47 protein-coding genes and 1 pseudogene (2 of these 48 only partly in view) are annotated in these 57,671 nt (G+C 64.2%); 17 read left to right on the forward strand and 31 right to left on the reverse strand.

From position 1 onward, the window contains the following. From A0O30_RS23875 to A0O30_RS23885, 3 genes are all read right to left on the reverse strand, one after another. Positions 1-362, reverse strand: partial view of an ethanolamine ammonia-lyase subunit EutB gene (locus A0O30_RS23875; RefSeq protein WP_060499526.1) — the 5' portion only. It extends 1,033 nt beyond the left edge of the window; 362 of the gene's 1,395 nt are visible here — the first part of the coding sequence; it begins with the start codon at positions 360-362; the stop codon falls past the left edge of the window. 46 nt (positions 363-408) lie between these two features. Further along, complete coding sequence (gene eat, locus A0O30_RS23880; protein WP_016715379.1) at positions 409-1,857, reverse strand: ethanolamine permease; 1,449 nt, start codon at positions 1,855-1,857, stop codon at positions 409-411. Positions 1,858-1,971: 114 nt separating this feature from the next. Then, positions 1,972-3,492 carry an aldehyde dehydrogenase family protein gene (locus A0O30_RS23885; protein WP_016715380.1) on the reverse strand — a complete coding sequence of 507 codons (1,521 nt, stop codon included), beginning with the start codon at positions 3,490-3,492 and terminating at the stop codon, positions 1,972-1,974. 256 nt (positions 3,493-3,748) lie between these two features. Between A0O30_RS23885 and A0O30_RS23890 the strand changes: the two genes are divergently transcribed. From A0O30_RS23890 to A0O30_RS23905, 4 genes are all read left to right on the forward strand, one after another. Then, on the forward strand, positions 3,749-5,737 hold the full coding sequence (locus tag A0O30_RS23890; RefSeq protein WP_105948268.1) for a sigma-54-dependent Fis family transcriptional regulator: 1,989 nt from the start codon (positions 3,749-3,751) through the stop codon (positions 5,735-5,737). Between the two features lie 66 nt (positions 5,738-5,803). Beyond that, positions 5,804-7,153 carry a UDP-N-acetylmuramate:L-alanyl-gamma-D-glutamyl-meso-diaminopimelate ligase gene (gene mpl, locus A0O30_RS23895; protein WP_105948269.1) on the forward strand — a complete coding sequence of 450 codons (1,350 nt, stop codon included), beginning with the start codon at positions 5,804-5,806 and terminating at the stop codon, positions 7,151-7,153. Further along, positions 7,150-7,779 (forward strand): flavin prenyltransferase UbiX, encoded by a 630-nt coding sequence (gene ubiX / locus A0O30_RS23900; protein ID WP_016715383.1) that lies wholly within the window; start codon positions 7,150-7,152, stop codon positions 7,777-7,779. Before mpl ends, ubiX begins: the two co-directional genes overlap by 4 nt. Then, positions 7,776-8,063, forward strand: a complete 288-nt coding sequence (locus A0O30_RS23905; RefSeq protein WP_016715384.1) for a YceK/YidQ family lipoprotein — start codon at positions 7,776-7,778, stop codon at positions 8,061-8,063. The genes ubiX and A0O30_RS23905 overlap by 4 nt, the downstream gene beginning before the upstream one ends. A 47-nt stretch (positions 8,064-8,110) precedes the next feature. Here the strand turns inward: A0O30_RS23905 and A0O30_RS23910 are convergent, their stop codons facing one another. From A0O30_RS23910 to A0O30_RS23940, 7 genes are all read right to left on the reverse strand, one after another. Then, positions 8,111-8,755 (reverse strand): oxidoreductase, encoded by a 645-nt coding sequence (locus tag A0O30_RS23910; RefSeq protein ID WP_105948270.1) that lies wholly within the window; start codon positions 8,753-8,755, stop codon positions 8,111-8,113. Positions 8,756-8,782: 27 nt separating this feature from the next. Then, positions 8,783-10,516, reverse strand: coding sequence for a C13 family peptidase (locus A0O30_RS23915; RefSeq protein WP_105948271.1), 1,734 nt, complete (start codon positions 10,514-10,516; stop codon positions 8,783-8,785). Positions 10,517-10,788: 272 nt separating this feature from the next. Beyond that, positions 10,789-11,853, reverse strand: a complete 1,065-nt coding sequence (locus A0O30_RS23920) for a 2,3-butanediol dehydrogenase (RefSeq protein WP_256589786.1) — start codon at positions 11,851-11,853, stop codon at positions 10,789-10,791. A gap of 53 nt (positions 11,854-11,906) precedes the next feature. Continuing rightward, positions 11,907-13,013, reverse strand: a complete 1,107-nt coding sequence (locus tag A0O30_RS23925; RefSeq protein ID WP_105948273.1) for an acetoin dehydrogenase dihydrolipoyllysine-residue acetyltransferase subunit — start codon at positions 13,011-13,013, stop codon at positions 11,907-11,909. Then, a complete protein-coding gene (locus A0O30_RS23930; RefSeq protein WP_013970705.1) occupies positions 13,010-14,032 on the reverse strand; it encodes an alpha-ketoacid dehydrogenase subunit beta in 1,023 nt (340 codons plus the stop codon). The genes A0O30_RS23925 and A0O30_RS23930 overlap by 4 nt, the downstream gene beginning before the upstream one ends. 33 nt (positions 14,033-14,065) lie before the next feature. After that, positions 14,066-15,043, reverse strand: a complete 978-nt coding sequence (locus A0O30_RS23935) for a thiamine pyrophosphate-dependent dehydrogenase E1 component subunit alpha (RefSeq protein WP_016715388.1) — start codon at positions 15,041-15,043, stop codon at positions 14,066-14,068. 22 nt (positions 15,044-15,065) lie between these two features. After that, positions 15,066-16,121 carry an ATP-NAD kinase family protein gene (locus A0O30_RS23940; protein ID WP_105948274.1) on the reverse strand — a complete coding sequence of 352 codons (1,056 nt, stop codon included), beginning with the start codon at positions 16,119-16,121 and terminating at the stop codon, positions 15,066-15,068. Positions 16,122-16,404: 283 nt separating this feature from the next. Between A0O30_RS23940 and A0O30_RS23945 the strand changes: the two genes are divergently transcribed. After that, complete coding sequence (locus A0O30_RS23945) at positions 16,405-18,258, forward strand: sigma-54-dependent Fis family transcriptional regulator (protein WP_105948275.1); 1,854 nt, start codon at positions 16,405-16,407, stop codon at positions 18,256-18,258. A gap of 71 nt (positions 18,259-18,329) precedes the next feature. On the opposite strand, the gene accC is transcribed toward A0O30_RS23945, so the two are convergent. The 6 genes from accC to A0O30_RS23975 form a co-directional block, all read right to left on the reverse strand. Beyond that, positions 18,330-19,685, reverse strand: a complete 1,356-nt coding sequence (gene accC / locus A0O30_RS23950) for an acetyl-CoA carboxylase biotin carboxylase subunit (protein ID WP_105948276.1) — start codon at positions 19,683-19,685, stop codon at positions 18,330-18,332. A 17-nt stretch (positions 19,686-19,702) separates the two neighbouring features. Further along, positions 19,703-20,167: an acetyl-CoA carboxylase biotin carboxyl carrier protein gene (accB, locus tag A0O30_RS23955; protein ID WP_105948277.1), complete on the reverse strand. Its 465-nt coding sequence runs from the start codon at positions 20,165-20,167 to the stop codon at positions 19,703-19,705. Positions 20,168-20,266: 99 nt separating this feature from the next. Further along, complete coding sequence (gene aroQ, locus A0O30_RS23960; protein ID WP_003255330.1) at positions 20,267-20,722, reverse strand: type II 3-dehydroquinate dehydratase; 456 nt, start codon at positions 20,720-20,722, stop codon at positions 20,267-20,269. A gap of 179 nt (positions 20,723-20,901) precedes the next feature. Beyond that, the gene (locus tag A0O30_RS23965) at positions 20,902-22,674 is read right to left on the reverse strand and encodes a protein-disulfide reductase DsbD (RefSeq protein ID WP_105948278.1); all 1,773 of its coding nucleotides are present in this window, start codon (positions 22,672-22,674) and stop codon (positions 20,902-20,904) included. Between the two features lie 231 nt (positions 22,675-22,905). Further along, positions 22,906-24,867, reverse strand: a complete 1,962-nt coding sequence (locus tag A0O30_RS23970) for a methyl-accepting chemotaxis protein (RefSeq protein WP_105948279.1) — start codon at positions 24,865-24,867, stop codon at positions 22,906-22,908. A gap of 129 nt (positions 24,868-24,996) precedes the next feature. Then, positions 24,997-26,355, reverse strand: coding sequence for a diguanylate cyclase (locus tag A0O30_RS23975; RefSeq protein WP_105948280.1), 1,359 nt, complete (start codon positions 26,353-26,355; stop codon positions 24,997-24,999). 249 nt (positions 26,356-26,604) lie between these two features. On the opposite strand from A0O30_RS23975, the gene A0O30_RS23980 reads away from it, so the two are divergent. The 5 genes from A0O30_RS23980 to A0O30_RS24000 all read left to right on the forward strand — a co-directional run bounded on the left by A0O30_RS23980 (position 26,605) and on the right by A0O30_RS24000 (position 31,587). Beyond that, positions 26,605-27,672, forward strand: a complete 1,068-nt coding sequence (locus A0O30_RS23980) for a DUF2333 family protein (protein ID WP_105948281.1) — start codon at positions 26,605-26,607, stop codon at positions 27,670-27,672. Positions 27,673-27,674: 2 nt separating this feature from the next. Continuing rightward, entirely contained in the window at positions 27,675-28,211 is a 537-nt protein-coding gene (locus tag A0O30_RS23985) for an NUDIX hydrolase (RefSeq protein WP_105948282.1), read from the forward strand. 317 nt (positions 28,212-28,528) lie between these two features. Continuing rightward, entirely contained in the window at positions 28,529-28,900 is a 372-nt protein-coding gene (locus tag A0O30_RS23990) for a translation initiation factor Sui1 (protein ID WP_025754639.1), read from the forward strand. 151 nt (positions 28,901-29,051) lie between these two features. Continuing rightward, positions 29,052-30,965 (forward strand): arginine decarboxylase, encoded by a 1,914-nt coding sequence (speA, locus tag A0O30_RS23995; RefSeq protein ID WP_105948283.1) that lies wholly within the window; start codon positions 29,052-29,054, stop codon positions 30,963-30,965. 166 nt (positions 30,966-31,131) lie between these two features. Next, positions 31,132-31,587 carry a transposase gene (locus A0O30_RS24000; protein ID WP_105948284.1) on the forward strand — a complete coding sequence of 152 codons (456 nt, stop codon included), beginning with the start codon at positions 31,132-31,134 and terminating at the stop codon, positions 31,585-31,587. 122 nt (positions 31,588-31,709) lie between these two features. On the opposite strand, the gene A0O30_RS24005 is transcribed toward A0O30_RS24000, so the two are convergent. Then, positions 31,710-33,047: an MATE family efflux transporter gene (locus A0O30_RS24005; protein WP_105948285.1), complete on the reverse strand. Its 1,338-nt coding sequence runs from the start codon at positions 33,045-33,047 to the stop codon at positions 31,710-31,712. Between the two features lie 281 nt (positions 33,048-33,328). Here A0O30_RS24005 and A0O30_RS24010 point away from each other — a divergent pair, with 281 nt between their 5' ends. After that, positions 33,329-38,230, forward strand: a complete 4,902-nt coding sequence (locus A0O30_RS24010; RefSeq protein WP_105948286.1) for an alpha-2-macroglobulin — start codon at positions 33,329-33,331, stop codon at positions 38,228-38,230. Positions 38,231-38,392: 162 nt separating this feature from the next. Here the strand turns inward: A0O30_RS24010 and A0O30_RS24015 are convergent, their stop codons facing one another. Then, entirely contained in the window at positions 38,393-38,686 is a 294-nt protein-coding gene (locus tag A0O30_RS24015; protein ID WP_016715405.1) for a hypothetical protein, read from the reverse strand. Between the two features lie 77 nt (positions 38,687-38,763). On the opposite strand from A0O30_RS24015, the gene pbpC reads away from it, so the two are divergent. Continuing rightward, positions 38,764-41,118 carry a peptidoglycan glycosyltransferase PbpC gene (pbpC, locus tag A0O30_RS24020; RefSeq protein WP_105948287.1) on the forward strand — a complete coding sequence of 785 codons (2,355 nt, stop codon included), beginning with the start codon at positions 38,764-38,766 and terminating at the stop codon, positions 41,116-41,118. Between the two features lie 92 nt (positions 41,119-41,210). Beyond that, positions 41,211-42,866, forward strand: a complete 1,656-nt coding sequence (locus A0O30_RS24025; RefSeq protein WP_105948288.1) for a ShlB/FhaC/HecB family hemolysin secretion/activation protein — start codon at positions 41,211-41,213, stop codon at positions 42,864-42,866. 38 nt (positions 42,867-42,904) lie between these two features. Here the strand turns inward: A0O30_RS24025 and A0O30_RS24030 are convergent, their stop codons facing one another. The 8 genes from A0O30_RS24030 to A0O30_RS24070 form a co-directional block, all read right to left on the reverse strand. Then, positions 42,905-43,678 carry a response regulator transcription factor gene (locus tag A0O30_RS24030; RefSeq protein WP_105948289.1) on the reverse strand — a complete coding sequence of 258 codons (774 nt, stop codon included), beginning with the start codon at positions 43,676-43,678 and terminating at the stop codon, positions 42,905-42,907. A gap of 119 nt (positions 43,679-43,797) precedes the next feature. Continuing rightward, positions 43,798-44,268 carry a prepilin peptidase gene (locus A0O30_RS24035; RefSeq protein ID WP_105948290.1) on the reverse strand — a complete coding sequence of 157 codons (471 nt, stop codon included), beginning with the start codon at positions 44,266-44,268 and terminating at the stop codon, positions 43,798-43,800. Between the two features lie 295 nt (positions 44,269-44,563). Further along, on the reverse strand, positions 44,564-45,133 hold the full coding sequence (locus tag A0O30_RS24045; RefSeq protein ID WP_105948291.1) for a DUF4136 domain-containing protein: 570 nt from the start codon (positions 45,131-45,133) through the stop codon (positions 44,564-44,566). Between the two features lie 19 nt (positions 45,134-45,152). Then, complete coding sequence (locus A0O30_RS24050; RefSeq protein ID WP_105948292.1) at positions 45,153-45,788, reverse strand: DUF4136 domain-containing protein; 636 nt, start codon at positions 45,786-45,788, stop codon at positions 45,153-45,155. A gap of 21 nt (positions 45,789-45,809) precedes the next feature. Next, positions 45,810-46,559, reverse strand: a complete 750-nt coding sequence (locus A0O30_RS24055; protein WP_105948293.1) for a methyltransferase domain-containing protein — start codon at positions 46,557-46,559, stop codon at positions 45,810-45,812. After that, positions 46,556-46,861, reverse strand: a complete 306-nt coding sequence (locus A0O30_RS24060) for a MazG-like family protein (RefSeq protein ID WP_009685784.1) — start codon at positions 46,859-46,861, stop codon at positions 46,556-46,558. The genes A0O30_RS24055 and A0O30_RS24060 overlap by 4 nt, the downstream gene beginning before the upstream one ends. Before the next feature lie 55 nt (positions 46,862-46,916). Then, positions 46,917-47,768: a MaoC/PaaZ C-terminal domain-containing protein gene (locus tag A0O30_RS24065; protein WP_105948294.1), complete on the reverse strand. Its 852-nt coding sequence runs from the start codon at positions 47,766-47,768 to the stop codon at positions 46,917-46,919. Between the two features lie 2 nt (positions 47,769-47,770). Beyond that, positions 47,771-49,123 carry a 3-oxoacyl-ACP reductase gene (locus A0O30_RS24070; protein WP_105948295.1) on the reverse strand — a complete coding sequence of 451 codons (1,353 nt, stop codon included), beginning with the start codon at positions 49,121-49,123 and terminating at the stop codon, positions 47,771-47,773. A 118-nt stretch (positions 49,124-49,241) separates the two neighbouring features. Here A0O30_RS24070 and A0O30_RS24075 point away from each other — a divergent pair, with 118 nt between their 5' ends. Continuing rightward, entirely contained in the window at positions 49,242-50,522 is a 1,281-nt protein-coding gene (locus tag A0O30_RS24075; RefSeq protein ID WP_105948296.1) for an acetyl-CoA C-acetyltransferase, read from the forward strand. Positions 50,523-50,576: 54 nt separating this feature from the next. Further along, the gene (locus A0O30_RS24080) at positions 50,577-51,356 is read left to right on the forward strand and encodes a helix-turn-helix transcriptional regulator (protein WP_019099766.1); all 780 of its coding nucleotides are present in this window, start codon (positions 50,577-50,579) and stop codon (positions 51,354-51,356) included. A 130-nt stretch (positions 51,357-51,486) separates the two neighbouring features. Here the strand turns inward: A0O30_RS24080 and A0O30_RS28280 are convergent, their stop codons facing one another. The 5 genes and pseudogenes from A0O30_RS28280 to A0O30_RS24100 form a co-directional block, all read right to left on the reverse strand. After that, positions 51,487-52,254 carry a methyl-accepting chemotaxis protein gene (locus tag A0O30_RS28280; protein ID WP_371058977.1) on the reverse strand — a complete coding sequence of 256 codons (768 nt, stop codon included), beginning with the start codon at positions 52,252-52,254 and terminating at the stop codon, positions 51,487-51,489. A 90-nt stretch (positions 52,255-52,344) separates the two neighbouring features. Then, positions 52,345-53,430 (reverse strand): annotated as a pseudogene (locus A0O30_RS28285) (cache domain-containing protein); the annotation flags it as partial. Positions 53,431-53,597: 167 nt separating this feature from the next. Continuing rightward, positions 53,598-54,008 carry a Cu(I)-responsive transcriptional regulator gene (gene cueR / locus A0O30_RS24090; protein WP_019099768.1) on the reverse strand — a complete coding sequence of 137 codons (411 nt, stop codon included), beginning with the start codon at positions 54,006-54,008 and terminating at the stop codon, positions 53,598-53,600. Then, complete coding sequence (locus A0O30_RS24095) at positions 54,005-56,404, reverse strand: heavy metal translocating P-type ATPase (protein WP_105948298.1); 2,400 nt, start codon at positions 56,402-56,404, stop codon at positions 54,005-54,007. The genes cueR and A0O30_RS24095 overlap by 4 nt, the downstream gene beginning before the upstream one ends. Before the next feature lie 52 nt (positions 56,405-56,456). Beyond that, a complete protein-coding gene (locus A0O30_RS24100; protein ID WP_105948299.1) occupies positions 56,457-56,843 on the reverse strand; it encodes a hypothetical protein in 387 nt (128 codons plus the stop codon). Positions 56,844-56,974: 131 nt separating this feature from the next. Between A0O30_RS24100 and A0O30_RS24105 the strand changes: the two genes are divergently transcribed. Together A0O30_RS24105 and A0O30_RS24110 are read left to right on the forward strand one after the other, a co-directional pair. Further along, positions 56,975-57,172, forward strand: coding sequence for a heavy-metal-associated domain-containing protein (locus tag A0O30_RS24105; protein WP_105948300.1), 198 nt, complete (start codon positions 56,975-56,977; stop codon positions 57,170-57,172). A 194-nt stretch (positions 57,173-57,366) separates the two neighbouring features. Then, positions 57,367-57,671, forward strand: partial view of a multidrug effflux MFS transporter gene (locus tag A0O30_RS24110; RefSeq protein WP_105948301.1) — the 5' end (the start) only. The gene runs 877 nt beyond the window's last position; the window shows 305 of its 1,182 coding nt (coding positions 1-305); it begins with the start codon at positions 57,367-57,369; the stop codon falls past the right edge of the window.

Raw genomic sequence — 57,671 nt, forward strand, 5'->3', positions numbered from 1 at the left:
TCCGGTGTCAGCCCGGGCGCCAGGGCGCGCAGGCTGTGTTCATCGGCCTCTTCGCTCAGCAGCCAGTCACGCAGGCCGCCCACGGTCAGGTGGCTGACCGGTGCGAACGCCTGGGCATCGTGGGTATCGACGATAAGGCGGGTAACCTCGTCATCTTCGTAAGGGATCAGCGCTTCATTGAGAAAGTGCGTCAGCGGGATATTGGCCAGCGCCATCTGCGCGGCGACGCGTTCGCCGTCGTTGCTGGCCGCAACGCCTGCCAGGTAGTCCCCGGAGCGCGCCGGGCTGGCCTTGGCCATCACTTCCTTGAGGCTGTCGAAGCGGTAGACCAGGTGGCCGACCGTGTGTACGAAACTTGCCATACAGAATCTCCAGAGCCGCAGGTTGCCCTGCGGCGGGTGGCGGCAATCAGTGCAGGGCCTCTTCGGCCTTCTGGATCGCGGCGAATTCCTCTTCCGGTGTGCCCGCAACCAGGTGGTGGCGGCTGTAGAAAGCAAAGTAGGCAATTAATACCGCATAGATCACTGCGGCGCCAATCACCACCCGTGGGTCGACCAGGAAGCCGGCAACCACAGCGATGCAGGCCAGCACCAGCGCCACGCCCGAGGTAAAGATGCCACCGGGGGTGCGGTATGGGCGCTCCATCTTCGGCCGGCGGATGCGCAGGGTGATGTGCGCGGCCATCATCAGCACATAAGACAGGGTAGCGCCGAATACGGCTACCAGGATCAGCAGGTCACCCTGGCCGGTCAGCGACAGGGCAAAGCCGATGATGCCGGGGATGATCAAGGCCAGTACCGGCGCCTTGCTTTTGTTGGTTTCCGACAGTTTGCGTGGCAGGTAGCCGGCGCGGGACAGCGCGAAGATCTGCCGGGAATAGGCGTAGATGATCGAGAAGAAGCTGGCGATCAGCCCGGCCAGACCGACCAGGTTGACGAAGCCGCCCATCCAGGTGCTGCCGCCATAGGCTTTGGACAGTGCCTCGACCAGCGGGTTGCCGGATGCTTTCAGCGCTTCGGAGCCTGCACCGCCGGGGCCGACGACCAGAATCAGCAGGGCGAAGGCCAACAGTACCAGCATGGCACCGATCAGGCCGCGTGGCAGGTCACGCTTGGGGTTCTTGGTTTCTTCGGCGGCCAGTGGCACACCTTCGACAGCCAGGAAGAACCAGATGGCATATGGAATGGCCGCCCACACGCCCACATAACCGAACGGCAGGAAGCTGCTGGCGCCCACCGCGTCCGTTTTGGCGATGTCGAACAGGTTGGCTGCATCAAAATGGGGCACCATGCTCACCAGGAACACCGCCAGGGCGATGGCGGCGATGGCGGTGATGATGAACATCAGCTTCAACGCTTCCCCCACACCGAAGATGTGGATGCCGATGAACACGATGTAGAACGCCAGGTAGATCATCCAGCCGCCGATGCCGAACAGTGACTGGCAGTAGGCGCCAATGAACACGGCAATGGCGGCAGGGGCGATGGCGTATTCGATGAGGATCGCCGTACCGGTCAGAAAACCGCCCCACGGGCCGAAGGCGCTGCGGGCAAAGCCGTAGCCGCCGCCTGCGGTGGGGATCATCGACGACAGTTCGGCCAGCGAGAAGCACATGCACAGGTACATGGTGGCCATCAGCAAGGTGGCGAGGAACATGCCGCCCCAGCCGCCCTGGGCCAGGCCGAAGTTCCAGCCGGCATAGTCGCCGGAAATGACGTAGGCCACGCCCAGGCCGACCAGCAGTACCCAGCCGGCGGCGCCTTTTTTCAGTTCACGTTGCTGGAAATAGTCCGAGCCGACTTTTTCGAAGTCGACAGAAGAGCCTGCCGGCGAGCCGGCGGAATGATCGCTTGGCATAGTTTCACCTGTTCTTTTTCTTGGTGGCCGGAAGGGTTCCGGGCCGATGGTGATGGGTACTGCAGGAAGCGAGCCAGAACGGTTCGTGCACGCGAACCGCTCTGGCTGACGGGCTTAGAAGAAGCCCAGCGGGTTAATGTCGTAGCTCACCAGCAGGTTCTTGGTCTGCTGATAGTGGTCCAGCATCATCTTGTGCGTCTCACGGCCAACCCCGGACTTCTTGTAGCCGCCGAACGCCGCATGCGCCGGGTACAGGTGGTAGCAGTTGGTCCACACACGGCCAGCCTTGATCCCACGGCCCATGCGGTAGGCACGGTTGATATCGCGGGTCCACACGCCGGCACCCAGGCCGAACTCGGTGTCGTTGGCAATCGCCAGGGCTTCGGCTTCGTCCTTGAAGGTGGTGACGCTGACCACCGGGCCGAAGATTTCTTCCTGGAACACGCGCATCTTGTTGTTGCCCTTGAGCAGGGTCGGCTGGATGTAGTAACCGGTGGCCAGCGAGCCTTCCAGTTTTTCCACCTTGCCGCCGGTCAGCAGCTCGGCGCCTTCGTCCTGGGCGATCTGCAGGTACGAGAGGATCTTCTCGAACTGCTGTTGCGAAGCCTGGGCGCCGACCATGGTGTCGGTGTCCAGCGGGTCGCCGCGTTTGATCTGCAGCACCTTCTTCATCACCACTTCCATGAACTGCGGGTAGATCGACTCCTGTACCAGTGCCCGGGATGGGCAGGTGCACACTTCGCCCTGGTTGAAGAACGCCAGCACCATGCCTTCGGCCGCCTTCTCGATGAAGCTCGGTTCGGCTTGCATGATGTCTTCGAAGTACACGTTCGGCGACTTGCCGCCCAGTTCCACGGTGGATGGAATGATGTTTTCGGCTGCGCATTTCATGATGTGCGAGCCCACCGGGGTGGAGCCGGTGAAAGCGATCTTGGCGATGCGCTTGCTGGTGGCCAGGGCTTCACCGGCTTCGCGGCCAAAGCCTTGCACCACGTTGAGCACACCTTTTGGCAGCAGGTCGCCAATCAGTTCGACCAGCACGGTGATGCCCAGCGGGGTCTGTTCGGCAGGCTTGAGCACCACGCAGTTGCCAGCGGCCAGTGCCGGGGCAAGTTTCCAGGCGGCCATCAGGATCGGGAAGTTCCACGGGATGATCTGCCCGACCACGCCCAGCGGTTCGTGAATGTGGTAAGCCACGGTGCCTTCGTTGATTTCGGCAGCACCGCCTTCCTGGGCGCGGATGCAGCCGGCGAAGTAGCGGAAGTGGTCGACCGCCAGCGGAATGTCGGCGTTGAGGGTTTCGCGGACCGGCTTGCCGTTGTCCCAGGTTTCGGTAATCGCCAGCAGTTCGAGGTTTTGCTCGATGCGGTCGGCGATCTTCAACAGCACGTTGGAGCGGTCCTGCACTGAAGTGCGGCCCCAGGCGTCGGCAGCGGCGTGGGCGGCGTCGAGCGCCTTATCGATGTCTTCGGCAGTGGAACGGGGGAATTCGGCGATCAGCTTGCCATTCACCGGGGACGTGTTTTCAAAGTACTGCCCCTTGACCGGAGCTACGAACTCGCCACCGATGTAGTTGCCGTAGCGGCTCTTGAAGGAAACCTTCGCGCCCTCGGTACCGGGATGTGCGTAACGCATGGTGTGTCTCCTGGCTGTTATGTTTGTTGAGGAGTTGGAAAGCGTAGAGCAAAGGTTGGGCCAGCGTTTCGCACACCAGGCAAATCAATGACTTGGGTCAGTTGCCAAGGCCCTGTGATTGGCCGCTGTACCAGCCCCGGTACGCGCGGGGGTGACACTTTGTGCCATTTGCGACACGTCACAGGCGGGTGCATTGCAAAGGCTTCCCGGGTGGAGGATGCTGGCGGAACTCTCTATCTGCGGAGAACTACAACAAATGCAGAGCAATCCTTTCATTCGCCATGCCCAGCAAGTGCATACCGTTGCCCATGGTGGGGCCGGGGAGGGGGGCAGTGACCCGTCCATCGCCCGTTCCTGGCTGCGCTGCCTGGAGGACTACCACCTCGACCCTTCGGTGATCGAGGCGCCCGTGGTGCTTGAGCATGGGCGTTTGCTGGAAAGCCGCGAGCGCCTGCGCCAGGTGCTGCAAATTGCCGATCATGAAATGAACAGCCTGCACCAGCAGCTTTCCGGCGCCGGCCATGCGGTACTGCTGACCGACGCCCGCGGGGTGATCCTCAACTGCGTCAGCGCGGCCACCGAGCGGCGCAGCTTCGAGCGTGCCGGGCTGTGGTTGGGTGCCGACTGGAGCGAGGCGCGCGAGGGCACCAACGGCATCGGCACCTGCCTGGTCGAGCGCCAGGCGTTGACCATTCACCAGAACGAGCACTTTCGCGGCCGCCACACTGGCCTGACCTGCTCGGCCAGCCCGGTGTTCGACCCGCATGGCGAACTGCTGGCGGTGCTGGATGTGTCATCGGCACGGCCTGACGTGTCGCGCCAGAGCCAGTTCCACACCATGGCGCTGGTGAACCTGTCGGCGAAGATGATTGAAAGCTGCTATTTCCTGCGCCACTTCGAGCAGCAGTGGTTGCTGCGTTTTCACCTGCAGGCCGAGTCGGTCGGCCTGTTCAGCGAAGGCCTGCTGGCGTTCGACGGCGATGGGCGGATCTGTGCTGCCAACCAGAGCGCGTTGAACCTGCTGGGCAGCGTGCGCGGTGGCGTGCTGGGCAAACCCGTGGAGCGTTTTTTTGCCTGTAGCCACGACGAGCTTTTCAGCCGCGCCACCCCCGCTGGCAGCACGGTCTGGCCGCTGCATACGCTGGACGGTCGCCAGGTGTTTGCCAGCCTGCGCGGCAAGGCCCGTGCGCCCGTGTGGTCGGTGCCTGTTGCGCAACCCTTGCCCATGCACCCGATGGAACCGGCCATCTGCCTGCTCGACCCGGCTCTGCAGAACGAATTCCGCCGCAGCGTACGGGTGTTCGAGCGTGACGTGCCGCTGTTGCTGCGTGGTGAAACCGGTTGTGGCAAAGAAGCGTTTGCCCAGGCCGTGCACCAGGCCAGTGGGCGACGCGGCAAGCCGTTCATCGCCATCAACTGTGCCTCGATCCCGGAGAGCCTGATCGAGAGCGAGTTGTTCGGTTACCGAGGCGGCAGTTTTACCGGAGCACGCAAAGAAGGCATGCGCGGCAAGCTGCTGCAGGCCGACGGCGGCACCTTGCTGCTGGACGAGATCGGCGACATGCCGCTGGCCTTGCAAACCCGCCTGCTGCGGGTACTGGAAGAGCGCCAGGTGGTGCCCATCGGTGGCGAGCCGCAAGCGGTGGATGTCCGTATTGTCAGCGCCACCCACCGCGACTTGCTGGAGCGTGTGGAGCAGGGCAGTTTCCGCGAGGACCTGTATTACCGCCTGAATGGCCTGGAGGTGGCGTTGCCGGCGGTGCGTGAACGCAGTGACAAAGCGCAGCTGCTGGACTTTTTGCTGCATCAGGAGGCGCAGGGACAACGGGTCGAGCTGGAGCCCAGTGCGCGTCAGGCGCTGCTGGACTTCGCCTGGCCGGGGAACGTGCGGCAGATGCGCAATGTGCTGCGTACCTTGGTGGCGCTTTGCGAGGATGCCCGAATCGAGTTCTCGGATCTCCCCGCCATTGTTCGCAACAACCCCGTCCCTGTAGGAGCGGCCTTGTGTCGCGATCGGGCCGCAGAGCGGCCCCAAGGTTTCAGTGTCGGTACAAAGGCCGCTGGGGCTGCTTTGCAGCCCGATCGCGACACAAGGCCGCTCCTACAGGACGCCGAGCGGCAGGCGCTCATGGAGATGCTAGAGGCAAAACACTGGCACCTGACCCGTGTCGCCGAGCATCTGGGCATCAGCCGCAATACCTTGTATCGAAAACTGCGCAAACACGGCATTGCGAGGGCCGACTGAGCGAAACAGCGGGTGCGATTTGTCGCGCCCTGGGCTACCCTGCCTCGATGTTTTGCGAGGTCGACCATGCATATTCACATTCTCGGTATTTGCGGCACTTTCATGGGCTCGCTGGCGGTGCTGGCCAAGGAACTTGGCCATCGCGTCACCGGCTCGGACGCCAACGTCTATCCCCCGATGAGCACCCAGCTCGAAGCCCAGGGCATCGAGCTGACCCAAGGCTATGACCCGGCCCAGATGGACCCGGCACCCGACTTGGTGGTTATCGGCAACGCCATGTCACGCGGCAACCCGGCAGTGGAATACGTGCTGAACAAGGGCCTGCCCTATGTTTCCGGCCCACAGTGGCTGGCTGACCATGTGCTGCAAGGCCGCTGGGTGCTGGCCGTTGCCGGTACCCACGGCAAGACCACCACCAGCAGCATGCTGGCCTGGGTGCTGGAGCACGCCGGCATGAGCCCGGGCTTCCTGATTGGCGGTGTGCCGCAGAATTTCTCGGTATCGGCCCGCCTGGGCGACACGCCGTTCTTCGTCGTCGAAGCCGACGAGTACGACAGCGCCTTCTTCGACAAACGCTCGAAGTTCGTGCATTACCACCCGCGTACCGCGATCCTCAACAACCTTGAGTTCGACCACGCGGACATCTTCCCGGACCTGGCCTCGATCGAGCGGCAGTTCCACCACCTGGTACGCACCATCCCGAGCGAAGGCCTGGTGATTCACCCCACCACCGAGCAAGCACTGGAGCGGGTGATCGGCATGGGCTGCTGGACCCCGGTGCAGACCACCGGCGTTGGTGGCCAGTGGCAGGCGCGCCTGCTCAGCCCCGACGGCTCGCGTTTCGAAGTGTTGTTCGAAGGCGAAGCGCAAGGTGTGGTGGACTGGGCACTGACGGGCCAGCACAACGTTGCCAACGCGCTGGCCACCCTGGCCGCCGCCCGCCATGTCGGCGTGGTCCCGGCCATGGGCATCGAAGGCCTCAGCGCGTTCAAGAGCGTAAAACGGCGCATGGAAAAGGTGGCCGAAGTGCAGGGCGTGACCATCTACGATGATTTCGCTCACCATCCGACCGCCATCGCCACCACCCTCGATGGCCTGCGCAAGCGTGTTGGCGAGGCCCCGGTGATTGCCGTGATCGAACCACGCTCCAACTCGATGAAGCTGGGCGCCCACCGTGACGGTTTGCCAGAGAGCGTCAACGACGCCGACCAGGTTATCTGGTACGCCCCGGCCAACCTCGGCTGGGACCTGGCGGCCACCGCCGCGCAGTGCAAGGTCCCGAGCGTAGTAGCCGACAGCCTTGACGCGATCATCGAACGCGTCAAAGGCCAGGCCCGCCCGGGCACTCATGTGGTGATCATGAGCAACGGCGGCTTTGGTGGCCTGCACGGCAAGCTGGCCGAGGCGCTGAAGTGAGCGGGCCGGAACGCATCACCCTGGCCATGACGGGCGCTTCGGGCGCCCAGTATGGCCTGCGCCTGCTCGATTGCCTGGTGCGCGAAGACCGCGAAGTGCACTTCCTGATCTCCAAGGCCGCGCAACTGGTAATGGCCACCGAGACCGACGTGCTGCTGCCGGCCAAGCCCCAGGCGATGCAGGCCTTCCTTACCGAATACACCGGCGCCGCCGATGGGCAGATCCGTGTGTACGGCAAGGAAGACTGGATGTCACCGGTGGCCTCCGGCTCCGGAGCCCCGGCGGCGATGGTGGTGGTGCCCTGTTCCACCGGCACCTTGTCGGCCATTGCCACCGGTGCCTGCAACAACCTGATCGAACGCGCTGCCGACGTTACCCTCAAGGAACGTCGGCAACTGATCCTGGTGCCACGCGAAGCGCCGTTTTCCACCATCCACCTGGAAAACATGCTCAAGCTGTCGCAGATGGGCGCGGTGATCCTGCCGGCGGCACCGGGCTTCTACCACCAGCCGCAGACCATCGACGACCTGGTCGACTTTGTCGTCGCGCGTATTCTCAACCTGCTGAACATTCCCCAGGACATGTTGCCGCGTTGGGGTGAGCACCACTTTGGGGTGGATGATTGAAGCGAGCGTTGGTGGGGGTGCTGGCGCTGGTGATGCTGGGAGGTTGCGCCACGGTACGCACACTGGATGCCGCCAAACCCGGGGCGCCGGTGGTGTATGCCGGTACCCGGCTGGATTTGTACGTGATCAATGGTGGGTGCTGCCCGCGTGATCATTACGGGGCTGATGCACCGGCCTATCCTGGGCTGGACCTGCCGGGGAGCATGTTGCTCGATACCCTGTTGCTGCCGTTGTCGTTGCTCACAGCAGCCGGTGTAGGCTTCCAGGCCACCGGAGGCCTATGACGGCCCTTTCGCGGGTAAACCCGCGAAGAGGCCCTTGCAGGTAACGTCTATTTCTTGCCCAACCTGCGCAACTCATCCGACTCCACAACCCGTATCCCGTCCTCTTCCTCTAACGCCAGCCGCCAAAGCGCCCGCGCCAGGGTGCAAGCCTCGATCCCCCGGTATTTACCCGGTATCAGCCTGGAAAACGGCGAAACCAACTGCTCACTGAGGCGTGGCTGAATGCGTTCGCCCAGCAGCAACGACGGTCGCACGATGGTCAACTGCGGCCAGTCCTGGGCCTTCAGCGCCTCTTCCATCTCACCTTTGACCCGGTTGTAGAAAATCGACGATTTCGGGTCGGCACCCAGCGCGCTGACCACCAACAGATGCCGCGCGCCCATTTCCCGGGCACGTTTGCTGAACGCCACCACCATGTCCAGGTCCACCGCACGGAACGCCGATTCGGAGCCGGCCTGCTTCAGCGTGGTGCCCAGGCAGCAATAGGCGATATCGACCCGCCCGGCCAACTGGGGAAGGAATACCGCCGGGTCGCCCACCGGGTTTTCCAGGTGCGGATGCTCGGCCAGCGGCCGGCGAGTGGGCGCCAGTACGCGGGTTATGGTGGGCTCGTTGAGCAGGCGGTCGAGCAGGTGTTCACCTGTCAGACCCGTGGCACCGGCAAGCAGGACATGCTGAGGCGTCAAATACATGATGTCTCTCCCTTGTTACACACAAGTCTAGTGGTTGCCGGGCGTTTCTGCTTGTCGCCCCGCGCTGGCCTGTGTGGCGTTACGCAACGCTTCTTCGGCCTGTTGCCGGCGCAGCTGCTGCCAGTGCTCGAGCACGGCGGGCGGTGCCCACAGCTGCGGCTCGGAGGCCTCGAAGCCTTCCCTTTGTTCTCTTTCGGCAACGCTGGTACGTGCCAGTTCAAATGCCTGTTTGAGGTCGTCGGTCTGGTTCAGCGCTTCGGCGAACAGGGCATCGCCAAAGTAGGTGAAGTCGGCTTCTTCCGAGCAACCGAAAGACACGCGGTCGGCCCGGGCCGCCGTCATGATCAGCGTGCGCTCATCCTTGAGCGGAGCGATGTAGCCCCCTGAATAGCAGGCCGAGATGACGATTACCTTGTCTCGATCCTTGAGCGGCGCCAGGGCAGTGGCCAGTTCGTCGGCGGAAAGGTCAGCCAACTGCAGGCGCGGCTGGTCGAGTACCAGTTGATGGTCCTGGCTGCCATGGCTGGTAAGGTAGATGAACACCAGGTCTTCAGGGCCGCTGCGCTCGGCCAGGGTGCGGGCGGCACGGGTAAGGTTTTCGCGAGTGGCCATGGGGCGGCTGGCCATGTGGTCGCGGTGGTTGACCAAGGTCACCTGGCCACGGGCGCCAAAGCGCACCTTGAGCATGTTGCTGACATAGTCGGCTTCGCGCAGGAACACGCTCTGCTGGCCATCGCCGGCCACCACCAGGCTGTACAGCTGGATCGATGGGGCTGAGCGCGGGACACGGGCCAGCGCCTCGTCCAGCAGGCGGCCCTGATTGAGCAGGGCCAGGTCCAGAGGATCGGGCAGCAACTGGCCTTTCTGGTCGCGTACCCGCACGCCATTGACCCAGACGCCGCTTTCGACCTTGCCGCTGGCCAGGATCAATCGCCCATGCCCGTGGTAGGCATCGTTCAGGAAACCGCCGATGTACTTGCTGCCGTCGGCCAGCTGCAGGCTGCCCTGGCCCGACAGGCGCCAGTCGGCGAACTCGCCTTTGTAATGGCTGCCATCGCTGCCCAGCAGTTCGCCTTCGCCGATCAATGAGCCATCCTTGAATTCGCCAATCCACACATCGCCATCGGCGTTTTCGTAACGGCCGCGACCTTCCAGGCGGTTGTCCTTGAACTCGCCGATGTACTGCTCACCGTCAACGCTGTCGTAGGTGCCGCTGCCTTGCAGCTCGCCGTTGACGAAGCGGCCACTGAACTGGTTGCCGCTGGCATCGCTGCGTACGCCGGCGCCGTCGGGTTTGCCCTTGGCGAACAAGCCCTGGTAGCGGCTGCCGTCGGCCAGTTCCAGTTCGCCCGCGCCTTCGTAGAGGTCGTCCTTGAACTGGCCTCGGTAGGTCTGGTCGGCTTGCTTGAGCGTGCCTTCGCCATCGCGGCGGCCATGCTTGAAGGTGCCGGCGTAGTGGCTGCCCGGCGTGGTCAGGTCGCCCAGTCCCTGGAACAGCCCCCCGGCGAACTGGCCACGGTACACCTCGCCGTTCTGGCCGTGCCATTCTCCCAGGCCGTGCCACTGGCCGTCCTTGAAGCCGCCGGCGTACCAGCTGCCGTTGGGGTAGTCGATCCGGCCCTCGCCCTGCAGCAGGCCATCGACCACCTGACCCCGGTAACGCCCCCCGTCAGGCAGGCGCGCGTCCGGCGGAAGCAGCGATTCGCCATCGCCACAGGCGGCGAGCAACAGGACCAGGGTAATGGGGAGCAGTGGACGCATGGCGAGGACCGGGCAATAGGTCTGCCGAGTATGACGCAGAATGGGGGGGCGAGACAGATATGGCATAAGCAGATGAGGCGACAGGCCGCAGATATGACATCAATGATCTGCGGTCTTTGTGGGAGCGGCCTTGTGTCGCGAAAGGGCTGCGCAGCAGCCCCGGCAATCTTGCAGCGTGGCAGAAATTCTGGGGCCGCTCCGCGACCCTTTCGCGACACAAGGCCGCTCCCACAGGATCTGCGCAGCCTTTGAGGGTTGTGCAGGTGGTGCTATCAGCGCACGCCCGGCGAAACGATGATCTTCACGTTCTCCTCTTTGTTGTTCACCAGCTCCTCGAAGCCCAGTTCGACAATCTGCTCCAACCCGATCCGGCCGGTCACCAGCGGGCGAATATCCAGCCGGCCATCCGCAATGAAGGCAATCACATCGGCAAACTCGCCGTTGTACGCCAACGCTCCCAATACCTGCTTCTCGGTGGATACCAATTCGAAGAAGTTGAACTCGCTAGGCTCTTCAAAAATACCCACCAGCACGCACTTACCCGCCTTGCGGATGGTGTCGATGGCCAGCTTGGCCGTGTGCTTGTTGCCGATGCACTCAAAGCTCACATCGGCCCCCAGCCCGGCGGTCAGTGCACGGATTTCCGCCAGCGCGTCGCACTGGCTGGGGTCCAGCACCACGTTGGCGCCTACCTCTTTGGCCTTGGCCTTGCGCGCCGAGGACATTTCCAGCGCAATCACTTGCGCCGCGCCCGCAGCCTTGGCGCACATGATGGTGCACAGGCCGATGGTGCCGGCACCCACCACTACAACGGTTTGCTCAAGCAGGCTGCCGGCCTTTTTCACCGCGTGCATACCCACCGCCAGCGGTTCGATCAGTGCCCCGGCCTCTGGCGGGAAACCTTGAGGCAAGCGGTACAGCAGGTTGGCGGGGACGTTGACCAACTCGGCAAAGGCGCCATTGTTCATCAGGCCGGTGAACGCCAGGCGCTCGCAGATGTTGTAAAGACCGTGGGTGCAGTAATAGCAAGTACCACAATGCTGGCAGGCGTCCGCCGCCACTGGGTCACCTACCGCAAAGCCCTCCACCCCTTCGCCAAGCTTGGCGATCTGGCCGCAGAATTCGTGGCCGAGGATGCACTGGCCCTGGATGCCGGTCAGCGGGTGCGGTGCTTCCACCGGGATGAACACCGGGCCGGCGACGTATTCGTGCAGGTCGGAGCCGCAGATGCCGCACCAGTCCACCTTGATCTGCACCCAGCCGGGTGCAGGGTCGGCTGGCAGGGGTACCTGTTCGACGCGAATATCATTGCGGCCATGCCAGACGGCAGCGCGCATGTGGGTGTGGCTCAGGTCATTCATTGTTGTTCTCCAGGCTCACGGGAAAGGGCTTAGTGCTTGCGCAGGAATGCGAGCACCTGCTGGTTGACCTGTTCGGCCGCCTCCATCTGCACCATATGCCCGGCCTCTGGCAGCACCAGCACTTCGGCCTCCAGGCCCTCTGCGTGGCTGGCCGGGATAATCGCGTCCTTGCCACCCCACACCACCAATGCCGGATGCTGCCCCAGCACGCCGCGCAGGTCGTGGCGCTGCCTGTCACCGTCGGCAATGGCTATTGCCAGCTGGCGCAAGGCATCATCGACACCTTCCAGGCGCTTGAACTTGAGCATGTCTTCCAGCATCTGCCGGGTGACCAGTGCCGGGTCGGCGAACAGCTGCACCATCTGCGGTTTGAGGGCGTTGCGGTTTGCGGCGGCAACAAAGCCTTGCAGGTACTGCCCATTGATTGCCTCACCCAGGCCGGCACTGGCGATCAGGCTCAGGCTGGCCACCCGCTGCGGCGCCAGGCGCGCCACGTTCAGGCTGACCGCGCCACCCATGGAGTGTCCGGCCAGGTGGGCCTTGGCGATGTCCAGGTGGTCGAGCAGGGCCAGCACGGTTTCGCTCAGTTCATCCAGGTCGCCCCGTTGCAGGGCCTTTGCCGACTCGCCGTGCCCCGGCAGGTCAAGGGCGATTACCCGGCGCTCGGCCGCCAGCGCCGGGTGGTTGAACAGCCAGTTATTGAGGTCGCCGCCAAAGCCGTGCACCAGTACCAGCGGCGTACCGCCTTCGCCCAGTTCGAACCAGCGCAACAGGCGGCCGCCCACTTCAGCCTTCTGCGGGGCTGGCCCTTGGGCCTGATCGGCGCCCCCTTCGGCGACGAACTCGGCCTGGAAGCGCTGCACCACCGCGTCGATCTCGGCTTCCTCGGCTTCGCCTTCCACCACCACCGCCAGCAGTGCGCCAACCGGCAGGGTTTCATCCGGTTTGGCCACCTGGCGGCGCAATACACCACTGAACGGGGCTTCGACGCTGCTGCTGATCTTGTCGGTCTCGACGTCCAGCACCTCGTCGCCCTTGTTGATTTCGTCGCCTTCCTGCTTGAGCCAGGCGTCCACCCGGCCCTCGGTCATCGAAAGGCCCCACTTGGGCATGGTCAGGGTATGGATCTGGCTCATGCGGCACTCCTTGCAGCTTCGATCACCTTGCGCACGGCAGCCTCGATCTTCGCCGCGTCAGGGATGTACAGGTCTTCCAGCGCATCGGAGAACGGCACCGGGGTGTGCGGTGCGGTGACCATTTCGATCGGGCCCTTGAGCGCGCCGAAGGCCTTCTGCGCCACCAGCGCGCTGATGTCGGTGGCCATGGAGCACCGCGGGTTGGCTTCGTCGATCACCACAAGGCGGCCGGTTTTTTCCACGCTTTCCAGAATGCTGTCTTCGTCCAGCGGGCTGGTGGTGCGCAGGTCCAGCACTTCGCAGTCGATGCCCTGGCGGGCCAAGTTGTTGGCAGCCTCCAGCGCCACATGCACCATGCGCCCGTAAGTGACCAGGGTCACATCGTCACCATCGCGCAGGAAGTTGGCCTCGCCGAACGGCACGGTGTACACCTCTTCCGGCACCTCGCCCTGCATGCTGTACAGCAACTTGTGCTCGCAGAAGATCACCGGGTCGTTGTCGCGGATCGCCTGGATCAACAGGCCTTTGGCATCGTAAGGCGAGGACGGGCACACCACTTTCAGGCCCGGGATGTGCGTCCACAGTGAGGTGAGCATCTGCGAGTGCTGGGCCGCCGCACGTAGGCCTGCGCCATACATGGTGCGCATCACCAGCGGGGTGACTGCCTTGCCGCCGAACATGTAGCGGAACTTGGCGGCCTGGTTGAGGATCTGGTCCAGGCAGCAGCCTGCGAAGTCGACGAACATCAGCTCGCACACCGGACGCAGGCCCTGGGTGGCGGCACCGACGGCGGCGCCGACGTAGCCGATTTCCGACAGCGGCGCGTCCAGCACGCGGCCGGGAAACTGGTGGTACAGGCCTTTGGTCACGCCCAGCACGCCACCCCAGGCGTCATCCTCGCCGGGGGCACCGGCACCGCCGGCCACGTCTTCGCCAATGATGAACACGGTGTTGTCGCGGCGCATTTCCTGGGCCAGGGCTTCGTTGATGGCCTGCTGGTAGCTGATCTTTCTTGCCATGGTGGTTCTCCTGTTGTTCTTGTAATCCGCGGCTCAGGGGTAGGCGACGTAAACGTCGGTGAGCAGGTCGGCGGGCTGTGGCTTGGGATCGGACTTGGCGCGGCGCACGGCGTCTTCGATCAGGTCTTCGATGCGGGCGTCGATGGCGTCCAGTTGCTCGGCAGTGAGCAGGCCGGCTCGGGTGGTCTTGTTGCGGAACTGCATCAGGCAATCGCGGGATTCGCGCAGGTTCTTCACTTCATCCGGGGCGCGGTAGGTTTGCGCATCGCCTTCGAAGTGGCCGTAGTAGCGGCTGAGCTTGACCTCGATCAGCGACGGCCCTTGCCCGGAGCGTGCGCGCTCGATGGCTGCGCCAGCGGCCTCGTACACCGCAAAGAAGTCGAAGCCGTCGATGGTGACACCCGGCATGCCGAAACCGGCGGCGCGGTCGGCAATATGGTCGCAGGCTACGGACCAATTGGAGGCAGTTGCCTCGGCATAGCCGTTGTTTTCGGCCACGAAGATGCAGGGCAGGTTCATGATCGACGCCATGTTCATGGCCTCGAACACCGCACCTTCGTTGGAGGCGCCATCGCCGAAGAAGGCCACCGATACATCGTCGCGGCCTTTGATCTTGGCGGCCAGCGCTGCCCCGGCTACCAGCGGGGCGCCAGCGCCGACGATGCCGTTGGCGCCGAGCATGCCTTTCTCCAGGTCGGCAATGTGCATCGAGCCACCCTTGCCGCCACACACGCCGGTCTTCTTGCCGTAGATCTCGGCCATCATGCCGTACACGTCCACGCCCTTGGCGATGCAGTGGCCATGACCACGGTGGGTCGAGGCAATGCAGTCACTGTCGCGCAAGTGGGCCATGACCCCGGCGGCCGAGGCCTCTTCGCCAGCGTACAGGTGGACGAAGCCTGGGATCTCGCCGGTGGCGAATTCCACATGCAGGCGCTCTTCGAAGGCACGGATGGTGCGCATCACTTCATAGGCATGCAGCAGTTGTTCGGTACTCAGTTGATTGGACATCTTGTTGTTCTCCAGGGTTGTCTCAACGCGGGGATGCAGGGTGCAGCCGGTGGCCGCGCGGGACGGCCAGCAGGTGATGGCGGGCGGCATGCGCCAGTACGGCCTCGACATCCACGCTCAACGGGCCTTGGTGGTCGAGGGTGATGGTGGGCGTGTCGTGCTCGGCGAATTCGATCTCGCGTTCGCCGTCCAGGGCCAGGGTGCCGCTGGTCAGGCTCAGGCGATGGGCAACGCCAGGTGTCAGCGGGCCGCTGGCGGTAATGCCGCAGGCTTGCAGCAGGCCGGGGGCCAGCGGCGCGAGCAATGCTTGTTCGGCGCCGGGGTTCAGGCGCACCCAGGCGCCGTGCGGGTCTTGGCGTGACACTGGGCACCACAGGCCGCACAGGGCCGACAGGCCGATGGCATGGGGTTCGGCGAAGCAGGCGAAGACTTCGCACAGGTCCTCGCTGCGGCTGAGCGCACGGGCGCCGATGAAGCGCTGTGGCGACACGGCCACTTCGACCAAGGCCCATTCGGCCAGCTGTTGCTCGGGCACTTTTACCAGCAGGCGCTTGTTACGGCGCAGGCCGATGCTGGCGGGCACCAGGCCGCTGGCGAACAGGCCACCGGCAAGGCCAGCGCTGGTGGCTTCGCGCAGTTCGGGGAACGCATTGTTGGTGCCGGTGGACAACGTCAGCAGCGGCACGTCACCGGCCTCGGCAGCGACCGCCTTGTGGGTGCCATCGCCACCGAGTACGGCGATCATCGCCACGCCGCGCTCGACCATGTGCCGGGTGGCCTGGCGGGTGTCGGCAACGGTCTGGGTCAGCGGCAGGTCGAGTATTTCGAGGGCAGGCCAGTGTTGGTCTCGGGCGCCCGGGCCCTGGCTGGCCTTGAGCACGGCAGCGGCGATGCCGGTCATGTCGCTGGGCAACAGCACCTGGCCGATACCGGTGGCACCGAAGGCCGCCAGCAGACGCTGGATGGCCGACGCCTTGTCGGTGCTGGAATAGAGCCCGGCATTGGCGGTCAGGCGGCGCAGGTCGCGGCCAGAGGCAGGGTTGGCAATGATCCCGACAATCGGGGCGGGTAGCGGCATGGCGCACCTCGTATTTTTGTTTGCCAAGGCAGGAGCAAGCGCGGTGCCAGCTTTCGTTGATTTGGCTGAAATACCCGGGTTAGAGGGCTTTGATTGCGTTCTGGCATGCCTGTGCCACGGTGCTGACGAGACGCCGGGTGCCAACGCCAGGCCGACATTGCCGAGACGCTGAGACGCGGCGTCTCAAGCCAGCCGGTAATCACACAGTGCTTGTCGGGGCATGCCCAGAGGCGCTTAATGGCCGGACAACGATAAAAACAGCAACGAGAACCGGAGGGCCTGAATGCTTGCCGCGAACTCCCGAGCCCATGTCGACTGCGTCAGCAGGGTGTTGAAGAATGCCGACCGCCTGCCGCAGGCGCCGGTGCCACCGCTGATTCTCGATTCATGGCGCCGCTCCATGGACCTTTACCGCCTCGACCCGGGGTCCCAGCAGGGGCCGCGTATCCTTTCCCAAAGCCTGCTCAACGAATGCCGCGAACGCGCCGAACTGTTCCTGCGCATCGCCAGCGATGCCGTGGCACGCCTGCACGAACGGGTACGCGGTGCCGACTACTGCGTACTGCTGACCGATGCCCAGGGGCGCACCATCGATTACCGGGTCGAGTCGGCCATCCGCAACGACTGCCGCAAGGCCGGGCTGTACCTGGGCACCTGCTGGTCGGAAGGCGAGGAGGGTACCTGCGGCGTGGCGGCGGTGTTGACCACCAAGGCCCCGGTCACCGTGCACAAGCGCGACCACTTCCGCGCTGCGTTCATCGGCCTGACCTGCACGGCGGCACCGGTATTCGACCCGCTGGGCGAGTTGTTGGGCGTGGTGGATGTGTCAGCCTTGCAGTCGCCAGACGACCGCCGTAGCCAGCATCTGATCCGCCAACTGGTGGAGCAGACCGCCCGCGAGATCGAAAACGCCTTTTTCATGCACAGTGCCCAAGGCCACTGGGTGATGCGCGCCCACGGTACGCCGGGTTATGTGGAAAGCCAGCCGGATTACCTGCTGGCCTGGGATGCCGATGGCCGCCTGCAGGCGATCAACAGCCTGGCGCGGCAACGGCTGGTGGAGCGCCTGGGGCGCTTGCCCGAGCATATCGGTGAGCTGTTCGACATCGACCAGCTACGCCGGGTGAGCGCGTCGTCGGCCCAGCGCCTGCCGGGTCTGGGGGGGCTGTATGGTCGGGTCAGCGCACCACGGCAACGCCAGCGCGCGCAACCGTTGCGCCAGGCCCAGGACGCACGCATCGAACAGCACCTGCGCTTGGCCACGCGGGTCAAGGACTGCAATCTGGCGGTACTGGTGCAAGGGGAGACCGGGGCTGGCAAAGAAGTGTTCGCCCGCCAGCTGCACCAGCAAAGCCAGCGCCGGGATGGCCCGTTCGTCACGCTGAACTGTGCGGCCATTCCGGAAAGCCTGATCGAGAGCGAGCTGTTTGGTTACGTGGCTGGGGCCTTTACCGGGGCCTCCAGCAAAGGCATGCAAGGGCTGTTGCAGCAGGCCGATGGCGGCACGCTGTTCCTCGACGAAATCGGCGACATGCCGCTGAACCTGCAAACGCGCCTGCTGCGGGTGCTGGCCGAGGGTGAAGTGGCACCGTTGGGCGCTGCGCGGCGTGAGCGTGTGGACATCCAGGTGATCTGCGCCACCCATCGCGACCTGGCAGCGATGGTTGAGGATGGGCGTTTTCGTGAAGACCTGTACTTCCGCCTGGCCAATGCCCGCTTCGAGTTGCCGCCGCTGCGGGAGCGTGAGGATCGGTTGGGGTTGATTCATCAGCTGCTGGCCGAGGAGGCCGATGCGTGTGCTGTCGAGGTGGTGTTGGCAGATGATGCGCTGCAAGCATTGCTGGTTTACCGTTGGCCGGGGAATTTGCGCCAGCTGCGGCAGGTGTTGCGCTATGCCTGCGCGGTGAGTGAAGGCGGGCAGGTGCAATTGCAGGACTTGCCACAAGAGGTGCGCGGTGAAGCGGTTGCTTCGCCTGAAAGCAGCGTGTCTTGCCCGGCCCGGCAGTTGTTGCTGGATGCACTGATTCGCCATCGCTGGAAGCCGGCCGATGCGGCGCGGGCGTTGGGGATATCGCGGGCGACGCTGTATCGGCGGGTGCATGAGCACCGCATCGAAATGCCGCGCATGAAGGGATAGGCCTTCAAGCCCTGGCAGGCAATAAAAAACCCCGGCGCAAGGCCGGGGTTTTTGTACATCACACTACTCGATCACTGCTCGTTGGCCAGCTTGTGTTCGAGGTAATGAATGTTGACGCCGCCTTTGCAGAAACCTTCATCACGCACCAGGTCGCGGTGCAGCGGGATGTTGGTCTTGATGCCGTCGACGACGATTTCGTCCAGGGCATTGCGCATGCGCGCCATGGCTTCGTCGCGGTCCTTGCCGTAGGTGATCAGCTTGCCGATCAGCGAGTCGTAGTTCGGCGGAACCGAATAACCGCTGTACAGGTGCGAATCGACGCGTACGCCGTTGCCGCCTGGTGCGTGGAAGTGCTTCACCTTGCCTGGGCTCGGGATGAACTTCTTCGGGTCTTCGGCGTTGATACGGCATTCCAGCGAGTGGCCACGAATCACCACGTCTTCCTGGCGGAACGACAGCTTGTTGCCAGCGGCGATGCTCAGCATCTCCTTGACGATGTCGATACCGGTCACCATCTCGGACACCGGGTGCTCAACCTGCACGCGGGTGTTCATCTCGATGAAGTAGAAGCGGCCGTTTTCGTACAGGAACTCGAACGTACCTGCACCACGGTAGCCGATCTCGATGCACGCATCGACGCAGCGCTTGAACACTTCCTGACGGGCTTTCTCGTCGATGCCCGGGGCTGGTGCTTCTTCCAGTACCTTCTGGTGACGGCGCTGCAGCGAGCAGTCACGGTCGCCCAGGTGAATGGCGTTGCCCTGGCCGTCGGACAGTACCTGCACTTCCACGTGGCGTGGGTTGGTCAGGAACTTCTCCAGGTACACCATCGGGTTGCCGAAGGCTGCACCGGCTTCGGTACGGGTGAGCTTGGCCGAGGCAATCAGGTCCTCTTCCTTGTGCACCACGCGCATGCCGCGACCACCACCACCACCGGCGGCCTTGATGATCACCGGGTAGCCGACGTCACGGGCAATCGCCAGGGCGACTTCTTCGTCTTCCGGCAGCGGGCCATCGGAGCCCGGTACGGTCGGTACGCCCGACTTGATCATCGCGTCCTTGGCCGAAACCTTGTCGCCCATCAGGCGAATGGTGTCGGCTTTCGGGCCGATGAAGGCGAAACCGGATTTTTCAACCTGCTCGGCGAAGTCGGCGTTTTCTGCCAGGAAGCCGTAGCCCGGGTGAATCGCGGTGGCGCCGGTGACTTCGGCGGCAGCGATGATTGCCGGGATATGCAGGTAGGAATCCTTGGACGATGCAGGACCGATGCAGACCGACTCGTCTGCCAGGCCCAGGTGCATCAGTTCACGGTCGGCGGTGGAGTGCACAGCGACGGTTTTGATGCCCAGCTCTTTGCAGGCACGCAGGATCCGCAGGGCAATTTCCCCGCGGTTGGCGATCAGGACTTTTTCGAGCTTCCCAGACATCGTTGGCTCTCCGCGATTCAAACGACGGTGAACAGCGGCTGGTCGAACTCAACCGGCTGGCCGTCTTCTACCAGGATGGCGTCGATGACACCGCCAACATCGGCTTCGATGTGGTTCATCATCTTCATGGCTTCGACGATGCACAGGGTGTCGCCTTTCTTCACGGTCTGGCCCACTTCAGCGAAGTTCGGCGAGGTTGGCGAAGGCTTGCGGTAGAAGGTACCTACCATTGGCGAGCGGATCACGGTGCCTTTCAGGGCTGGTGCAGCAGCGCCAGCTTCGGCAGCCGGGGCAGCGGCAGCGGCGACCGGAGCAGCAACAGGTGCGGCAGCCATCGGTGCAGGTGCGTAGAACTGTTGGGCAGCCGGGGTTTTGCTGTGACGGCTGATACGGACCGACTCTTCGCCTTCCTTGATCTCCAGTTCGTCGATGCCAGACTCTTCCAGCAGCTCGATCAGTTTCTTGACTTTACGGATATCCATTAATCATCAACTCCCAAAGGTTCGGTCAGGGGGCGAAATACAAAAAAACGTAACTGAACGTTTCTCTAGAACCCTGGCCCACTGAGGCCAGGGTTTTCATCATTTGGGCTGTGCGTTGGCAGCCAGTTGTTCCAGCGCGGACTCCAGGGCCAGGCGATAACCGCTGGCGCCCAGGCCGCAGATCACCCCTACGGCAACATCGGAAAAGTAGGAGTGGTGACGGAACGGTTCGCGTTTGTGCACGTTGGACAGGTGCACTTCGATGAATGGGATGCTCACTGCAAGCAATGCGTCACGTAATGCGACGCTTGTGTGGGTGAAAGCAGCCGGATTGATCAGGATGAAGTCCACACCCTCGTTGCGTGCGGCGTGAATACGATCGATCAGTTCGTACTCGGCATTGCTCTGCAGGTATTGCAAATGGTGGCCTGCGGCGCGGGCACGTTGCTCCAGGTCCTGGTTGATCTGGGCCAGGGTCACGGCGCCGTAGTGGCCTGGCTCGCGGGTACCGAGCAGGTTGAGGTTGGGGCCGTGGAGCACCAGTAGCGTTGCCATCTGCGGATTCCTTGGATTTGTAGGGCAATTCGACACAGCGCGGCGAGTGTGCCGCAAAGCGACGGCAGGTGTCCAGTTCCCGGCAGTAGCCAGCACGATGTCCGAGATTCGCGCGAAGTATGTGACCAAATAATTAAATCTGGTCACCTATTTCAGGATTTTTCCCGGCACGGGGGAAGTTATAGACCGACTTTGCCGCGCACGCGTGTCAGAATTTGCGCAAATTCACCGGCGTTTATCTCGCCAATCACCCGATCGGCGGTCATTTCGCTGCCGTTCGCGGCAAAGAAGAGCAAGGCGGGGGGGCCGAACAGCTGATAGCGGTCGAGCAGCGTGCGTTGCTCGGCATTGCTCTCGGTGATGTCGAAACGCAGCAACTTGAAGCCGGTCAGCTGCGTTTGCACCTGTGGCGCGTTCAGCACTTCGTGCTCGATCACCTTGCAGCTGATGCACCAGTCGGCGTACCAGTCCAACAGCACGGGCTGGCCGGCCGCCTTGGCCTGGGCCAGCGCCGCGTCCAGTGCGGCGGGGGTGGTGATGGTTTGCCAGGCATCCGCCTTTGCCGCCGGGTTGTTGCCGCTGGCCGCCAGTGTTGCAACCGGCAGCGGGCGTAGCGGGTCGCCTTGGCCACTCAGCGCGCCATACCAGCACGCCAGGGCGTAGACCAGCAAGCCCAGGCCCAGCAGTTGGGCCAGGCGCTGGCGTGCGCTTTTTACAACGAACTCCAGGGCGCCGAGGAACAGCGCCACGCCAGCGGCGAGGAAACCGACCAGCAACAAGGTTACCGGGCCCGGCAGCACGCGGCTGAGCAAGCCGATGGCCAGCCCCAGCAGCAGGACACCGATGGCGTTTTTTACGGTATTCATCCAAGGGCCGCTTTTGGGCAGCCAGGCTGCGCCACCGGTGGCTACCAGCAGCAATGGCGCGCCCATGCCGAGGCCTAGGGCAAACAGCTTGAGTGCGCCGCCCACGGCATCGCCGCTGGCGCTGATGTACAGCAGGGCACCGGCCAGAGGGGCGGACACGCATGGCGAAACCAGCAGGCTGGAGAGCACGCCGAGCACGGCCGCGCCGAGCAGCGAGCCACCCCGGGTGTGGTTGGCGACGTTGTTCAGGCGGTTGCTCAGGGCCTGCGGCAGCTTGAGTTCGAACAGGCCGAACATGGCCAGGGCGAACACCACGAAGAACAGCGCGAATGGCACCAGCACCCAGGCCGATTGCAGACGGGCTTGCAGGTTAAGGCCGGCACCGAACAGGCCCATCAGCGCGCCGAGTACGGCGAAGCTGGCCGCCATCGGCAGCACGTAGGCCAGCGATAGTGCCAGCCCGCGCAGGCCGCCGACCTGGCCACGCAGCACCACGCCAGACAGGATCGGCAGCATCGGCAGCACGCACGGGGTGAAGGTCAGGCCGACCCCGGCAAGGAAGAACAGCAGCAGTGATTTCCAGTTCCAGGCGTGTTCGGCAGCGCCCGGCCTATTTGCGCCGCTTTCGCCATCGATGCTCAGGCGTTCGGTTTCCGGTGGGTAGCACAGGCCCTTGTCGGCGCAGCCCTGGTAGCCCACCAGCAGGGTGAAGGCGCGCGGGTCGGTGCGCGGCAGTTCGATGTCGACCACGCCGTGGTACACCTCGACGTCGCCGAAGAACTCATCGTGCTTGGCCTCGCCTTTGGGGATGTTGGGCGTGCCCAGGGCAATGTCGGCCGGCTCGGTGCGGAACTGGAAGCGGTGGCGGTAGAGGTAGTAGCCCTCGGTGGCGACGAAGCGCAGCTTGAGGGTGTGCGCATCGGCCTGGATCAGGCTGAGCTTGAAGGCCTCGTGCACCGGCAGGAAGTCGGCGTTGTTGGACAGCGAAGCGGCCCCGAGGGTGGCGCTGGGGCGGTTGTCGAGCAGGCCCGTGGCGAAGGCAGGGCTGGCCAGCAGCAGGAACAGCAGGAAAAACAGGCGGCGCATGGCGGACTCGCGAGGTGGAACGTGCCGGGCATGATAGCGGAGTTGGTGGGGGATGGGGCCATGCTGGGCCAAGGGGCGACACATGGCCGCTGAAGATATTATGCGTGTGTCGGCCTTTTCACGATCACTGTGGGAGCGGGCGAGCCCGCGAAGCAGGCGACGCGATGGATGGCACCGGCTGCGCCGGTGTTCGCGGGCATGCCCGCTCCCACAGGTATCGCGCATGCTTCCTCAAACTCTGAAAGCCCCCACCGCCCGGTTCAGCTCGCCGCCCAGGCTCAGCAGCTGTTCCCCTTGCTCACGCCCCTCGCCAATGCGCTGCAGGTTGTCCTCACCCAACTCATGAATCCGTTCGCTGTGGTCGCGAATCTCACTCACCGCGCCGCTCTGCTGCGCCGTGACATCGGCAATCCGCACGGCAGTATCCGAGATGGTGCGAATGGCACAGACAATCTCGTCCAGCGCGCCATCCGCCGCTTGGGCCTGGTTGGCTGTGGCCTCGGCATGCTCAAGCTGCGCACGCATCCCTGCCACCGAACTTCTCGCGGCTTGCTGCAGGCGGTCGATCAGTGCCTGAATCTCGCCGGTAGCCCCCGTGGTGCGTTGCGCCAGCGAGCGCACTTCATCGGCTACCACGGCAAAGCCACGGCCCATCTCACCCGCACGCGCCGCTTCGATGGCGGCGTTCAGCGCCAGCAGGTTGGTTTGCTCGGCAATCGAGCGGATCACCGTCAGTACCCCGCCGATGGTGGCCGACTCTTCCGCCAGTTGCTCGATCATGCGGGCGTTGCCTTGCACTTCATCAACCAGTTCACGCAAACCTGACAGGCTCTGGCCGATCACCGCCTGGCCTTGTTCCACTGCACGCCCGGCATCGCGGCTGGCGTCGGCGGCGGCGCTGGCATCACCTGCCACTTGCTGAATGGTCGCTTCCAGTTCGCCCAAGGCGTCGCGGATCTGCCCGGTATCGCCCGCCTGGCGTTCGGCGCCGTCGTGCAGGGCGGCGCTCATACCGGCCAGCGCGTGGCTGCTGCCCGCCACTTGTTCGGCGTTGTGGCGGATGGTACCGACCAGTTCCACCAGGTACTGGCGCAGGCGGTTGAGCGACTCCTGGATGTCGCGCAGTTCGCGGTTGGTCTTGCCCAGGGTGATACCTTGGGCGAAGTCGCCTTCGGCCCACCGCGACAAGGCGGGTGCCAGGCCGGTGAGGGTACGCGTCAGACGGCGCTGCAGGGTGTCGATCAACAAGGCGATCAGCAGGATCAAGCCAATCATCAAACCCTGGATGATGCGCACCTCGGCGGCAATTTTCGCATGCTGGCCACGCACTTCGGGTTCCAATGCTGCGATGGCTAGCTGCACGGCCTCCAGGCGTTGATTAGTGCTGGCGGCCAGGGCGCCGCGGCGTTCGATCTGTTCGCGGGTGCGCTGCAATTCAGCCGGGTAGCGGCTCAGCAGGCTTTGCAGTTCACGCTTCAGGCCAACCGCGATGTCTTCCTGCTGGGCATTGGCCTGGGTCTCAAGGCCCATCATCGCGGCGAAGTCGTCGGCACCGGACTCGGCGGCGCGGGTTACGCCAAGCAAGGGCAAGGCATCGATGGCTTGAGCCTGGGCGCGGATCAGTTGCAGCTCGCGCTCCACCTCGTCGGCAAGCTCCGGGCGGCCGCTGTTGACCAGTTTGTCCCGGGCCAGCGAAAGGCGGCTCAGGTGCACGGTGGCGTCGAGCAATGGCTGCCAGTAACGGTTGGCATCCGCACTGCCACTGTCGCGGGCGTAGCCGGCCAGTTGCTCGACGTTGGCCCCCAGCTCCCGCTCGGCCTGCAGCAGCAGGGCTTGTGGGTCGCCGGCCAGCTTGCCAGCGGCCAGCAGCTCATTGGCGGTGAAGGCCTGCAGGCTGTTCAGGCTTGGGCGTAATGTGTCGGCCAGCTCAACGGGCCATTCGGCCAGGGCGGCCTGCAACTGCTGGTTGGCCTCCATGGCGGCGGCATGGCGAAGTGCGTCGCCGCTGGCCAGGTACGCCTGGATGTTGCGTGCCGCCAGGTTCTGAAACTGCTGGGACAGGCCCAGGTAGCGCTCCATCATCTGGTAGGGGCGCTCGAGGGCGCGCTGCGACCACCACAAGGTGGCGCCCAAGGCGAGACACACGGTCACCAGCAACAGGGTGTTGAAATTGGTCAGCCACTTCAGGCGCATAGCCGCGAACTTCCTGCGCAGGGGAGTAGAGGTAGGCGCCTGAAGTTATTGCGATTTTGTGACCGGGTGATGACGACAAGGGGCTGGCGTCAGAAAAAAGTGGCACAGTGCCTGTACTGGTGAAACTGATCAGGGTTCTACCCGCACTACACAGTTACGCCCGGCATGCTTGGCCCGGTACAGCGCCTCGTCCGCCGCACTGGCCATGGTCAGCGCATCGAGCCCGTCATCCAGCTGCACCACCCCGGCACTGAACGTGCACTGCAAATCCCGAGGTTGCGCCGGGTAGAGAATATCGGCAAAGCGCCGGCGGATTTCGTCCAGCACCTTGTGTGCTGCGTCCAGCGCGGTGTTGGGCATGACAATGGCGAACTCCTCGCCGCCGTAGCGGCCGATAAAGTCGGTCTTGCGCAAACGCTGCTTGAGAAACAGGGCCAGGCTCTTGATCACCCGGTCGCCCATGGGGTGGCCATGGCGGTCGTTGATCTTCTTGAAATGGTCGATGTCGAGCATGGCAAAGCTCAACGGTTGCTGTTCACGGCGGGCGCGGAAGCTGCAGTCTTCCAGCAGTTGCAGGATGTGGGTGTGGTTGTACAGCCCGGTCAGGCTGTCGCGCACCATGCGCGCCTTCAGGTGCCGGGCACGGGCGGCACGGTTGTGCACGGTGGTGATCAGGTGGCGTGAGCGAAACGGTTTGGTCAGGAAGTCATCACCGCCTTCGCTCATGGCGTCCAGCTGTTTGTCCAGGTCGTCTTCAGCAGACAGGTAGATGATCGGCACGCTCACGTAGCGGTCGCTGTGGCGAATCACCTTGGCCAGCTCCGGGCCGGTACAGGCTGGCATGTACAGGTCGAGAATGATCAGGTCGGGCTGGAAGTCGGCAAGCTCCGCCATGGTACGGATCGGGTCGGTCAGGCTGCGGGTTACCATTCCGGCACCGGCCAGCACGCGCTCGGTGTACAGGGCCTGGGTGCGTGAGTCGTCGATGATCAGCACGCGCAGCGGGTCTTGCTGGGTGATGTGGGTCAGCAGTTCGACTTTTTCCAGCAGGCTGGAAGCCTCCAGGCTGCCGGTGAGAAAATCCTGGCCACCCACGCGCACGGCGGCCAGGCGGGTCGGGGTGTCGGCTTCGTGGTGGCTGAAGAACAGCAGCGGAACAGGTTGCGCCAGCGCCTGCTGCACCCGGGCGGCCAGCAGCAAGCCTTGGCCGGCACCGGTGAAGTCGACGTCCATGATGATGGCCGAGGGTGGGTATTCGTTGATCGAAGCGCAGAGCGCCGCAGCGCTGGGCAGCGCTTGCACCACCAGGCCGAAGAATTCCAGCTGCTGGGCCAGGCGCTGGGCGCGCTCGTGGTCCTGCAGCAGGATGTACACCGGTTTGCGCAGGGGCGGCAGCAGCACCTGGTCGAGCGGGTCATCCTTGCGCAGGCCGCTACGCGTCAGCTGCTGGGCGGGGCACTGCGGGCTCGGCTCGACTGCTTTGCTCATGTCCTGGCTACTTATAGGTTGGGGTGTGCAGGGGCAATGATGGCTCTATGCTAGCAGCTCTTTCCGAATACGTGAGTGCCCTGCATCAACAAAGCGGCCAGAACGAATATTCAGTTGCTGACCGAATGGTCGCTTATGCGTACGGTGGTGTCTGCTTTATAGTGCTGCCACACGGGCTTGCCGTGGCACCCTGGCGCAGGCCTGTGGTCCAAGCCCCCTGAACCGTCGTGACTGATTAAGGACAAAGCCATGCTGGACTGGAAAAACCGCGAGGCCAAAGCCGAGCCCCGCGAGCGTGTCGATGGCCGCGGCGCTGCTGCCCGTAGCTACCTTGGCGGCCTTTGGAGCCGTGCCCTGGGGACCCTGATCGGGTTGTACCTGCTGGTGTGTATCGGCCTGGGCTGGTACTGGAGCCAGGAGCCTGCGCTGTTCCCGGTGCAGCAGAATGCCCAGGCCGCTGCCGAGCGCACCGGCCAGCAGATGGTGGTGGGTTATACCACCCTCGAAACCCTCAAGACCGTGGCCGGCACCTTGCTGAACAAGCCGGGCGGCTACATTTCCAACGACCGCTTCCCGCCCGGGCTGTGGATGGACAACATGCCGAGCTGGGAATACGGCGTGCTGGTCCAGGTACGCGACCTGTCCCGCGCCTTGCGCAAGGACTTTGCCCGTTCGCAGTCGCAGTCCACCGAGGACGCGGACCTGGCAAAGGCCGAGCCGCGCTTCAACTTCGACAACAAGAGCTGGATCTTGCCATCGAGCGAGTCGGAGTTCGAAGAGGGCATCAAGTCGCTGGCCCGCTACCAGACCCGTCTGGCTGCCGGCGACAAGGGCGCGATCTTCTACACCCGTGCCGACAACCTGAACAACTGGCTGGGTGACGTGGCTACCCGCCTGGGTTCGCTGTCGCAGCGCCTGTCGGCCAGCGTTGGCCGGGTGAAGCTGAACTCCACGCTGAAGACCGAGTCGGTGGTTGCCGGCCAGGCGCCGCAGGTGGACGAAGAGCTGGTGGAAACCCCATGGCTGCAGATCGACAACGTGTTCTACGAAGCCCGTGGCCAGGCCTGGGCGCTGTCGCACCTGCTGCGCGCCATCGAGGTGGACTTTGCCGACGTGCTGGCGAAGAAGAACGCCACGGTCAGCGTGCGTCAGATCATTCGTGAGCTGGAAGCCTCGCAAGAGCCGCTGTGGAGCCCGATGGTGCTCAACGGCAGTGGCTTCGGCATGTGGGCCAACCACTCGCTGGTCATGGCCAACTACATTTCCCGGGCTAACGCTGCGGTCATCGACCTGCGTCAGCTGCTGTCGCAGGGTTGATAATGGCCATCAGCCCAAACGAGGCCGCCCACCGGGCGGCTTCCGACCGCGAACAGGTCACCTGGGTGGACGAAGCCGACCAGGTGCTTGGGGCGTTGCCGCGTGCTGAACTGCGCGAGCGGGGTTTGATCGGGCGTTGCACGTTCATCCTGTTGTTCAACAGCGCCGGTGAGTTGTGCGTGCACCGGCGGACCTTGAGCAAAGCGCTGTACCCGGGGTACTGGGATGTGGCGGCGGGCGGCATGGTGACAGCCGGTGAGGGTTATGCCGAATCGGCGGCGCGTGAGCTGGCCGAGGAGTTGGGCATTGAAGGGGTGGAACTGCGGTTTCACGAGCGGTTCTATTTTGACCAGCCCGACAACCGGTTGTGGTGTGCGGTGTATTCGGCGGTGTCGGATGCGCCGTTGCGCTTGCAGCCGGAAGAGGTGATCGAGGCGCGGTTCATTGGCCTGGAGCAGGCTGAGCAAGAGAGCCTGACGAAGCCGTATTGCCCGGACTCGTTGGCGGCGTTGCAGCGCTACAAAGCCAGCCTGACATAAAGCTGGGACCGCTTTGCGGTCCTTTCGCGACACAAGGCCGCTCCCACATTGATCGGAGTACACAGGACCTTGTGGGAGCGGCCTTGTGTCGCGATAGGGCTGCAAAGCAGCCCCAGTACGCGAATAGTCGCAAAACATTCGCAAAATGCCGCAATCCAGTACTTAGCAACCGCCCCATTTATCGTTAAACTGCGCGCCCTTTTCGGGCTGTCGCAGGATCTTGCGGCAGTAGCGCCGCCCCTGCCAGAGTGGGGCTTCGCGGTCGGCCTCTACCCCAAGGCACGACCAGTTTTTGTCCTCAGCACAGAGGAACAAAAGTGGCCAAGAAAGCTTCTTCCTTTTCCGCCCTTGGCGGTCTCGTGTACTCCACCGATGCCGGTCGACACTGCCCCGACTGTGGTCAGCCGGTGGACGCCTGCATCTGCAAGCAACAAATCATCCCCGAAGGCGACGGCATTGCCCGTGTGCGCCGTGAGAGCAAAGGCCGTGGCGGCAAGACCGTGACCACCGTCACCGGCGTGCCGCTGCCGCTCGACCAGCTCAAGGAGCTGGCGACCACGCTCAAGCGTCGCTGTGGTACCGGCGGCGCCCTGAAGGACGGAGTGATCGAGATCCAGGGCGACCATGTCGAGCTGTTGATCGGCGAGCTGACCAAACAGGGTTTCAAGGCGAAAAAGTCCGGCGGCTGAGGCCATCGCGCGATTTTTTGCCCAGCGCTTTCTAAACTCGTTCCCGTGGTCAAGGTCTATGCCTGGGCACGGATGAATCGTCATTTTCAGCTTTTACACTCGCTCCGCTGCCTGCGGGGCAGTGTCTTCGACTTATCTATAGGGGACTTGAATGTCCGTACGACGCACACGCAAAGACGATGGTAGCCAATGGACCGTGGCCGACAGCCGCAGTGTTTATGGCATCCGCCATTGGGGCGCTGGTTATTTCGCCATCAATGAAGCCGGGCGCGTCGAAGTGCGCCCCAACGGCCCCAAGAGCGCGCCGATCGACCTCTTTGAACAGGTCGACGAACTGCGTCAGAGCGGCCTGTCGCTGCCACTGTTGGTACGCTTCCCCGACATTCTGCAGGACCGCGTTCGCCAGCTGACCGGCGCGTTCGACGCCAACATCGCGCGCCTGGAATACCAGAGCAAGTACACCGCGCTGTACCCGATCAAGGTCAACCAGCAAGAAGCCGTGGTGGAAAACATCATCGCCACGCAGAACGTGTCGATTGGCCTGGAAGCCGGCTCCAAGCCCGAGCTGCTGGCCGTGCTGGCACTGGCGCCAAAGGGCGGCACCATCGTCTGCAACGGCTACAAGGACCGCGAGTTCATCCGCCTGGCACTGATGGGCCAGAAGCTGGGCCACAACGTGTTCATCGTCATCGAGAAAGAGTCGGAAGTGGCTCTGGTGATCGAAGAAGCCGCCGAGCTCAAGGTGAAACCCCAGGTCGGCCTGCGCGTGCGCCTGTCGTCGCTGGCTTCGAGCAAGTGGGCCGACACCGGTGGTGAAAAGTCCAAGTTCGGTTTGTCTGCCGCCCAGTTGCTCTCCGTGGTACAGCGCTTCCGCGATGCAGGCCTGGACCAGGGCATCCGCCTGCTGCACTTCCACATGGGCTCGCAGATCGCCAACCTGGCCGACTACCAGCACGGCTTCAAGGAAGCCATCCGTTACTACGGCGAGCTGCGTGCGCTGGGCCTGCCGGTGGACCACATCGACGTGGGCGGTGGCCTGGGCGTTGACTACGACGGTACCCACTCGCGCAACGCCAGTTCCATCAACTACGACATGGACGACTATGCCGGCGTGGTGGTGGGCATGCTCAAGGAGTTCTGCGACGCGCAGGGCCTGCCGCACCCGCACATCTTCTCCGAGAGTGGCCGTTCGTTGACCGCACACCACGCCATGCTGGTGATCCAGGTCACCGACGTCGAGAAACACAACGACGACGTGCCGACCATCGAGAACAAGGAAGCCCTGCCCGAGACCGTGCAGTGGCTGGTCGACCTGCTGGGCCCGACCGACATCGAGATGGTGACCGAGACATACTGGCGCGCCACCCACTACATGGGCGACGTGGCGGCGCAGTATGCCGATGGCAAGCTCACCCTCAGCGAGAAAGCCCTGGCCGAGCAGTGCTACTTTGCCGTGTGCCGCCGCCTGCACAACTCGCTCAAGGCCCGCCAGCGCTCGCACCGCCAGGTACTGGACGAGCTGAACGACAAGCTCGCCGACAAGTACATCTGCAACTTCTCGGTGTTCCAGAGCCTGCCGGACACCTGGGCCATCGGCCAGGTGCTGCCGATCATCCCGCTGCACCGCCTGGACGAAGAGCCGATGCGCCGCGCCGTGCTGCAGGACCTGACCTGCGACTCCGACGGCAAGATCAACCAGTACGTCGATGAGCAGAGCATTGAGACCAGCATGCCGGTGCATGCGGTGAAAGAGGGCGAGGACTACTTGCTGGGCGTGTTCCTGGTGGGTGCTTACCAGGAAATTCTGGGGGACATGCACAACCTGTTCGGTGATACCGATTCGGTGAACATCTACCAGAATGCCGACGGCAGCGTGTATCACGCCGGTATCGAAACCCACGACACCATCGAAGACATGCTGCGCTATGTGCACCTGTCGCCGGAGGAGTTGATGACCCACTACCGCGACAAGGTGGCCAGTGCCAAGATTACTGCGCGTGAGCGGACCCAGTTCCTGGATGCGTTGCGTCTTGGGCTGACCCGGTCTTCGTACCTGTCGTCGTAAGCCTCGACGGCCGCCCCTGCAAATGCCTGTACTGCTTTTGTGGGAGCGGCCTTGCGTCGCGATATGAGGGCGAAGCCCTCACCAGCGTCATAACTGGTAAAAATCCTTTCTTCGTTCACCGTACCAACGCCGCTACCTTTGAATGCAACGTTCAAAGGAATACGACATGGAAAGTCCAGGCTCCCATCGATTACGGCGCGGTCGAGTGTCCGAACCCGGGCGGCTCTATCTGCTGACCACAACCACTCGAGACCGAACGCCATTGTTCAAAGACTTGCGCTTCGCCAGGATCGTGATTCAGCAATTGCGGCTCACCGAAGAGAGCAAGGCTTGTCGATCTCTGGCGTGGGTCTTGATGCCCGATCATCTTCACTGGCTTATCGAGCTTGGCGCGGCGAGCCTAGGGCCGCTGATGTGTGGGTTCAAGTCCAGAAGCAGTTGTGCTTTGTACAAGGTAGGTGCTGATAGGCGGCATATCTGGCAGACCAGTTTTCATGATCGGGCCTTGCGCCGAGATGAGGATGTCAGGGCAGTGGCACGCTACATCATCGCCAACCCCATTCGCGCGGGCTTGGTTCGGCGCGCGGGCGAGTATCCACATTGGGATTGTGTGTGGCTTTGAATCCGCAGGTGAGGGCTTCGCCCTCATTTCGCGACACAAGGCCGCTCCCACAAAAAACCTGCATACGCCGATCAATGTGGGAGCGGCCTTGCGTCGCGATGGGCCGCAAAGCGGCCCCGGCATTAGTGAATCCACTCACCCTTCTGCTGCAAACGCCACCCCACCCACCCCAGCGTCACCGCCCGCAACCCCATGAACCCGAGAAACGCCAACCACAATCCGTGGTTGCCGAACCCGCTCATGGCCACCGCCACCGGCAGTGCGATCAGCACCGACACCAACATCGCATTGCGCATCTCCCGCGCCCGGGTCGCACCGATGAACAAACCGTCCAGCAAATAACTCCACACCGCAATCAACGGCAGCAGTGCCAGGTACGGCAAGTACGGATAAGCCGCCGCCCGCACGCTCTCGATATCGGTCTGCAAGTCAATAAACAGGTGCCCACCCAGCAGGAACAGTGCGGCAAATCCCAGGCTGGTAATCAGCGACCAGCCACACGCGACCACCAGCGAGCGGCGCAGGGTATCCCGGTCGCGGGCGCCGATGGCGTGGCCGCACAGGGCTTCGACCGCATGCGCCAGGCCGTCGAGCGCGTAGGCGGTCAACAGCAGGCCGTTGAGCAGCAGGGCGTTGGCCGCTACGGTGGCCTCGCCCAGGCGTGCGCCTTGCACGGTAATCATCAGAAACACCAGTTGCAGCGCCAGGCTGCGCAGGAAGATGTCGCGGTTGACCGACAGCAGCGGTCGCCAGGCCTGCCAGCGCTTGAGCGCTGCCCACACGATCTGCCCTGGGTAAGCCCGCAGCGCCGGGCGTGTCAGGGCCAGGCCCAGCAGGGCGGCACTCCATTCTGCAATTACCGACGCCCGTGCCGAGCCCAGCACCCCCCAGTCCAGCCCCAGGACGAACCACAGGTTCAGGACGATGTTCAGCAGGTTGGTGGTCAGCAGAATGGCCAGCGGTGCCCGGGCGTTCTGGGTGCCCAGGAACCAGCCGACCAGCGCGTAGCTGGCCAGTGCCGCAGGCAGGCCCAGCAGGCGGGTATGAAAGAAGTCTTCAGTGGATTGCTGAAGGGCGGCGCTGGGTTGCATCGCCTGCAGTGCCAGCTGGCTGAACGGCAGGGCCAGCAGGCCAATCAGCAGGGCGAAGCCGACCGCCAGCAGCAGCCCTTGGACCAGCACCTGGCGCAGCGCTGCGCCGTCACCTCGGCCGGCGGCCTGGGCGGCGAAACCGGTGGAGCCCATGCGCAGGAAGCCCATCAGGCCGACCATGAAGGTGAACAGCGTGGCGCCCACGGCCACGGCGCCCAGCTGGTGGGCGTGGGGGAGGTGGCCGATGACCGCGCTGTCGACCAGGGCTACCAAGGGTACGGATATGTTGGACAGGATCATCGGCGCGGCCAGCGCCCAGACCTTGCGGTGGGTGGGGCGGTGGCGCCAGTCGGTGGTCAGTTGCGACATTGGAGTCCTTGGTCAATCGGGGGCCGCTATGCGCCCCATCGCCGGCAAGCCAGCTCCCACAGGGTCACCACAAGCCTTGAGGCCTGTGCAATACCTGTGGGAGCTGGCTTGCCGGCGATGGGGCGCGAAGCGGCCCCGCTTCAACGAATGCGCTAGTGTAACGACCAGGCAACCATTTAGCGCGACCATGGTCTCAGCTTGCGCGCAGCGCCGGGTGTTGCACCCGACCTTGCGCTATAGTTGCTGCCCTCACGTACACGCTGCCAAAGAGTTCCTACTCCATGTTCAACAAAGGATTGTTGCTGGCCTGCGCGCTGGCCTTGCTCAGTGCCTGTGACTCTTCCACGCCAGACAAACCTGCGCCGGCGCAGAAGCCTGTCGCTACAGCGCCCGCCGAAGCCGCTGCCCCCAAACGCGAAGACCCCGCCGTGCTCGCCAAGCGCTACGAGGGCCGCGAACTCACGGTGCTGGACGTATCCGAAGTGCAGCTCGATGGCGCGGCCACGCTGTCGATCAGCTTCTCCGCACCGCTGGATGCCAAACAGGATTTCGCCACCAAGGTGCACCTGGTCGACACCGTCAAAGGCAAACTCGACGGCGCCTGGGAACTCTCCGACAACCAGATGGAACTGCGCCTGCGCCACCTGGAACCACAGCGCAAGCTGGTGCTGACCGTGGACAAGGGCCTGCTCGCGGTCAACGGCAAGCAACTGGACAGCGAGTCGGTCACCCAGCTGGAAACCCGCGACATGCAGCCGACCATCGGCTTTGCCAGTCGTGGTTCGCTGCTGCCCACGCGCCTGGCCGAAGGGCTGCCGGTGATTGCCCTCAACGTCGACAAGGTCGATGTCGAGTTCTTCCGGGTGAAGCCGGAAATGCTCTCGGCCTTCCTGGCCAACTGGGGGCGCAACAGCAGCCTGTACTACTACCAGTCCAAGGAAACCCTGGACATGGCCGAGCTGGTCTACAGCGGCCGCTTCGACCTCAACCCCGCCCGTAACACCCGCGAAACCGTGCTACTGCCCATCGCCGGCATCAAGCCACTGCAGGATCCGGGCGTGTACCTGGCAGTGATGCGCGCCTCGGGCACCTATGACTACTCGCAGCCGGCGACCCTGTTCACCCTCAGTGACATCGGCGTGTCGGCACACCGTTACCGCGACCGCCTGGACGTGTTCGCGCAGGCGCTGGAAGGCGGCAAGGCGTTGAGCGGCGTCAATCTCGAAATCCATGACGAGAAGGGCAAGTTGCTGGCCCAGGCCAGCACCGATGGCAAAGGCCACGCCCAACTGCCGATCACCCCCAAGGCCGATACCCTGATCGCCACCCAAGGTGTGCACACCACCCTGCTGCGTCTGAACACCGCCGCGCTGGACCTGGCCGAATTCGACATCACCGGCCCCCAGGCCAACCCGCTGCAGTTTTTCATCTTCGGCCCGCGTGACCTGTATCGCCCAGGCGAAACCGTGCTGCTCAACGGCCTGCTGCGCGACCAGGACGGCAAACCCGTCAAAGCCCAACCCGTCAGCGTTGAAGTGCGCCGCCCGGATGAGCAGGTCAGCCGCAAGTTCGTCTGGGAAGCCGACAGCAATGGCTTGTACCAATACCAGTTGCAACTGGCCACCGAAGCCCCGACCGGGCGCTGGCAGTTGCTGCTCGACCTGGGCGGCGGGCGCAAGCAGGTGTATGAGTTCCTCGTCGAAGACTTCCTGCCTGAGCGCCTGGCCCTGGAGCTGAAGGGCAGCAGCACGCCACTGTCGCCGGATGAGGATGCGCGCATCCAGGTCAATGGCCGTTACCTCTATGGCGCCCCGGCTGCCGGTAATCGCCTGAGTGGCCAGGCCTATGTTCGCCCGCTGCGCGAGGCGGTGCCCGCTCTGCCGGGCTACCAGTTCGGTTCGGTCACCGAAACCGAGCTGAACCAGGATCTGGAACTGGACGAAGTCACCCTCGACCAGGCGGGCAAGGCGGTGGTCGATATCGAAAGCCGCTGGGCCGAAGCCCGCTCGCCGCTGCAACTGACCGTGCAAGCCAGCTTGCAGGAGTCGGGTGGCCGTCCGATCACCCGGCGCCTGGAGCAGCCGATCTGGCCAGCCGAGCGCTTGCCGGGCCTGCGTGGCCTGTTCGATGGCGAGGAAACCGACAGTGACGGGCCGGTGGAATTCGAGGTCCTGGTGGCCGACCGCGATGGCAACAAGCTGGCGGCCGATGACCTCAAGGTACGGTTGGTTCGTGAACGCCGCGACTACTACTGGAACTACTCGCAGAGCGACGGGTGGAGCTACGCCTACAACGAAAAATTCCTTACCCAGAGCGAAGAGACGGTCAGCGTCAAAGCCGGCTCCACCGCCAAGCTGAACTTCCAGGTGGAGTGGGGCCCGTACCGCGTCGAGGTGGAAGATCCGCAGACCGGCCTGGTTTCCAGCCAGCGCTTCTGGGCGGGTTACCGCGCCCAGGACAACGCCGAAGGCGGTGCCGTACGCCCCGACCAGGTCAAGCTGGCGCTGGACAAACCGTCCTACGCCGACGGTGCCACGGCCAAGGTCACCGTCACCCCGCCTGCAGCAGGTAGCGGCTACCTGATGATCGAGTCCAGTGATGGCCCGCTGTGGTGGCAGGAAATCGACGTGCCTGCCGAGGGCAAGACCTTCGATGTGCAGCTGGACAAAGCCTGGGCCCGCCACGACCTGTACATCAGCGCGCTGGTGATCCGCCCGGGAGAGCGCAAGGCCAACGCCACGCCCAAGCGTTCGGTGGGTGTGCTGCACCTGCCGCTGGACCGCGCCGAGCGCAAGTTGGCGGTGAGCCTGCAGGCACCGGAGAAAATGCGCCCGAAACAGCCGCTGACCGTGAAGGTGAAGGCAGCCAATGCGGATGGCAGCGTGCCCAAGCAGGTGCATGTGCTGTTGTCGGCGGTGGACGTGGGCATCCTCAACATTACCGACTTCAAAACCCCCGACCCGTTCGCCAGCCTGTTCGGTCGCAAGGCCTACGGTGCCGACCAACTGGACATCTACGGCCAGCTGATCGAAGCCGGGCAGGGCCGCCTGGCCAGCCTGGCGTTCGGTGGTGACGCGGCCATGGCCAAAGGGGGCAAGCGCCCTAATACCACGGTGACCATCGTCGCCCGGCAGAGCCTGCCGGTGACTCTGGACGACAAGGGCGAGGGCGAGGCCACGGTCGATATCCCCGACTTCAACGGCGAGCTGCGGCTGATGGCCCAGGCCTGGACCGAAGAACACTTCGGCATGGCCGAAGGCAAGACCGTGGTTGCCGCACCGCTGATTGCCGAACTCTCGGCGCCGCGCTTCCTGGCCGGAGGCGACCGCACCAGTCTGGCGCTGGATTTGGCCAACCTGTCGGGCCGCGCTCAGCAGCTGAATGTTGAAATCACCACCGAGGGGCAGCTTGGCCTCGTGGCCAGTGCCGTGCAGAACGTAGCCCTGACTGAAGGCCAGCGTTCGACACTGATGATCCCGGTGCAGGCCCAGGGCGGCCTGGGGCAAGGCAAGGTGCATGTGCGGGTCACAGGCCTGCAACTGCCAAACGAGCCGACCACCGCGTTCGAACGGGAGTGGACGTTGGGCGTGCGCCCGGCCTACCCGGCGATGCTCAAACACTACCGCGTGGCCTTGAAAGACCAGCCCTGGACCTTGCCTGAAGCAGACCTGGCGGCCTTCGAGCCTGCCGGCCTGGAAGCCAGCCTGGCCTTGTCGAGCCGGCCACCGCTGAACCTGGCGGAGCAGATTCGCGCCCTGGAAGCCTACCCCTACGGTTGCCTTGAGCAGACCACCAGCGGCCTTTACCCGTCGTTGTACGCCGATGCCGAGAGCCTCAAGCGCCTGGGCATCAAGGGCGATCCGGCAGACGTGCGCAAGCGCAAGATCGAGATGGGCATCGAGCACCTGTTGGGCATGCAGCGCTACAACGGCAGCTTTGGCCTGTGGAGTTCGGACAGCGAAGAAGAGTACTGGCTGACTGCCTATGTCACCGACTTCCTGCTGCGTGCCCGTGACCAGGGTTACGGCGTGCCGGCCGAGGCGCTGAAGAAGGCCAGCGAGCGCCTGCTGCGCTACCTGCAAGAGCGCAACCTGATCGAAGTGGACTACAGCGAAAACGCCGACCACACCCGCTTCGCCGTGCAGGCCTATGCAGCGCTGGTGCTGTCGCGCAGTCAGCAGGCACCATTGGGTGCGCTGCGTGGCCTGTTCGAGCGCCGTGCCGATGCGCGTTCCGGCTTGCCGCTGGTACAACTGGCAGTGGCACTGGACAAGATGGGCGACAAGCCGCGAGCCGAGCAGGCTTTGCAGGCGGGCCTGGGCATCAGCCGTGGCAAAGGCTGGATGGCGGACTACGGCAGCGCACTGCGTGATCAGGCGTTGATCCTGGCCTTGTTGCAGGAGAGCAATCTGGCCAGCAGCCAGGTCGACCAGCGGCTGTTCGCCTTGTCGGACGAACTGGCGGCCAACCGCTGGTTGTCGACCCAGGAGCGCAATGCACTGTTCCTTGCCGGCCGTGGCCTGTTGGGCAAGCCGGAAGGCAAGTGGCAGGCCCGCCTGGACAGCGCTGGCGAGGTGCGCGAGTTCAACAATGCCGAAGCCGGCATGAAGCTGGAAGGCCCGTTGCTGGCTTCGCCGCTGAGCGTGCAGAACGAGGGCAGCGAGACGCTGTACCAGCAGCTGACCTTGTCCGGTTACCCCCGTCAGGCGCCTGCGGCCGGCGGCAATGGAATGCAGATTCGCCGTGAGTACCTGGGCATGAATGGCCAGCCATTGGACCTGCATAACCTGCGCAGCGGCGACCTGGTGCTGGTGCACCTGGCACTCAAGGCCGAAGACCGCGTGCCGGATGCCTTGGTGGTGGACTTGCTGCCTGCAGGCCTGGAGCTGGAAAACCAGAACCTGGCGCAGAGTGCCGCCAGCCTGGACAACGCCAGCACCGCGGTGAAGGAATGGCGCGAGTCGATGCAGAACGCCAGCGTGGTGCACCAGGAGTACCGTGATGACCGTTATGTTGCCGCGCTCAAGCTCGACGGCTACGGCACCACCCACCTGTTGTACCTGGCGCGGGCGGTGACCCCGGGCACCTACCGCGTGCCGCCGCCGCAGGTTGAGTCGATGTACCGGCCGAACCTGCAGGCTGTGGGGGATGGGCAAGGGGAGATGACCGTAAAAGCCCGCTAAGCCCAGCCCTGCGCGGACCGTTGTGGGAGCGGCCTTGTGTCGCGAAAGGGCCGCGGAGCGGCCCCCAGCCATTTATGCGGCGAAGCTGAAATCTGGGGCTGCTGCGCAGCCCTTTCGCGACACAAGGCCGCTCCCACAAGGACCGTGCAAGGCTGTTTAAGATCAGTGAATCACCCAGCTCATTACCCACAACCCCAGCACCAGCCAGATGATCCCGAGGATGATCGAGGCGCGCATGAACGCGCGGATGGCCGAGTACAGCAGCATCAGGCCGACGATCAGGGCCAGGATGCTGAGCAGCGAGGTGTCCATGCCCAGCGTGCGCGCCAGGCCGTCGATGAAATTGCCGCCAGCATTGGCCAGCAGGTTGAACAGCCCGCTCAATGCGTCGACGATGAAGCGGATCAACGACCCCAGTGCCTGGCCAAGCCACTCGAAAAAACCTTCTACATGCATAGTTGTTTCCTGATGAACGATTCGGCGAGGTTGCCGTTCCCAAGCCTTTGGCCATCACCTGGCCAGGTCGGTTCCCGATGCCAAGCTTAGCGCGGCCGTGCACCCGTGCGGGCAAGTGGTTGCGTGCCACGGTAATCGGCTTGCTGGTGCTGTGTGGCCTGGTGTGGCTGGCTGACCGCATCTGGCCGCTGCCCATGCCGGGCGACGACCTGGCCCGGGTGGTGGTGGCCGAAGACGGCACGCCGTTGTGGCGCTTTGCCGATGCCGAGGGTGTCTGGCGCTACCCGGTCAGCCCTGACGAAGTCTCGCCGTTGTACCTGCAGGCCTTGCTGACTTACGAGGACCGTTGGTTCTACCGCCATCCAGGGGTCAACCCGCTGGCCCTGGCCCGAGCCGCCTGGCTGAACCTGCGCGGCGGACGCGTGGTGTCGGGCGGCAGCACGCTGTCGATGCAGGTGGCACGGCTGCTCGACCCGCATGAACGTACCCTGACTGGCAAACTGCGCCAACTGTGGCGTACGGCGCAGCTGGAGTGGTATCTGTCCAAGCGCGAAATCCTGCAGATCTACCTTGACCGCGCACCCTTTGGCGGCACCTTGCAGGGCGTTGCCGCAGCCAGCTGGGCGTACCTGGGCAAATCACCCATGCACCTGACCCCGGCCGAAGCAGCGCTGCTGGCGGTACTGCCACAAGCGCCCAGCCGGCTACGGCCGGACCGCCATCCCGCGCGTGCCCAGCGTGCCCGCGACAAGGTGCTGCAGCGCCTGGCCGAATACCAGGTATGGCCTGCGCAGCAGATCCGCGAGGCAGCCGAAGAGCCGCTGGTGCTGGCACCACGCCAGGAGCCAGCCTTGGCGCCCTTGCTCGCCAGAAGGCTGAACAGTGCCGACAGCCCGCCGCTGATCCGCACCACCCTTGATGCGGCACTGCAGCGGCGCCTGGAAGACCTGCTGCTGGGTTGGCGTGCGCGCCTGCCGGAGCGTACCTCGGCAGCCATCCTGGTGGTCGAGGCGCAGACCATGGCGGTGCGTGCCTACCTGGGCTCGATCGACCTGGCCGATGAGCGTCGCTTCGGGCATGTCGACATGGTGCGTTCGCTACGTTCACCCGGCTCTACGCTCAAGCCGTTCCTGTACGGCATGGCGTTGGATGATGGCCTGATCCATTCCGAATCGCTGCTGCAGGACGTGCCACGCCGCTATGGCGACTACCGGCCCGGTAACTTCTCCATGGGCTTCAGCGGGCCGGTGTCGGCCAGTTCGGCGCTGGCCCTGTCACTCAACTTGCCGGCAGTGCAATTGCTGGAGGCCTACGGCCCGAAACGCTTTGCCGCGCAACTGCGAATGGCGGGTATGCCGCTGATACTACCGCCGCTGGCCGAGCCCAACCTGTCGTTGATCCTCGGTGGCGCCGGTAGCCGTCTGGAAGACTTGGTGGGTGGTTATGCAGCCTTCGCGCGCGGAGGCAACAGCGCGAGGGTGCGCTTGCAACCGCAGGATCCGCTGATTGAACGGCGCCTGCTGTCGCCTGGCGCGGCGTGGATCATCCGGCGCATTCTCAGTGGCCAGGCACGCCCCGACCGCGACCCGCATGCCGAACTGGTTCAGCGCCCGCAACTGGCCTGGAAAACAGGCACCAGCTATGGCTTTCGCGACGCCTGGTCGATTGGCGTGGGCCCGCGCTACCTGATCGGCGTGTGGATCGGCCGCCCCGATGGCACGCCGGTACCCGGCCAGTTTGGCCTGGCCTCCGCGGCGCCACTGATGCTGCAGGTGCATGACCTGCTGAGCAACCGCGACAGCCAGCGCGGCATCAGCGTGCCGGTGGAGCGAGTACCGGCGAATATCGGGGTGGCGGCGATCTGTTGGCCGCTGGGCCAGCCGATGAGCAAGCAGGACCCCAACTGCCGGCGTCAGCGTTTTGCCTGGACCCTGGATGGCACCACGCCGCCAACCCTGCAAGCTGCCGATCAGCCGCTGGGCCTGGGCCTGCGTGAGCGCGTGTGGGTCAACGAGCAGGGACTGCGCGTGGATGGTAGCTGCCCAAGCGCCAAGGCCCGTGACATCGCGTTGTGGCCGGCCCCGCTGGAGCCCTGGCTACCCCGTGTCGAGCGGCGCGCGGCGCGCCTGCCGACCATCGACCCGGCCTGCCCGCCGCAGGTGCCGGCCAGCGCACCGCCGCTGTCGATCGTCGGCGTGCGCCCCGGCGACAACCTGCGCCGCCCGGCCACCAGCAGCGAGCCGTTGCAACTCTATGTATCGGCCTTGGGCGGCGGAGGGCGGCGCTGGTGGTTCCTCAATGGCCAGCCCTTGGGCGAAACCCAGGGGCAGGACAGCCTGCTGGTCCGCTTGCCGCAGGCCGGACAGACCGAGCTCAGCGCGCTGGATGAAAGCGGCGAGACGGCGCGGGTGGCGTTCCAGGTCAGCGAGTAGGCGTTCGACGGCATTCGGGCCAGCACCTACGCTTGCAGATAGCGGGTGTGACCGGCTGGCGCCCCGCAAACCAAGGGAACATGGAGCGCCCTATGCGTCCTCTGGCCGTGCCCCTGCTGTTGTTGCCTTGGGCGCTTGCTGCCCACGCAGAGCCGTTGCCGGGTTTTCTCGACAGCCATGAATACGAACGGCGCCTGCCTGCTGCCAACCTGCCGATAGAGGCCTACCGCCCCATCAGCCCCAACCTGAGGCTGGCCGGGTCGGTTGGCGAAAGGCTTGACTGGGCGCCTGCGGACACACCCGTCGTTGTGCATAAAGTGCGTTTCGAGGGGGGCACGGTGTTCCCCCTGAGTGATCTGCGCGAGCACTACCAGCCGCTGGTCGGGCGGCAGACCACGTTGGGCGAGTTGCAGCAGTACACCCAGCAGCTAACCCAGCGCTATCGGCAGGAGGGTTACCTGCTTTCCTATGCCTACCTGCCACCGCAGGATGTGGCCGAGGGCCGGGTAAATGTGGTGCTGGTCGAGGGTTACATCCGTGATTACCACGTCGACGGTGATATCGGCCCGGCCAGCGACTATCTCCGGCAGCTATTGGCACGCCTTGAGGCTGAGCGCCCGCTGACCCGCGAAACGCTAGAGCGCTACCTGGGGCTGGCAGGGCGCTTGCCTGGCGTGTCGATAGAGGCTGAGCTGGCGATGGCACGAACAGGTGATGGTGCGGCCCTCTTGACCGTGCATGCGCGGCACAAACCGTTCAGCGCCGCTGCTACTTTGGCAGACTCCAGTCGCGATGATGTACAGGCGCTGCTGACGGCCACCAGCAATGCCCAGACCCGCTTTGCCGAACAGTTCCAGGCCAGCCTGCTACTGCCCCCGGGCGATGACCAGGTGCATTACCAACGGCTGGATTACAGCCAGCACCTGGACGAGGCCGGCAGCCAACTGTTGGTGTCGGCTTCGCGCTACCGCAGTGAGCCGGGCACGCGAACCCGCCTGGACGATGGCCGCGACATCACCCGTGAGCGTGACAGCCAACGCTATGCGATAGGCCTGCGCCAACCCGTGATTGTCAGGCCGAATGAATGGCTGGCCGTGCAGGGGCACTTGTATGCGGTCAGCGAACATGTCGAAGAGCGGCAGTCTTCGTCACGGGACTACGACACTTCTGTGCGCGCGCTGTCATTCGAGGGCGACTGGCGCAAAGTGGAAGGTAGTCGCCTGCGCATTGTCAGTGCCGGGGTCTACCAAGGCCTCGATTACCTGGGCGCCCGCAGCGATGCCGACTACGACATGGACTTTTTGCGGTTCAGGTTGTCGGGGCTGCAAAGTAACCCGCTGTCAGCGAGTTGGCAGGGTGTGGTGTCTGGCGCGTTGTACTGGAGTGATGACCGGCTGCCCGATAGCGAACGGGTGGGGTTTGGTGGGCAGAGCTTCGGCCGTGGTTATCCCCGTGATCAGTCCGACGGAGACAAGGGTTGGGGTGTGGCTTACGAGGTGAGCTACAGCATGCGGGGTAGCAGGTTGGCGCTGGTACAGCCGTATTTGGCCGTGGATGCGCCGCAGGCCTGGCATAACCGGGGATCGGTGGAGGATGCCCACCTGGCTTCGGCGGCACTTGGTGTACGGTTGGGAGATGGGCGGCTTTTCAATGTTGCGTTGGAGGTGGCAAAACCGCTGGCGGATGTGGCCTTGGACAGTCTGGACCGTTCCCCCCGTTTGACCTTGAGTGCTGGCCTTCAACTGTAGGGGCTGCAGAGCAGCCCCGGTGATGCGGAGTCAATCACTCAATGGGTAGTAAAGCGCTGGTGAACCGGTGACGAACTGGGCGTCAGCGCCAGTGCCAACTGGGTGCGGTTGTGCATGTGGGTCAGGCGCAGTACCTGCGACACATACAGTTTCACGGTGTTTTCGGTAATGCCCAGCTCACAGGCAATCTGGTAGTTGGTCTTGCCCTTGCTCACCAGCCGCGCCACTTCAAGTTGGCGCGGCGACAGCTTCTCGAACGCCGCCGGCAGCTCGTTCTCACTGTCTTCCGCATCGCTGGCGCGTCGGTGGGTGCCTTGGCCGCGGGCCTTTTCCAGGTCCTGATACAGCTCGTCCACCGAATCGGCCAGATCCTGCAACCGCTGGTTCAACCCGCCCAAGGCGCGGACGTTGCGCTGGCGCTCTTGCAGGGCCTCTTCCTGGCGGCGCACGCCTTCGAGCAGCTCATCGAGGTCCATGGGCTTCTGGTAGTAATCGGCAAAGCCTTCACGCAGGGCACGGATCACATCCTGTTTTTCCGCACGCCCCGTCAGCATGATGGCTTCGAACATGCGCTGCCCGGTGATTTCCTTGAGCGCGCGAACCAGTTCGATACCATCGCGCTCGGGCATGTGCAGGTCGCAGATGATCAGGCCAATGGCCTCGTCGGCCAGGTAGCGCTCAAGGGCTTCGTCGGTGGAATGGGCCGGCAGGCAGTGGTAACCCTGGGTTTCAAGAAACTCACACAGCTGTTCGACGATGACTGGCTGGTCATCGACCACTAAAATCTTCACATCACTGAAAGGTCTGGACACGATCAACTCCCTGTTCGTATGCGGCCCTGCTCCCGGGCCAGACGCTCTGGCAGCTTAAAAATAGTCCTACGTTGCGATTTTGTACAAGGCATGTACAAGGTATCGGACCATAGGTTGGCTTATTGGATCCATACCGCCGTTAGAAGAAAACCTGCTAGCACATAGGGTACGAAGGCCTGTTTGTCGCCCATTTCTTCAGTCAGGGTTTGCAACCGCTTCTTCACTTTAGGGTTGAGCAGGGTCCACAGGCGTCGGCGGGTGAGCAGCCACACCAGCACACTGACGCCGGCGCCGATGAAGGTGCCGAGCACGTATTGCGGGCTGGTGGCGAGGGCCAGCGCGCCCATCAACTTGACGTCGTCGGCACCGAAGCGGCCGAGCATGTAGCCAGGCAAGGTCAGCAGCATGACGATGGCCAGCGCCCAGCCGGCATCGGTGGCCTCGGCGCCGATCCAGCTGCGACCGGTGGCGAACAGCCAGACCAGAGCGCCCGTTGCTACGCCCAGGGTCAGCAGGTTGGAGATCTGGCGTTGACGCACATCCTGTTCGGAGCACAAGGCAAGCCACAGCAGGAGAACAATGCTTTGCATTGGCAGGTCGCCTTTCCCAAAAGTTGAACACTTCTACCCGGTCAGTCAGGTTTCCTTAAGTGAAGATAGACGGGAACCTGCGGACAAGTGGTCGGGAAGGGGAAAAAGGCGTGGCTGGAATGGATTTTGTCGTAGCTGGCACAGGTACTAACGGTTGTCGCTCTGGCGCGATCATTGTGGGAGCGGGCGTGCCCGCGAACACGGGCGAAGCCCGTGCCATATACCGCGGCGCCTGCTTCGCGGGCACGCCCGCTCCCACAGGGTCCGCGGCACTTATGGAAACTGCGTTTGAATTTTACTTCTTGCTGCCCGGCGGGTAGTTACCCAGTACCTTGGCCACGGTGTTGTGGATGGCGCTGTTGCGTTCTTCCGGGCTTGGCGGGTAGTTGTTCATGATTTGCTCGGCACTGCCGCGCCACACCAGCTTGCCGTCACGCCCGTCGAACATGTCCACCTGAATGGTCGCGACCTTGTAGTCGACACTGCGGGTTTCGTTGTACATCGGGCCACCCCAGTAACCGCCCCAATAGCCACCCCAGCCACCGCCATAGTTGGTGGTGATCTGCTGCTGGCGCTGCTCGACGATCAGGTAGGTGCGGACCGTCAGGTCAGGCCGTGCTCCACCCTGGACGGGGCGCAGCCCACGCTGGTCGAGCTGGTCGGCCACCGCCTGGCGGATGCGTTGCTCGGTAAGGTCGCTCTTGATGCGGGGGTCGTCCGGGCGGTACTGCAGGCCCGGTTCCTGCCACGCCCAGCTGCGGTAAGCGGCAAAGTCACGGCTGGCATCGAAATCCTGCTGGACGTTGTTGCTGGAGCAGGCTGCAAGCAGTAACACGAATGACAGTAGAACGAGACGGCGCAACATGATGGTTCTCCGTTAGCGATTAACTGGGAGGATAGCCGCTGAGCGCCTTGTGCACAGAGTCGCGCAGGGCGCTTTCGCGTTCACGCGGCGAGTCCTTGTCGCTGCCGCTTTCGGCGCTGGCGCTCCATACCGGCTGACCGCTGCGGGCGTCGTACAGGTCGATGCGCACTACCATCACCTCCACTTCGTAGGTGCGCACGATGGGCACGCTGGCATAACCCCCGTAGCCATGGCGATAGCCACCATAGCCCACGCCACCGTAGGGGTAGGGGCCGTAGTACGGGTCGTAGGTGTCGTAGTCACGCACCTGGCGCAAGCGTTTTTCCAGGCGCATGTCGGCGCTTACCAGCAGGTCGCCGGTGGCACCTCGGGCGGGGCGCAGGCCATGCTGGTCGAGTGCCCCACTGACAGCATCGGCCAGTTGCGCAGGGTCGGCGTTGGCCGAGCCACTGGGCAACTGGCCGTTGCGCCAGCTCCAACTGCGGTAGTGCCCATAATCGCGGGCGGGTGCCGGGTAGGCACTGGCGTCGAAGGTGGTGGCCGCCTGGGCGGGGGCCGGCGGCAGCGGGCGGCTGCTGGCCACATACGGGTTGCTGCCCTGGCAGCCAGCCAGGGCGAATGGCAGCAGGGCCAGGCACAACAGACGGTACGGCATGAATTCCTCCGGCAGGGTGGGTTAGCGGGGGCGGCACACCCAGTGCAGGTAGCGGCCAAGCCCGGCGAAGGCGGGGTGGCGGCGGTGGGCCAGTTCCATTTCCAGCAGGTCGAGCAGCTCGGCCTTGCCCTGGAACTCCTTGGGCATGTAGTCGTGGAACACCCGCACACCGCTTTCGCTTTCAACTTGCCACATAGGATCAAGTTGCGCCTTGAGCTCGCGTGGATCAAGCGGTTTCTGTGGGGTCAGGCTCTGCTTTTCACCTTCCAGCCGGTTGCTGCGCAACTTGCGGAAATGGCCCTTGAGCAGGTTGCGATAGACCAGGGCGTCGCGGTTGTAGAAGGCCAGTGACAGCCACCCGGAAGGCGCCGTGAGCTGGTGCAGCACGGGCAGGATGCTCTCAGGCTCTGCCAGCCATTCGAGTACGGCATGGCACAGCACCAGGTCGTAAGGTTCGGTGAGCTGGCCGAGCAGGTCTTGCCAGGGGGCCTGGATGAACGTGGCAGTCTGGCCTGCCTCGGCAAAGCGCGCGCGGGCGCCATCGAGCATGGGGGCGGCGGGCTCGGCCAAGGTCAGGTGATGACCACGCTGGGCCAGCCACAAGGCCATGTGGCCAAGCCCCGCACCGATGTCCAGAATGCGCAGCGGCCGATCGGGCAGTGCCTCGGCCAGGTCGGCTTGCAGCACGGCCAGGCGGATCGCACCCTTGGCACCGCCGTAGATCTTTTCGGCAAAGCGGGTGGCCAGTTCATCGAAGTGACGGTCGTTCATCGGGCGAAGCGCCTCTCGCTGTCGGCCAGCTTGGCCCGCACCACTTGGTCCATGTCCAGGCCCAGCTCGCTGCACAGCAGTAACAGATAGAGCACCACATCACCGACCTCCTGGCCGGCGTGGGCCAGTTTGTCGGCAGGCAGCTGGCGCGATTCGTCTTCGCTCAGCCACTGGAAAATTTCCACCAGCTCGGCCATTTCGACGCTGGCGGCCATGGCCAGGTTCTTCGGGCTGTGGAAGCCGCGCCAGTCGTTGTTGTCGCGGATCTGATGCAGGCGTTGGGTGAGTTCTTGCAGATTCATCGGGGTCTCCTAATGCTGCATAGCTTCTGCCCAGGCCCGATGCAAAGCAAGTGGCCTACACCCGATCCCACCGCCCGACCATATGCAATACCTCCCCATGCCCATCCAGCCGTAGCTGACCTGCAGGGCCCGCCGCACTGGCACTGAGCACCACCTCCGACGGCAACCGTACCGGTTTGCGGAAGTCCACTTCAAAGGCATATCCACTGTGCGGCAGGTGCCCACGCAATGCCGCCAGGGCCATGGCCTTGCTCCACATGCCATGGGCAATGGCTGTAGGAAAGCCGAACAACCGGGCACTGACAGCACTGAGGTGAATAGGGTTGTAGTCCCCGCAGACCTTGGCGTACCGCCGGCCGATGTCACCGTCGGCGTACCAGCGGGAGGCCTCGGGCAATGCATCAGGCTCAATGTCGGCAAGCGCGCTTGCCTCGCCTTTTAGCTTCAACCCACGTACCAGCATGCGGCTGGTCTCGCGCCAGAGCAGGCCAATGCCGTCTTCGGCCTCGGTGATCAGGTCGAAGGTGCCGCCCTTTGCATGCGGTTGCAGGTTGTGCGCATACACCGCAACGCGCAGCCCTTCGATACCGCCAAGCGGGCGCAGCACTTCGATGCGGTTGTACAGATGCACCAGGCCGAGCAGTGGGAAGGGGAAGTCTGGAGCGGTCATCAACTGCAACTGCAGGCTGAACGCCATGACATGTGGATACGTCGCCGGCAGGCGGCCATCGTCGGGAAAGTGGCAGAGCTTGCGGTAGGCGCTCAGGTTGCCCGGCTGAACCCGGATGAAACAGCGTAGGCCATCGTCCGGCAGTTGGTCACCGCTGATGGTGCGCTTGCTGGCTGCGCGCAGGTACAGGCTGGCGCGCGAAGCCGGGCTGTGCAGGTCATGCCAGTGTCGGCTCATGCTCAGGCCCCCATCAATGCCTGGCCGCACACCCGCAGCACCTGGCCGTTGACTGCCCCGGAGCCTGGTTGGCTGAGCCAGGCAATGGCTTCGGCGACGTCCTGCGGGCGCCCGCCCTGGCCCAACGAGCTCAGGCGCCGGCCGGCCTCGCGCAGGCCCATGGGCATGGCTGCGGTCATGTGGGTTTCGATAAAGCCGGGCGCCACGGCATTGATGCTGCCGCCACGTTCGGCGAGCCGGGGCGCCCAGGCCTGGGCCAGACCGATCAGCCCGGCCTTGCTGGCGGCGTAGTTGGCTTGCCCACGGTTGCCGGCAATGCCGCTGACCGAGGCCAGCAGGGTGATACGTGCGTTTTCCCCCAGCGCGCCACTGTCATACAGCGCCTGGGTCAGCACCTGTGGGGCCTTGAGGTTGACGGCCAGCACCGCGTCCCAGTAGTCCGGGGTCATGTTGGCCAGGGTCTTGTCACGCGTGATGCCGGCGTTGTGCACCACGATGTCGATGCCGTCGGGCAAGGCCGCCAGCAGTTGCGTTGCCGCGTCGCTGGCGCAGATATCGAGCGGCAGCGCCTTGCCACCCAGGCGTGCAGCGAGGGCGTCGAGGTCCTGGCTGGCCTGTGGTACATCCAGCAGCAGCACGTCCGCGCCGTCCCGTGCCAGGGTTTCGGCGATAGCAGCGCCGATGCCGCGCGCTGCGCCAGTGACCAGGGCACGACGGCCGGCCAGTGGGCGGGTCCAGTCCTCCACCTGGCTGATACAGGCTTCCAGGCGCAGCACCTGGCCAGAGATGAAGGCGCTCTTGGGCGAGAGGAAAAAGCGCAGGGCGCCTTCCAGCTGGTCATCGGCGCCGGGGGCGACATACAGCAGCTGGGCAGTCGCGCCGTTGCGCAGCTCCTTGGCCAGCGACCGGCTGAAGCCTTCAAGTGCCCGTTGGGCAACGCTGGCCAACAGGTTGTCGAGGCTTTCCGGTGCACGCCCCAGCACCACGATATGCGCGCAAGGCGCCAGGCTACGCAGCAGGGGCTGGAAAAATTCGCGCAACTGCTTCAAGGCATCGCTGTCGGACAGATGACGGGCATCGAATACCACGGCCTTGATTTTCGGCCCCAGGCCGGCCACCCAGGCTTCAGCCTGCAAATCGTCGGCATTGAAGCTGTAAACCTCGTCCGTCAGGCGTGGGGCGATGGCTTCGACCTGTTTCGCCATTGGCCCGCCGCCCAGCACCAGCGCCCCTTCCACCGGGCGTAGGCGGCCGGCCTGCCAGCGTTCCAGCGGGGCCGGACGTGGCAGGCCAAGGGCATCCACGAGGCGGCGGCCGAGGTTGGAGTTGGCAAAACCGAGGTAGCGATCGCTCATGAGTGGGTCTCCGCAAAGGCAAGCTTGAAAGTGTGGACCAACTTTGTGGCAAGGTCGTTCGCCCACGGTAAAAACACCTAGGCTGTACGGATCAAATTGTTTCAGGAGGAAAAAGCGCATGCGTTCACTTCGCCGGGTCGCGATCCTGGGCGGCAACCGAATTCCCTTCGCCCGCTCCAACGGCGCTTACGCCACGGCCAGCAACCAGGCGATGCTCACTGTTGCCCTTGAAGGATTGATCGAACGCTATCGCCTGCATGGGCTGCGGCTGGGGGAGGTAGTGGCTGGCGCGGTGCTCAAGCACTCGCGCGACATGAACCTGACCCGCGAATGTGTGCTGGGTTCGCGCCTTTCACCGCAGACCCCGGCCTATGACCTCCAGCAAGCGTGCGGCACCGGGCTAGAAGCGGCGTTGCTGGTGGCCAACAAGATAGCCCTGGGGCAAATCGACAGTGGTATCGCCGGCGGCGTGGATACCACCTCCGACGCACCGATTGCCGTCAACGAAGGCCTGCGCCACATCCTCCTGCAAGCCAACCGTGGCAAAAGCCTGAGCGAGCGGCTCAAGCCCTTTCTCAAGCTAAGGCCTCACCACCTGAAACCCGAACTACCACGCAATGGCGAACCACGCACCGGGCTGTCGATGGGCGAGCATTGCGAGCGCATGGCCCAGGCCTGGCGCATTGGCCGTGCCGAACAGGACGCGTTGGCGCTGCTCAGCCACCAGAAACTGGCTGCCGCGTATGCCGAGGGTTGGCAGGATGATTTGCTGACGCCGTTTCTTACGTTGACCCGCGACAATGACCTGCGCCCCGACCTGACCCTTGAGCAGTTGGCCAAGCTGCAACCCGCCTTTGACCGCAGCGGGCAGGGCACGCTGACAGCCGGTAACTCCACCCCACTGACGGACGGCGCCTCTATGGTGTTGTTGGGCAGCGAGGAATGGGCCGCGCAGCAGGGGCTGGACGTGCTGGCTTATCTGGTCGATGGCGAAACCGCTGCGGTGGACTTTGTGACCGGTCGCGAAGGGCTCTTGATGGCGCCGGTGTATGCCGTGCCACGCTTGCTGGCGCGCAATGGCCTGACCTTGCAAGACTTTGACTACTACGAAATCCACGAAGCCTTCGCTGCCCAGGTGCTGTGTACGCTCAAGGCCTGGGAAGATGCCGACTATTGCCGTGAACGGTTGGGGCTGGAGGCGCCGCTTGGGGCGATTGACCGCAGCAAGCTCAATGTAAAAGGCAGTTCGCTGGCAGCGGGGCACCCGTTTGCGGCCACCGGAGGGCGCATATTGGCCAACCTGGCCAAGCTGTTGGCCACGGCAGGGAAGGGGCGGGGGTTGATATCGATTTGTGCGGCAGGTGGGCAGGGGGTGACGGTGATTGTCGAGCGCACCTGACGTGCTCTTGCCTCAGCTGTTAGGCTTGTCCCGCCAGAACTACAAGAAGCCGCCATGCCGATCATCGGACACCCCCGCGCCATCCCGGCGCTGGACCACCTGCCCAGGCCCCTCTATGCCCGTGCCGAAAGCCTCGGCGCCGGTTCCTGGACCACCCGCCACCAGCACGACTGGGTGCAGTTTTCCTACGCCATCAGCGGCGTACTTGGCGTGTACACCCGCGACGGCAGTTACTTCGCGCCACCCCAGTGGGGGGTGTGGATTCCTGCTGATGCCGAGCACGAAGTGGTGACCTCGATGCAGGCCGAAATGCGCAGCCTGTATGTACGGCGTGATGCCTGCCCGTGGGCGCCGGAGCAATGCCGGGTGCTGGAAGTAACCCCGCTGGCACGCGAGCTGATCAAGCAGTTTTGCCTGTTCCCGGCGGACTACCCCGAAGATGACAGCGCCGAAGCACGCCTGGTGGCGGTGCTGCTCGACCAGTTGCGCACGTTGCCCGAGGTGGGGTTTTCGCTACCGTTGCCACGGCACCCAGGGTTGCTGGCGCTGTGCAACGGTTTGATTGCTGCACCGGATCAGCCGCAGACATTGCAGCAGTGGGCGCGCGAGCTGGGTTGCTCTGAGAAGACGCTGATGCGGCTGTTCCAGCGGGAGACCGGGTTGAGCTTTCGCAACTGGCGGCAGCGCATGCGGCTGTTGTCGTCGCTGGCGTTGCTGGAGGCGGGGGAGAATGTGACCGAGGCGGCGCTGGGGTGTGGGTATGATTCCACCTCGGCCTACATTGCGGCGTTCAAGCAGTTGTTTGGCGCTACTCCTGGGGAGCTGAAACTCTAGCTATGGTTTGCCTGTACCGGCCCTATCGCCGGCAAGCCAGCTCCCACAGGTACTGCACAGCTCTTGAGGGCAGCGGGGGCCTGTGGGAGCTGGCTTGCCGGCGATAGGGCCGGTACAGGCGATGTGTTAATCAGGTGCGGAACCTGCGCACCAGCGCATCCAGCTCATTGGACAACCCGGCCAGGCTCTCCGAGTCCACCCGCGCCGCCTGGGCCAGTTCGGCCACCAGCTGGGCATCACCGTGAATCTGGCTGATGTGCCGGTTGATGTCCTCGGCCACCTGGTGCTGTTCCTCGGCGGCGGTGGCGATCTGCGTGTTCATGTCGCGGATCACATCCACCGATTCCCGGATTTGCCCGAAGCTGTCGCGTGCCAGGCCAATGCGGCTCACCGATTGCTGCGATACCTCCAGGCTGGCATGCATCTGCGCGGCCACTTCGGCAGTGCGGTTGGCCAGGTTACCCAGCAGGCCATCGATTTCGGCAGTGGAGTCGGCAGTGCGTTTGGCCAGGGCCCGTACTTCATCGGCCACCACGGCAAAGCCACGGCCTTGCTCACCGGCGCGGGCGGCTTCGATGGCGGCGTTGAGGGCTAGCAGGTTGGTCTGCTCGGCAATCGAGCGGATGGTGCCGAGGATCGACTGGATAGCATTGCTGTCCCGCTCCAGCTGCTGGATCGACTGCGCCGACTGCTCGATTTCCTGGCTCAGGCGGTCAACGCTGTGTACCGCCGCATCGATCTGCTGCTGGCCTTCGCGGGCCTGCTGCTGACCGCTGTCGGCCGACTGCGCTGCCTGGCTGCAGGAACGCGCCACTTCGTTGGCGGTGGCGACCATTTCGTGGAACGCGGTGGAAACCATGTCCACGGCTTCGCGCTGGCGGCCTGCGGCCTCGGCCATGTCGCTGGAGACACGGGTCGAGCTGCTGGAGGTGCTGAGGATTTTGCCGGCGGCAGCGCCAATGTGCTGGATCAGGCTGCGGATCGCGCCCAGGAACTGGTTGAACCAGCTGGCCAGTTGCGCGGTTTCGTCGCGGCCACGGATTTCCAGGTTACGGGTCAAGTCACCTTCACCCTGGGCAATGTCTTCCAGGCCGTTGGTAACGCTGTTGATCGGGCGCACGATCAGCTTGGCGAACGCCGCACCCACCACGGCGAACAACGCGGCCAGCACCACGGCGATGACACCGATCAGCCAGGTGAGCCGGGTGGTGGTCTGCATCACTTCGCTGTGTTCGATCAGGCCGATGAAGGTCCAGCCCAGTTGCTCGTCGGGGTAGACGTTGGCCATGTAGCGCACGCCATTGAGCTCGACTTCGACCAGGCCTTTGCCCGCCTTGGCCAACTCGGCATAACCACTGCCAAAGCTCGCCAGTTGCTTGAAGTTGTGCCCGGCGTCGCGTGGGTCGACCATCACGTTGCCGTTGCTTTCCACCAGCATCAGGTAACCGCTTTCGCCCAGTTTGATCTGCTTGACGATCTCGGTCAGGCCCTTGAGCGACACGTCGATGTTGACCACGCCACCGGGGTTGCCCAGCTGGTTGGCCACGGCGCGCACGGTGCTGACCAGTACCGCGTCGTCGGCGGCCCAGTAGTAGGCGCCGGTACGTACGGTCTTGCCCGGGTTGGCCATGGCCAATTGGTACCAGGGGCGAGTGCGTGGGTCGTAGTTGACGAACTTCTGCCCTGCCGGCCAGCCTGTGTAGCCACCGTCGTTCACCCCGTAGGACAAGTAGGCATACGCAGGGTGTGAGTTGGCCAGGCGGGTCATGAAGTCAAGGAGCTTGCTGGCCTGCTCGCCCAGTTCGTAGGACGGGCTGGCGCTCATGTACTTGTTCAGCTCGCTGCCCGTGGCGGCGACCATTGGCTGCGAAGCCATGTACTCGACGTTCTGGTTGATGCCCTGGAAGAAGATGTTCATCGCGTTGCTGACCTGACGGATTTCCCGGCTGCTGCTGTCGAGGAATCCGTCGCGGGCTTCGCCACGCAGGTTGAGGACCACCAAGGTGGCCACGAGGACGATGGGCAAGCCGGCGATGACCGCGAATGCCCAGGTCAGTTTCTGTTTGATGCTCATCGACGCTCCCGGAATTTTTATTGTCGACACACGAGGCAGGTAGCCAGTACATCGGCAGCATCCGGGTTTTATGTAGCCAGAACGCCCGTATTTATTGGATAAAGTCGTAGTTGGTGACTATTCGGTCGCGTTTGGACGCTTTTGGCATACCAAACGCGTGTGACCGTTCAGTGGCAGCAGTTGCCGGCGGCGCCGTTGGCCAGGTCTTTGAGGATCGGGCAGTCCGGGCGGTCGTCCCCTTGGCAGTGCGAAACCAGCTCGCCAAGGGTGTCGCGCAGGCTCACCAGCTCCTCGATGCGCCGGTTCAGCTCGTCGATGTGCTGCATGGCCAGCGCTTTCACATCGGCGCTGGCACGTTGGCGGTCCTGCCACAAGGTCAGCAGCTTGCCGACCTCCTCCAGGGAAAACCCCAGGTCGCGGGAGCGCTTGATGAAGGCCAGGCTGTGCAAGTCTTCCGCCTGGTACAGGCGGTAGCCGCTGTCGCTGCGTGTGGCCGGTTTGAGCAGGCCGATGGATTCGTAATAACGGATCATCTTGGTGCTGAGCCCGCTGCGGCGGGCGGCCTGGCCGATATTCATGGCGCCTCCTGGGTGGTGCTGGTGGGTTTCCACGCCTTGAGCCACAGCGCGTTGCTGACCACGCTCACGCTGGACAGGGCCATGGCGGCGCCGGCCAGTACCGGGTTGAGGTAACCCAGCGCGGCCAGCGGGATGCCGATCAGGTTGTAGATGAATGCCCAGAACAGGTTCTGGCGAATCTTCGCATAGGTCTTGCGGCTGATCTCCAGCGCTGCAGGCACCAGGCGAGGGTCGCCGCGCATCAGGGTGATGCCAGCGGCCTGCATGGCCACGTCGGTACCGCCACCCATGGCAATGCCGATGTCGGCGGCGGCCAGTGCCGGGGCATCGTTGATGCCATCGCCCACCATGGCGACCACGCCGTCCTGCTTGAGCGCGGCCACGGTCGCAGCCTTGTCGGCTGGCAGCACTTCGGCATGTACATCGTCGATGCCCAGCGCGTCTGCAACCACTTTGGCGCTGCCGCGGTTGTCGCCGGTCAGCAGGTGGCTGCTGATATGTTGGGCATGCAGGGTGTCGATGGCCTGCGCGGCGCCGGGCTTGAGGCTGTCACCAAAGGCGAACAGGCCCAGGACGCGGGGTTGCGCGCCCCGTTCGATCAGCCACGACAAGGTGCGCCCCTCGGCTTCCCAGGCCTGGGCCTTCGCAGCCAGGTCGCCGGGCTGCAGCCCGCTTTCGTCCAGCAGGCGGCGGTTACCCAGGGCCAGCTCACGGCCTTCCACACTTCCTGCGATACCGCGCCCGGTCAGCGACTGACTGTCGGTAACCACCGGCACGTCCAGCCCCTGTTCGGCACAGGCATCCAGCACTGCCTTGGCCAGTGGATGTTCGCTGCCACGTTGCAGGGCGCCGGCCAGGCGGTGGAGGTCGGCACTGCTGCCAGCCTGCGCCTGGCTGTGGACCACCCGAGGGCTGCCGGAGGTGAGGGTGCCGGTTTTGTCGAAGACCACGCGGTTGACCGCATGGGCACGCTCCAGGGCTTCGGCGTCCTTGATCAGGATACCGTGGCGGGCAGCGACCCCGGTGCCGGCCATGATTGCCGCAGGGGTGGCCAGGCCGAGGGCGCAGGGGCAGGCGATGACCAGCACGGCGACGGCGTTGATCAGTGCGGTTTCCAGCGGTGCGCCGGCCAGCCACCAGCCGACCAGGGTGATCAGGGCCAGCACCAGCACGGCGGGGACGAACACCTGGCTGACCCGATCGACCAGCTTCTGGATCGGCGCCTTGGCGGCCTGGGCGTCTTCGACCAGGCGGATGATACGCGCCAGCACGGTTTCGGTCCCCAGCGCCTGGGTGCGCACCAGCAACCGGCCTTCGCCATTGATGGCACCACCCGTGACGCTGTCGCCCGGCTGCTTGGGTACTGGCAGGCTTTCGCCGCTGATCAGGGCTTCGTCGGCATGGCTGCTGCCGTCCTCGACTACACCATCGACCGGAAAGCGCTCGCCGGGCTTGACCAGTACCAGGTCGCCCAGGCGCAGCTGGGCAATGGGCACGTCTTCTTCCTGGCCCTCGACGACACGCACGGCACGTTCCGGACGCAGTGCCTCAAGGGCACGGATGGCGCTGGCGGTCTGGCGCTTGGCACGGCTTTCCAGGTACTTGCCCAGCAATACCAGGGCAATGACCACGGCCGAGGCTTCGAAGTACAAGTGCGGGGCCATGCCGGCGGGGGCTTGTGCCCACTGGTAAAGGCTCAGGCCATAGCCGGCGCTGGTGCCCAGGGCCACCAGCAGGTCCATGTTGCCGGCACCGGCGCGCACGGCCTTCCAGGCGGCTACGTAGAAGCGTGCGCCGAGAATGAACTGCACCGGCGTGGCCAGCAGGAACTGTGCCCATGCTGGCAGCATCCAGTGCAGGCCGAATGGCTGCACCAGCATTGGCAGTACCAGCGGCAGGGCCAACAGCAAGGCTGCGCCGACCGCCAGGCGCTCATTGCGCAGGCGGCGCTGGGCAACGCTTTGGTCGTCCTTGGCCGATTGCGGCAGGCTGGCGCTGTAGCCGGCCTTGTGCACAGCGTCGATCAGCAGGTTGTCATCGAGGGCTGCGAGCACGTCGAGGTGAGCGCGTTCGCTGGCCAGGTTGACGCTGACGTGCTCGACCCCAGGCAGCTTGCCAAGGGCACGCTCAACGCGGCCGGTGCAACTGGCGCAGGTCATGCCGCCAATCTGCAGTTCGACAGTGCGGGTGGGCACGCCATAGCCGGCTTCGCGCACGGCGTCGACCAGGGCGGGCAGGCTGTTGGCCGGGGCCTGGACCCGGGCCTGTTCGGTGGCGAGGTTGACGCTGACCTGTTCAGCGCCGGTGACCTTGCGCAGGGCGCGCTCGACCCTGCCGGCACAGCTGGCGCAGGTCATGCCGGAGATCGGCAGGTCGTAAGTGGTGGATGCGGGCATGGCTCTCCTCCTTGGACAGGCCTCCAGCATCAACCTTGCCATGCAGGTAAGGTCAATAGCCCAGGCCGGCTCGCTTCAACTCCAGGCCATATTGCCCCATGGCGATGCGGTATTTGTTGATCTGGCCCGCCTGCAAGTTCAAACGTGTACTGCGCTGGTCTTCGATGCCCGGCGCGCAGCCTTGTACCTGCCCTGGCAGCAGGCGCAGGCGTACGTCCACCGGACCGGGTGGAAGGTTGAACGAGGTGGACTGCTCCTGGAACACGCGCCCGGAGAGCTGGTCGTTGAGGTAAACCCCAATTTCGCAACCGGTGGCCACTTCCAGGCGTTCCCGGGAGATGATCAGTACGCTGTAGTCCGAGTTGCCCTCGGCGATGGCCGGTGGCACCGCAGCCAGCGCGCTCAATAGCCCGACGACGCCCAATGCTGCCCTGAACATGAATAATCTCCTGCTTGCCTGATCGTCAAAGGCGCAGCTTGGCCGACACGGGCGTAGATTTCCACCCCGGGTGTTGACCTTGCCCCGATGGCAAGCTTGAGACTCGTTGAAAACCTGAAGGAGAGATCCCCATGCAAGTGTTCAATGTACAAGGCATGACCTGTGGCCATTGTGTGAAAGCGGTGACCCGGGCGGTGCAGGAGCAGGATGCTGCGGCCAAGGTCGAGGTCGACCTGGCGGCGAAACAAGTGCGCGTGCAGAGTGAGTTGGCGCAGGAACAGATTCTTACTGCGATCAGGGATGAAGGGTATCAGGCTGAACTCGCCTGATCACGAACCTGTGGGAGCGGGCGTGCCCGCGAAGAACCCAACGCGGTGTATGGCACCGGCTGTGCCGGTGTTCGCGGGCGCGCCCGCTCCCACAGGGACCGTCGCTGCCCGTGGGTTTGTTGCAAATGTTTTCACATTCATAGGGTCCACAGCAGGTAGAATCATCCACTTGCTTAGCCTGCTATGGATTCCTGATGAACCTGCGAATGGTGCTCATCCTGGGCGCACTCAGTGCGTTCGGGCCCTTGGCGATCGACTTCTACCTGCCCGCCTTCCCGGCCATGGCGCAGGCGTTCGCCACCGACGAAAAACACGTCCAGGCCACCTTGGCCGCCTACTTCCTCGGCCTGTCCATCGGCCAGCTGGCTTACGGGCCGGTTGCCGACCGTTTTGGGCGTCGCAAACCACTGATGTTCGGCGTGACCCTGTTCACCCTGGCGTCACTGGCCTGTGCCTATGCCCCCAACCTCGACACTCTGGTGGTTGCGCGCTTTGTCCA

It is taken from the genome of Pseudomonas sp. LLC-1 (assembly GCF_002992185.1).
GTDB classification, from domain to species: domain Bacteria; phylum Pseudomonadota; class Gammaproteobacteria; order Pseudomonadales; family Pseudomonadaceae; genus Aquipseudomonas; species Aquipseudomonas monteilii.

Coding starts and splice junctions, on each gene's coding strand:
- A0O30_RS24065 (WP_105948294.1), bottom strand. CDS start 47,768: ATGAGCCGACACTGGCATGACCTGCACAGCCCGGCTTCGCGCGCCAGC.
- A0O30_RS23965 (WP_105948278.1), bottom strand. CDS start 22,674: ATGCGCCGCCTGTTTTTCCTGCTGTTCCTGCTGCTGGCCAGCCCTGCC.
- A0O30_RS24000 (WP_105948284.1), top strand. CDS start 31,132: ATGGAAAGTCCAGGCTCCCATCGATTACGGCGCGGTCGAGTGTCCGAA.
- A0O30_RS23940 (WP_105948274.1), bottom strand. CDS start 16,121: ATGCCGCTACCCGCCCCGATTGTCGGGATCATTGCCAACCCTGCCTCT.
- A0O30_RS23930 (WP_013970705.1), bottom strand. CDS start 14,032: ATGGCAAGAAAGATCAGCTACCAGCAGGCCATCAACGAAGCCCTGGCC.
- A0O30_RS23945 (WP_105948275.1), top strand. CDS start 16,405: ATGCTTGCCGCGAACTCCCGAGCCCATGTCGACTGCGTCAGCAGGGTG.
- A0O30_RS24015 (WP_016715405.1), bottom strand. CDS start 38,686: ATGCATGTAGAAGGTTTTTTCGAGTGGCTTGGCCAGGCACTGGGGTCG.
- A0O30_RS23980 (WP_105948281.1), top strand. CDS start 26,605: ATGCTGGACTGGAAAAACCGCGAGGCCAAAGCCGAGCCCCGCGAGCGT.
- cueR (WP_019099768.1), bottom strand. CDS start 54,008: ATGAATATCGGCCAGGCCGCCCGCCGCAGCGGGCTCAGCACCAAGATG.
- A0O30_RS24010 (WP_105948286.1), top strand. CDS start 33,329: ATGTTCAACAAAGGATTGTTGCTGGCCTGCGCGCTGGCCTTGCTCAGT.
- A0O30_RS23910 (WP_105948270.1), bottom strand. CDS start 8,755: ATGTATTTGACGCCTCAGCATGTCCTGCTTGCCGGTGCCACGGGTCTG.
- accB (WP_105948277.1), bottom strand. CDS start 20,167: ATGGATATCCGTAAAGTCAAGAAACTGATCGAGCTGCTGGAAGAGTCT.
- aroQ (WP_003255330.1), bottom strand. CDS start 20,722: ATGGCAACGCTACTGGTGCTCCACGGCCCCAACCTCAACCTGCTCGGT.
- A0O30_RS23915 (WP_105948271.1), bottom strand. CDS start 10,516: ATGCGTCCACTGCTCCCCATTACCCTGGTCCTGTTGCTCGCCGCCTGT.
- A0O30_RS24050 (WP_105948292.1), bottom strand. CDS start 45,788: ATGCCGTACCGTCTGTTGTGCCTGGCCCTGCTGCCATTCGCCCTGGCT.
- A0O30_RS24080 (WP_019099766.1), top strand. CDS start 50,577: ATGCCGATCATCGGACACCCCCGCGCCATCCCGGCGCTGGACCACCTG.
- eat (WP_016715379.1), bottom strand. CDS start 1,857: ATGCCAAGCGATCATTCCGCCGGCTCGCCGGCAGGCTCTTCTGTCGAC.
- A0O30_RS24070 (WP_105948295.1), bottom strand. CDS start 49,123: ATGAGCGATCGCTACCTCGGTTTTGCCAACTCCAACCTCGGCCGCCGC.
- A0O30_RS23920 (WP_256589786.1), bottom strand. CDS start 11,853: ATGCGCGCTGCCGTCTGGCATGGCCGCAATGATATTCGCGTCGAACAG.
- A0O30_RS28280 (WP_371058977.1), bottom strand. CDS start 52,254: ATGGCCGAGGCCGCAGGCCGCCAGCGCGAAGCCGTGGACATGGTTTCC.
- A0O30_RS23925 (WP_105948273.1), bottom strand. CDS start 13,013: ATGAGCCAGATCCATACCCTGACCATGCCCAAGTGGGGCCTTTCGATG.
- A0O30_RS23975 (WP_105948280.1), bottom strand. CDS start 26,355: ATGAGCAAAGCAGTCGAGCCGAGCCCGCAGTGCCCCGCCCAGCAGCTG.
- A0O30_RS24045 (WP_105948291.1), bottom strand. CDS start 45,133: ATGTTGCGCCGTCTCGTTCTACTGTCATTCGTGTTACTGCTTGCAGCC.
- mpl (WP_105948269.1), top strand. CDS start 5,804: ATGCATATTCACATTCTCGGTATTTGCGGCACTTTCATGGGCTCGCTG.
- A0O30_RS24060 (WP_009685784.1), bottom strand. CDS start 46,861: ATGAATCTGCAAGAACTCACCCAACGCCTGCATCAGATCCGCGACAAC.
- A0O30_RS24055 (WP_105948293.1), bottom strand. CDS start 46,559: ATGAACGACCGTCACTTCGATGAACTGGCCACCCGCTTTGCCGAAAAG.
- A0O30_RS23985 (WP_105948282.1), top strand. CDS start 27,675: ATGGCCATCAGCCCAAACGAGGCCGCCCACCGGGCGGCTTCCGACCGC.
- A0O30_RS23885 (WP_016715380.1), bottom strand. CDS start 3,492: ATGCGTTACGCACATCCCGGTACCGAGGGCGCGAAGGTTTCCTTCAAG.
- A0O30_RS23970 (WP_105948279.1), bottom strand. CDS start 24,867: ATGCGCCTGAAGTGGCTGACCAATTTCAACACCCTGTTGCTGGTGACC.
- accC (WP_105948276.1), bottom strand. CDS start 19,685: ATGTCTGGGAAGCTCGAAAAAGTCCTGATCGCCAACCGCGGGGAAATT.
- pbpC (WP_105948287.1), top strand. CDS start 38,764: ATGCCAAGCTTAGCGCGGCCGTGCACCCGTGCGGGCAAGTGGTTGCGT.
- A0O30_RS24075 (WP_105948296.1), top strand. CDS start 49,242: ATGCGTTCACTTCGCCGGGTCGCGATCCTGGGCGGCAACCGAATTCCC.
- A0O30_RS24100 (WP_105948299.1), bottom strand. CDS start 56,843: ATGTTCAGGGCAGCATTGGGCGTCGTCGGGCTATTGAGCGCGCTGGCT.
- A0O30_RS24025 (WP_105948288.1), top strand. CDS start 41,211: ATGCGTCCTCTGGCCGTGCCCCTGCTGTTGTTGCCTTGGGCGCTTGCT.
- A0O30_RS23935 (WP_016715388.1), bottom strand. CDS start 15,043: ATGTCCAATCAACTGAGTACCGAACAACTGCTGCATGCCTATGAAGTG.
- A0O30_RS24005 (WP_105948285.1), bottom strand. CDS start 33,047: ATGTCGCAACTGACCACCGACTGGCGCCACCGCCCCACCCACCGCAAG.
- A0O30_RS24095 (WP_105948298.1), bottom strand. CDS start 56,404: ATGCCCGCATCCACCACTTACGACCTGCCGATCTCCGGCATGACCTGC.
- A0O30_RS24035 (WP_105948290.1), bottom strand. CDS start 44,268: ATGCAAAGCATTGTTCTCCTGCTGTGGCTTGCCTTGTGCTCCGAACAG.
- speA (WP_105948283.1), top strand. CDS start 29,052: ATGTCCGTACGACGCACACGCAAAGACGATGGTAGCCAATGGACCGTG.
- A0O30_RS23890 (WP_105948268.1), top strand. CDS start 3,749: ATGCAGAGCAATCCTTTCATTCGCCATGCCCAGCAAGTGCATACCGTT.
- A0O30_RS24105 (WP_105948300.1), top strand. CDS start 56,975: ATGCAAGTGTTCAATGTACAAGGCATGACCTGTGGCCATTGTGTGAAA.